The sequence below is a fragment of the Stenotrophomonas sp. STEN008 genome, assembly GCF_056760435.1.
On the sequence record NZ_JBRRET010000002.1, the window covers coordinates 1 to 57,671 of the forward strand.

Below are 57,671 nucleotides of genomic sequence, written 5' to 3' on the forward strand. Positions count from 1 at the left end.
GCTGTCCACCACCCAGCACGAGACCACCCTGACCCTGGGCCATCTCAAGGGCGGCCAGGACAACGTGCGCGAGGGCGAGCGGGGCTTTGGTGTGGAACTGTCCACGCAGGCCCAGGGTGCACTGCGCGCCGGCCGTGGCCTGCTGCTGACCACTGAGCCGGGTACGCCGCAGCTGGCGGCGCCGCAGGCACTGAGCCAGTTGCAGGAAAGCCAGCAGCTGCTGCAGCAGCTGGCCGAGTCGGCAGGCAAGCAGCAGGCGCAGCTGCCTGGCGAGGCGGCCGAACTGCCGGTAGACACGACGCTGACCGAACTGCAGGAGACCCTGCGCGCGACCCACAGTGGCAGCGCGGCGGGCAGCATTGCCGGTGGCGACGGTGAAGCGCCGGGCTGGAGTGCGCCGGTCCTGCTGGGCAGTGGCGTGGCCGGCGTGCTGAGCCTGACCCCGGCCGACCAGGTGTGGGTGAGTGGCACCCACACCACGCTGGCCAGCGGCGTGGCGCTGAACTGGATGACCCAGGGCTCCTTGACGATGGCCGTCGCCGGCGGGCTGGTGCTGTACACCGCCGGCATGGAACCCAGCGGCGAGAGCCCGAACCAGGAGCGCGGGATCGCGCTGCATGCGGCACAGGGCAAGGTGAGTGCGCGTGCGCACAAGAACCAGGCGATCGTGGCGGCCAAGACGCAGGTACGCATCGCGAGCACCGAAGCGGACGTGCAGCTGTCGGCGCCGAGCAAGCATCTGCTGGCGACGGCGGCCGGGGCCTACATCCGGATCGAGGGCGACAACATCGAACTGGGCGCGCCGGGCAAGGTGGAATTCAAGGCGAGCCAGAGGGAATGGCTGGGGCCGGCGAGTGTGGTGGGGGAGGCGAAGGTGCCAGATGGTTCACACAAGGCATGCGAGTATCGCGTGCGTGCAGCGGAACAGTCGGGCGCCGGCTTGGTCCCACTGGGAGCCTGAGAGATGCAACTCGATCACCGGCTATTCGAAGCTCATCAGTATGCGTTGATCAATCCACTCCAGATCGATCGACGTATCGCCAAGCTTTGGCCATGCGAACCCATCGTTCCCAAGGAGCTCCTTGGGCAGAAGCATCTTCTTCCCTATCTAATCAGACTGGAAGAAATTGAGCCTGATGCGCGTCTAGCGGCACTTGATGAAACTGTGCACTACGCACGCGATCATGACCGCATCCCATTCTCGGCGTTGCTGAAATGCAATGCCGACAGTCAGCGAGTCCGAAATCACTTGGCTCGTATGATGGTGAGAAAATTTGATGGTGAGAAGATGCTATTCAGATACTACGATCCTCGTGTCTGGAACGCGCTGAAGTGGATTCTCTTGTCGTCGCAGCTGGATGCATTGCTTGGTCCCATCAATGCCTGGACCGCAACCGTGGACAAGGGCGCGCGGTGGCAATCATACGAAAACAGTGGTTGTAACAAGGATGGGATGCATCTAACGTCCGATCAGCTGTACGCGATTTCCTCGTTGGCTTCTGTTAACAGGGTGATCGATCGGTTGCATCGAGAGGGTGGGAGCATTGAGGGTGCTGGGCTTTCGAGACGTGTCTTTGACGAGATGGAGAAGGCCGGCGAGTGCGGGCTGACAGACCCTGACGATAAGGAAGCGCATGCATTTGCTTCAGTATTTCAATCACCCGAAGTTCATAACACGCCGCGGTATCAAGAGGCTCTTCGGATCGCCTGCTTAGAGCCTGGCGCGTTCCGCAGTGCCGTCAGCGACCCCTCCGACGAAGAGGTGGATGAACCTTCATTGGAGCAGACAGAACAAGGAGCTTGGCAGCATGGATAAGAGGCCGACACAGTCGTGTGACCCCGCGAAGAAGTGTGATGTCTGCGATCAGGTCGGCTTGCCGATTCTTCCGATCAGATACGCCATCTGCCGTTCAGACGTCAAGGAAATGTGGCAAGGGCCAAGGCTGGGAGGAGGGTTTGGAAAGGATGTGGCCAGTGTCACCCTTCCGGCCAGTGAGGCTCACTACACGTTGCGACTTGCCCGCCAAGGGTATCTTTATGTATTCAACGAGATCCGTGGCGAATGGAAGGGCTATCAGATCACCAGCGACTCCTATCTCTTGGAGTTCGATCCGCATGCGGCTCCTCCACCGCAGGAAGAGTTTCAACCTACATGCGCGCGAATGGCCGATTCGCAGGTGGCCCGCTTCGTTATCATCCCCGACCCCAAGCGAGCTGGAAAAGTTTGGTTTGGCTTCTCGGAGGCTCCATGGACGAAAGAGATCATGGAGCGAAATCGAAAATCCAGCGAGCGCAAGAAGCACATGCGCTGTATTGATGTCCAGATGTGGCTCAAAGGAAAGTCGCTGGATCACGTGGGAAGTGCGGCTGACGCCCCCTCCATGGTCAGCGAGTTCAAGTTTGGCAAGAGGGTAAAATCCGAGTCTGAAGTGAAGATCCCTATGCTCCCCTCAAGTCCGCCACCGGCTGCGGACCCTGGGAAGCCCCGAATTGTGGATCGTGCAGTTGAGACGATCCTCGAAGTCGTTGATGTGTATGCTAATCCTGGCTTTTCGTTCTCCTTTGCGCCTTTTTCAAGGTGTAAACAGGATGTGCCAGGAATGGAGGCATGGCTTCAGAAGAGCTCTTTGTCTGCGCGTCCGATGATGGTTGCGTTGAATGATCCCGCAGGAATAGCGCAGGAGCTTTCCGCACTTATTCGGCAGAAGACCCGAGAGTTCGAAGAGGAAGATGACAGGGGGTGGAAGCATGCAACCTCAGTGGCGATCCGCGGAATCCGGCAGGCAATTGAGGATCAGGCGGCCGCAGAGAAGCTGAGCTCCGTACGTGCCAGCGCGTACACCGGGCGCGCGGCGATGGAGCTGTATGCGGCGGGAATCACTAAAATGCGTGAGGAGTTGACGGCCGAAGAAGACAAGAGGGCCAGGGACTCCGCATGGGATCGCTACCGTGATGATTACAGCCAGCAAGCGCTTGATAGGTTTGACAAAAGCCTCATGCCGGAAATGGAGCGATACATCGCTTCGCACCTGAACCCGATTGCCCAGAGTTTCGTTCGCTGGTACAGGAACGACGATTTCAGGACTTGGCTGGCATGTAATCACCTTGATGAACTGTCATATAGTTCAATGAGATTGACGGAGATCGTCGATAGTTCGCTTGAAGGTGTTGTTGGATTTGACTGTGTGCAGGCTGCGCTTCTGGAGGATCTCGCTGGTCGTTTTCAGGACATCAAGAACTGCACTGTTCGAGCGTTGACGCTCAATGACAAGATCGCGGCGGAGGTTATTGAGAAGCAATCCAAGACATTCTTGAGCAATTCAGATAACCCCGGTGCTTGGTCCAACATATTCAAGGCATATGCTCACGTCCTCGATCGAGGAGGTAGCAAGCCCCAGGAACTGCAACAGGGGTTAGGCCTGGTTGCAGGTCTTGTCTTCAAGACGTCTGGGATGTTTGTTACAGCCCTAACCAAGGCAGGATCAACTGTCGCAAAGGCAGGCATCAATATCGCTATTTCTACGGCGACGAGGAACAATCTGGTCGGCCTGCTCGGTGTTCTTTCGGGTAAGCGCATTCAGAGGGTCGGCATTCGTGCCTCGGAGCGTGAGATGGCGCACTTTCTGGTGGAGGCGCTCAGCGAGGGACAATCTGGTGTCAACAAGCGGGAGCTGAGGGCCCGTGTTGATCAGCATCTTCGACAGGAGCTCAGTGAGCGCAGTGGCGCAAGAGTCGCGACAGGCGATCGAAATGCGCGCGGCAGGAAGGTCTTCGAGTGGGCCTTGTTCTGGGATAAGGAAGCGATGGCAGCCGTCCGGAATGGACAACCGGGGGCTATGTCAAACATGCTGATGAGCGAAGATCAGGTGAGGGTCCTGGTGAGGAATCGCGCCGCGCAGTACACCGCTCCACGTGTGAGTTTAGACGTGCGTCTGGGGGTTGTGGGGCTGGTGCTGGACGCTTGGAATGTTGCGGATTCCTACGGCAAATTGGATGACGAAAAAGAGGGGCCGGGTGGGCGTCGCGATCTTAATCTAGGCGCCGCGCTTGCCGGCTTTGCGGGGACCAGTGTCGAGTTGACCGGGTTGGCTCTGGGCAAGTCGATGTGGGGGCGTGCCGCACTGTCCTCAGAGATTCGATTTGGCGCACTTCAAGCCTCCACCCGGGCGGGAATGGTAGGGTTCTTTGGAAAGCTGCTTGGGGCTGTGGGGGGTCTATTGGGCGCGGTAATCGACGGGTGGAAGGCTTATGACGCCTATAAGCGAAATGACGTTCCGATGGTTGCGTTTTATACCGTCACTGCGGTGTCAGGAGCGGTTGTCGCTGTTTTGATGTTGGCTGGCGTGATGACCGCTGGCGTGGGATTTATCGTGCTTTTGGTTCTGGGGCTTATCAGTATGCTCGGCGAGTGGCTAATTAATCTAATTCGGGATGATAAAATTGAGCGTTGGCTTGATATGACGCCATTCGGTGTTCATAACCATGGCTCGTTTGACTCGGTTGACGCACAGGTGGACGCATATAATGCAATGCTTCCCGCAGGAGCCTGACCGATGAGCCAGTTCGCAGGTTGGCTTGGACAGCGATACCGTAACAATCGCTCCTTGACGGATTACGAGATCGCTGCAGATGTTCGAAAATTCGATTCGTCAGGCGTCACGCCACTTGATCAGGGGATCGTGTACCTTGATGACGACTACATTGAGTACGTCGACCGCCATTTCCTCTATCGTGGCTGGGGCGCGATGTGGGGGTGCGTGATCCTCGGTCTTGTATTGGTTTTCGTTCTGGCATTTGTGTATGCAACTCTCGCGATGCACGCCGAGGGAAAGTCCATTAGTTCTGAGATGACGATTACGGTTGGCGTCCTCTCTGTCCTCATGCTCGGTTTCGCTGCCTTCACCTACCGGATGCTTCTTGGTAGAGATATATTCAGATATCAGTACTACCCCATCCGATTCGATAGGCGTGAGAGGAAAGTCCACATCTTCGCAGGGGGGCGAAGGGGCGTAATTTCAGTGCCATGGTCAAGTGTCAATTTCGTCATTGGGAGGGACAAGCCTCTTGGGCCGGATGAAGGTGCCACGTATGACCTGCGTGGATTGGTCATGAAGGGAGATCAGGTCGTCCATACCTTTGCAGTTGGTTCGGATAGCGGGTCCAATCCTGGCATCACGCTCGCACATTGGGAAATGATCAGGCGCTTCATGGAGGATGGCCGCTCTGCACTTCCGTTTCCTCCGCTTCAGCTGTACACATCGGTGGCGCCAACGTTGCGAAATGCATTCATCATCCATGTGTCTTCCGCTGGCGCGGGACTGATGTGGATAGCGCTGCCCGTTACATTGCCTTGGGCGCTATTCCGTTTCCTGACAATGAAATTGTGCCGCAGGCCAGTCTGGCCAGTGGGGGTGATCAGGCGCGAGGTATCTGACGACTCGGGCGCAGCTCCGCTCCGTGCACCCGTCGTATACGGACGCGTAAATCGCGTGGAAGGTCGTGCCGATGAAATGGAGCGCTTCTGGAAGGACTCGATCACGGCAGCCAAGGCCCGTAACGATGAGATTCGTCAGCAGCTGCAGGCAACCTCGTTGAATGCGTGAAGTGGGCGTTGGATGCATGGCGTGGCATTCTCGCTCAGACGAGTGAGCGAGGATCACGGATGTACAGCGGCTGGATGCGCAGTTTCCCGACGGATCGCTTTCTCTCGGCGCAGGAGAGCGCCTCGCGTTTCGATCCTCGGATCGCCGAGGATGTCGCACCTGACGAACGTGCGTCGTTGGTTCATTTCAACTCGACCTACATCGATCTGATCGACCGAAGGTTCCGCCTGCGCGGAATGGTCTCGACCACCATGGTCCTGCTGGGGACACTGGCCCTGTTCCTGTTCGGTTTCTTCCTGCTTTTCACGCTGGTGATCCCGAACCTGGAAGGCGACTTCTGGGACTGGGTGATGTACGCCATGGTCGGCGTGTGCGTGGTCGGTGCCCCGGTGCTGTTCTGGCACACGACGCTGCGCTACGAGTTCTTCACCTATGTCTGGTATCCGACACGGTTCAACCGGCGCAACCGGACGGTCTACTTCTTCACGGGTGGGGAAGAGGGCGCTGTATCCGTCCCATGGGATGAGGCCGTGTTCTACATCGGGCAGGGGACCAGCCAGGCGTTCCTGCGCGACCTGCGCTGCAGCATCCTCGAGGATCGGGTGATCAAGCGCACCTTCGCGGTGGGCCACTACTTCGATGACGAACAGAAGATCCGCGGCATCTGGGAGTTCATTCGCCGCTACATGGAGCAGGGGCCGGCAGAGGTGGTCGATACCATCGAGGGTCGCCAGATGAATCTGTCCGTGACGCCGTCATGGCGCAACTGCTACCTGTTCGTGGTGGCCAGTCTCGGTCCCAGCCTGCTGGGCGCACGCTTCATCCTGATGCCCTTGCTGCTGCCCCTGGTGTTGTGCCGATGGCTGGTCCTTCGATCCTGCCGCGCGCCCGTGTGGCCACAGTGGGTGGAAGACGAGTGCGCAATCGATGCCAACGATCCTCTTCGGCTCGTGGAATCCGAGGTGATGGCGCAGTTCGAGCCGGATCGGCGTCCGCTCTGAGCGGGCCTCTGCGGCAGCTCCCTGCCTGCGTCAGCAGGCAGGGCTCGGGATCACATCGCCGGGCAGGCCGGATCCTTGCCGCTCACCGCCGCACAGATCCTGCGCCGGCAGTCCACGCCTTTCAGTGACGTAGGGCTGGGGCAGCTGCGCAGCTGCGCCTGGATGTTGGATTCGGTCGAGGCGGACTTCTTGCTGGCCACGCGCTCGAACGCGGCGCGCTCGTCTTCGGCGCGTTTGCGCTGGTCTGCTTCGATCTGGGCGATCAGATCATCCATGCTTTGAGGCTGGGCCTTGGCTTTTGCCTTGGCCTTGTCCTCTTCCTTGATGATGCCGAGCAGGGTGCCGAGCAGATTTTCATCGCCCTTGCCTGCGGTACCGGCGGCGCGACTGCTGCGTTCACCCGGCTGGGCGCCCCGTGCCCGCGTCGTTGCAGCGGTGCCGGTGGTTGCGGCAGCGCCCGCAGCAGCGGTTGCCGCGTCAGCGGCAGGAGCGGGTGGGCTCCCGGCGGTGGCCGGCAGCGCCGGCTCAGACGGAGAAGCGGGCGCATCGACGATCATCGCGGCGCCTTCACCCGGTGCCACCGACGGGGCGTCCGGGTGCCCGGTCACATGGCCGGTGTCGGGTGTCAGTGAATACTCGGACGGGTCGCTGTAGTCATTACTACCGGACAGACCCCAGGCGGTCAGCCCGGCGATGACGACCACGGCACTGGCCAATGCCAGCCACAGGACCGTACGGCGTTTGCCGCTGGACGGCGCGCGTGCGGCACGTGGCGACGCGGTTGCCTGCCGGCCCTCCATGTCTGCCAGAATACGGCCCGAATTCGGGGCCTGGCCCTTTGCCTGCGCTCCCCCTGAGAGCAGACTTGGCCGATTGATTCCGCCATTATTCAAGTGCATCCAGCCCTTGGTTTGAGTCGGCAACTGCCGAAGCGAATTTGCGCATTCTTAGTGAAAGCGGTTGGGGCGTCAACCAGATCGCGTGTCAGGGAGGACCGGTGTTGCCAATCGTGGTTGCTGCCATTGCCGTCGTACTGTTGGTGGCTGGCGTGTGCTGGGTACTGTTGTTCCCCGAGACGGTCGAATCGCTGCGTCAGGCGATCGCGAAGCGTCTGGGCGGATTCCGTCGTCGGGCGGGGCAGGTCGGTGACCGGGTCGGCCACGGCGCCACCCGCGTGCGCAGTGGGGTTCGTGAAGAGGTCGGAGCCGTGCACGGCGCACTGCGGCGCCACTGGCTCATTCTGGTTGTCGCCGCAGCGTTGCTGCTGATTCCTCCAATTGTGATATTCGTCACGCGGCAGACCGTGGTGCTGGAGGATTTCAGGGGCGATGATCTGGCGGAATCGAGTTCGATGGTCGCCCAGCTGCTACGCGGGGAGCGGCTGACGCCGCCACCGCCGCCGCCGCCGGAGGTGTTCACCACTGCCGAAGTGCGTCGTCTGCGGCCTGAAATCGTCACGGCTGATCGCAAATGGGGTCAGATCGATCCCGATCTGCAGCAGCGCGTGCTGGCCATCTATGAGGTGATGCGACGCCAGTACGGTTACGAAATGGTGCTGATCGAAGGCTATCGCAGTCCGCAGCGGCAGGCCGAACTGATGGCCGGTGGCAAGGCGACCCGGGCCGGTGCCTGGCAGAGCTGCCACCAGTATGGGCTGGGCGTGGACAGCGCACCCATCCGCGATGGCAAGCTGCAATGGGACATGGAAGATCCGTGGACCCGGCGTGGGTACTTCCTGTACGGCGAGCTGGCTGAACAGGCGGGCCTGGACTGGGGCGGAAACTGGCGGAGCATCAAGGACTATGTTCACGTGGAAATGACGGACCGCTGCCGCGCCGCCCGGGTGGCAAAGCGCGAGGAACTGTCCCGTCAAGGGTGATAACCGCACGGCGGTACTGGTATGGTTACGCCGATGGCCTGCGTCGTCGGGGGAACCGGGGGGCGATGGAACGCCGGGTCACACATGGATCAAGGAGCATGATGGATGGCACGACCGTTTATCGTCGTCGGTGACCCGCTCAGCCACGGAGGGACCGTGGTGGCGGGCACCGGACAGACCGACATCAATGGCAGGCCGGTGGCGCGCGTCGGTGATCGTGCGTTGTGCGCCGTGCACGGCGCCACCACGATTGTCAGTGGCGACGCGACAGTGCTCATCGACGGTCAGCCGGTGGCGCGCGACGGCGACCGCACCGCGTGTGGAGCGACGCTGGTCGCTTCACAGGCCATGACCGGTCTGCGTTGACCTGCGCGGTCGACAGGAGCAGCGCATGGAGCAGGGCAACTGATGGCAGGATGGCTGGGCAAAGCAGCTTCGGTGGTGATGATCTTCGTCGCCACCTGGGGCGCGACGATTCTCTACTGGCGCAACAGCGGCACGGTACCGACCGGCATGCAGATGCTGGCCTACCTGGGCCTGCTGCCCGTCGGCCTGAGCGGTGCCGGCTTCATGCTGCGTGGCGCCGCGCGCCGTGGCGTCGATGCGGCGCTGGACAAGGCTGCGGCCAACGATGGGGAGCCGGTCAAGGGCAAAGGCGAAGCCGTCGCGACGAAGGTGATGGTGCCGCCGTCGGTGGCGTTGATTGCCGGTGGCCTCAGGCTGGGTGTGGATCTGGATGCCCAATCATGGCTGGCTGCTGCCGCTGCGCCGCCGCGTCCGACGCTCGATGGCCGCTTCCGCGACAATTACAACCTGCCGGTGCGCATGAGCGCGGCGCAGGACCTCGATGAGTTCCTGGTGCTGCAGGCCCGTCAGGACGGCATCGACACCGCAGCCCACGAACGGCGTGCGCTTGCCCTGCTGCAGCCGGTGCTGGAGGAACTGCTGGAGGCAGCATCCGCGGCGCTGCCGGAAATCATGGCTTCCGAGGAAGTGGTGGTGGCCGGTCTGCGACGTCGCGACGAACAGCGCGTGGAGAACGTACTGAGCGTCGAGCTGCTGGTGCCGGGCAGCTGGTCCGATGCGCTGCGCCCCTGGGTGCAGACATGGCTGCTGGAGCAGGCGCGGATGGCAGGCATCGATGCGCGCCGCTTCGATGTCCGGGTCACCTCGCTGGACGGCGCACGCGAGGTGTGGCCGCACCTGCAACGGGTGATCGACGCACTGGATCAGGGCGAGCCACGCTGGCACCTGCTGGTGTCCGCGTCTTCTTCGATCGATGCCGCCATCGTTTCCTCATGGCAGTCCTCCGGTGTGCTGGCAACCGCACAGAATCCGGATGGCCGCATACCGGGCGAGGGTGCTGCCGGCGTCCTGCTGGCGAGCCGGGGCGTTGCCCATGAAGGCGACGCGCGGCTGTGGCGCCCGCAACTGGTACGCGCCGAGCAGATCGAGGCAACCCGGCCGGCCGAACAGCGCCGTCAGCTGGCGACGCTCGCTGCGCAGTGGCAGCAGACGCTGGGCCTGGAGGGCGCACAGGCCCAGTTCGTGCTGCATGATGCCGATCACCGGGGCGATCTGATGGTCGATGCCGCCGCCATCACGGCGTCGCTGGCTCCCGACCTGGACTTCAGTCCGCAGAGCCTGGCGCTGGCGATCAGCGCAGGCGAACTGGGCCCGGTGCTGCCGTTGGCGCAGCTGGCACTGGCCCGCGCACAGCTTGACCGCCAGGCCGAGCCGGTGCTGTTGCTCGGCGTGGCCGACAACCAGCAGCGACTGTTCGGCCTGGTCGACCCTCTTCCTTCCCCGACGCAGGCGGCCGATGCGCCGTCGGCCCCCTGACTTCCTGGATCCCTGCATGAGTTTGAGCAATTTCAGCTACTACCTGCGCGACTACCGTCTCTGGATGGTGCTCGGCCTGGTCGGTGCCGCTGCGCTGGCCCACTACGGTGAGGCCGAAGCACGGCAGATCGGCATCTGGGTGGCCATCGTGCTGGCCGGCCTGCTGGTGCTGGCGCTGCTGGTCTGGATCGTGAAGCGGATCCTGGCCCGTCGCGCGGCCAAGCGCGTGGAGGCGATGGTCAAGGATGAGGCGGACAAGGCGGTAGCCACCGCTCAACCCGCCCAGCGTGCCGATACCGAGGCGCTGCGCACGCGCATGATGGACGCGGTCAAGCAGATCAAGTCCTCGCGGATGGGCGTGCTGAAGGGCAACGCCGCGCTGTACGAGCTGCCGTGGTACGTGATCATCGGCAATCCGGCTGCGGGCAAGAGTACGGCCATCCTCAATTCCGGCCTGCAGTTCCCGTTCGAGGACAACCGCGGCAACGTGGTGCAGGGCATCGGTGGTACCCGCAACTGCGACTGGTACTTCACCACCAACGGTATCGTGCTCGACACCGCTGGCCGCTACTCGGTCAGCGTCGAGGACCGCATGGAGTGGCTGACCTTCCTCGGCCTGCTGAAGAAGAACCGCCCGCGCGCACCGATCAACGGCGTGATCATCGCCGCCAGCCTGGCCGAGCTGTCCGGCAGCAAGCCGGAGTTCGCGATCGAGCTGGCCAAGAACCTGCGCCAGCGCGTGCAGGAAATCACCGAGCGGCTGGAAGTGTTCGCGCCGGTGTACGTGCTGTTCACCAAGGCCGACCTCATCGCCGGTTTCAGCGAGTTCTTCCGCAACCTCGATCCCGGCGAGCGCGAGCATGTGTGGGGTGCGACGCTGCCGTTCGACGTGCATCAGCAGGGCGACGCGCTGGCGGCATTCGACAGCCATTTCGACGAGCTGGCCGAAGGCATCAAGGAAATGAGCCTGACCCACATGGCGATGCAGCGTGGCCGTGAAGTCTCGCCTGGGCTGCTGTCGTTGCCGCTGGAGTTCGTCGGCATCAAGCCGGCGCTGCGCACCTTCATCGCTACGTTGTTCGAGGACAACCCCTACCAGTTCAAGCCGGTGTTCCGTGGCTTCTACTTCTCCAGCGCACTGCAGGAAGGGCGTTCGGTGCATCACGCGTCCGAACGCGTCGGCCGCCAGTTCAACCTGGAGCGCGGGTCCAATGTCGATGAGGCGCCGACCGGCCATACCGCGTTCTTCCTCAAGGACCTGTTCCGCAAGGTGATCTTCGCCGACAAGGAACTGGTCCGGCAGTATTCCAGCCCGCACCAGAACCGGCTGCGCTATGGCGTGTTCCTGGGCGCAGTGGGTGTGCTGGCACTGGCGCTGGGCCTGTGGACCTGGTCGTACACCACCAATGCCCAGCTGGTGGCCAATGCCACCAAGGACCTGGATCAGGCCGTGCGCGTGCAGAAGGACCGCATGGACCTGAAGTCGCGCATCGACGCCTTGCTTCTGCTGCAGGATCGCATGGAGCAGCTGGACCGTTATGGCAAGGAGGGCGGCATCACCACCCATCTGGGCCTGTACCAGGGCACCGCGATCCGCGAGAAGCTGCTGCGTGAGTACAACCACGGCATGCAGCAGGTGATGCTGGCGCCGACCGTCTCCAATCTGGAGAACTATCTCGGCCAGGTGGTCGCCGAGCGCGACAAGCTTGGCCAGGGCAGCAGCGCTGCTGCCGAGAGCGAGGTGCTGTATCAGAACGCATCGCCAACCAGTACCAACGATGCGTACAACGCACTGAAGACCTACCTGATGCTGGGTAACCCGAAGTACGTCGAAGGTGCTCACCTGTCGCAGCAGCTGACCCTGTTCTGGCGCACCTGGCTGGAGGCCAACCGCGGCCAGATGAGCCGTGAGGAGATGGTGCGCGCGGCCGAGAAGCTGATGACCTTCTATGTGGCGCAGGCGGGCCAGCCCAGCTGGCCGCAGATACAGAACAAGGTCACGCTGGTGTCCGACACGCGCCAGGCGCTGGGGCAGGTGATGAAGGGGCAGCCGGCGATGGAGCGCGTGTACGCGCAGATCAAGGCACGTGCCGGCGCCCGCTTCGGAACCACCACCGTCGACAGCCTGGTGGGTGTGGAGCGCAACGGGCGCCTGATCAACGGCAGCTATGCGATTTCCGGTGCGTTCACGCGCAAGGCGTGGGAAGAGTACGTAAAGGATGCGATCAAGGAAGCAGCCAATACCCAGCTGAGCACCACCGACTGGGTGCTGGGTACCACCGAGCAGAGCGATCTGTCGCTGGCCGGCAGCCCCGAGCATGTCTCGCGCGAGCTGGTGACCCTGTACAAGAACGACTACGCGCGCGAGTGGAGCAAGTTCGTGCAGGGCCTGAGCGTGGCCGAGTTCAGTACGTTCGACGAGGCGGTGGCCCGCATCAACAAGCTGGGTGATCCCGGCAACTCGCCGCTCCGTGTTCTGCTGGAGCGCATCAACGAGGAGACGGTATGGGACAACCCGCCGGCGCAGGCGCGTTCGAGCAAGGCGCGCAAGGGCTTCGTGGCCTGGTTCCAGCGCACCATCCTGCGCAAGGACCCGGCAGCGACGGCCGCCGCGCAGCCGGTGGGTCCGATCGGCAAGGCGTTCGAAGGCATCGCGCGGCTCACCAGTGAGCGCGGCGATCAGCCGGCAGTGATCACGGCCTACTTCGAGACACTGGGCAAACTGCGTGCGCGCCTGAATGCCATCAAGAGCCAGGGCGAAATCGGCGTGGGCACCCGCAAGCTGATGCAGGACACCTTCAGCAATGAAGGCTCCGAACTGAGCGCGGGCCTGGCGCTGGTCGACGAGCAGGTACTGACCGGGCTGGACGAGAAGCAGCGTGAAGCCCTGCGCCCGCTGCTGCTGCGCCCGTTGACCCAGACCTTCAGCGCCCTGATCCCGCCGACCGAAGATGAGGTCAACAAGACCTGGAAGGCGCAGGTCTATGACCCGTTCAAGGCACGCATCGGGCAGCAGTACCCGTTCAACCTCAACTCGGATGTGGATGCCGCACCGAGCGACATCGCCGGCATCTTCGGTGCCAGTGGCAGCATTGCCGCCTTCAACAAGGACGCGCTCGGCACGCTGGTGATCCAGCGCGGTCCGCTGCTGGAGACCCGCCGCTGGGCAGGGCAGGGTGTGAACCTGTCGGCTGAGCTGGTTGCCAACTATGGCAACTGGGTGAGCGGCTCTGCCGCCGGCGCGGCGCAGGACACCACGATCTTCGAGATCCTGCCGTCGCCGGCTGCCGGCGCGCTGGAGTACAGCATCGAGATCGATGGCCAGGTGCTTCGTTATCGCAATACCCCGCCGCAGTGGACCACCATGCAGTACCCGAACGCGGGTCAGGTGCCGGGCGTGAAGATCACGGCGGTGACCGGCGATGGTCGTACCGTGGAGGTATTCAGTGCACCGGGCGCGAACGGCTTCAACCGCCTGATGGCCGAAGGCGAATACGAGCGCCTGGATGATTCCAGCCGGATCACCTGGAACGGCAATGGTGTGGCCGTGACGGTGGAAATGCGCATCGTCCGCCGGGCCGGCAGCGGCAGCGAGGGCGGCGGTGACTGGCAGCGCGGCCTGCAGCTTCCCGAGCGGGTGGCCGGTGGTACCCCTGCCGCGCCCGCGCCGGCGGCCACCGCGCCTGCTGCGGCGCAGACCACGGGAGGTGCGCAATGAGCCGCGTCGTCAGTGCCGGAGTTTCCTACTTCGGCAAGGTGCCATCGCGCGGTGATTTCGTCCGTGCGGCCGACAATCACCAGCTGCTGGGCTGGCTGGACCGGTGGGCGGGCGAGAGCCTGGAACTGCTGAGCCAGAGCCCGGACTGGAAGCAGCGCTACGACGAGGCACCGGAGATTCACTACGCGTTCCTGGGTTCTCGCAGCAAGATGGTGCTGTGCGGGCACTTCCTGGCCAGCCGCGATTCCTCCGAACGCCGCTTCCCGCTGCTGTCCGCGCTGCGCCTGGATGCGCCAGAACCGTTGCCGTTCATCGGCCGCAGCCCGCTGGCGATGTCCAACGCCTGGTCAGGACTGGCCCGCCTGGCACGCCAGGCCTACCAGGAAAGCGACGCGGCGCAGGCGCTGGCGCAGCTGGCGGACGCACGTTTCAGCATCAGCACCGATCCCGGTGACTACAACGGCAGCTTCCAGGACTTCCTGGAGAGCACCTCCGTGGCAGACCTCGAGTCGCGCCTGCGCGATTCCGGTCACGGCGAGGTGGCGCTGCGACAGGTGCTGCCGGCACTGGGCCTGCTGCTGCAGCCGGTGCTCAGCGGGGGCGATGTCAACATCGACAAGGCGCTGGTGTTTCCGCTGGTCCGTGACCCGGCCTATCGCCCACTGGTGGCGGCATTCTGGCTGGATCTGCTGTCCAGCTTCGTCTCCCGCGGCGATTTCGAACTGGCGGTGCTGATCCGCAACGACGCTGCGCCGAGCATGATCGTCGGTTTCAACGGCGCCGACCGCCAGGTGCTGCGTGCGGTGCTGGACCCGGCGGAAGCCGGCGACTTCCTGATCCGGATCCAGCATTCGGAATGGGTGGACGACTATCTGCGCGGCGATTACAACCTCAACCGCTTCGGCAGCTTCCTCGACCGTGACGATCTGGCCCTGGCCACCGCACGCAAGCTGTTCGGCGAGACTTTCCTGGGAACCTGATGATGCGCTTGTGCAACCCTCTCTCCCTTGCGTTGCCGCTGCTGCTCGCAGCCGTGCCGCTGGCCGCGCAGAACGCGCCTGCTGCGGCACAGGCTGCCACCGAACGACCGGTGGTGATCGAAGGCGTGGTGCCTGACCAGGCGACCAAGGCCAAGCTGCTGAACAATCTGCGTGCCGTGTATGGCGCCGAGCGCGTGGTCGACCGCATCCAGGTCGAAACGATCGCGACCCCACCGAACTGGGGCGATTACGTGGCGGGCATGATCAATCCCGGCTTGAAGCGGGTGTCGCCCGGCAAGCTGGAAGTGAACGGACAGGCAGTGCGGATCACCGGTGAGGTCGGCAACGAAGCGCTGCGGCAGCAGGTGGCCAGCGACCTGAGTCTGGCCAGCAATACCAGTTACACCGTGACCAACGCGCTGAAGGTCGGCTCGCAGCAGAACGTGCTGGACCAGACGCTGGCCAACCGCATCATCGAGTTCCAGAGTGGCAGTGCGCGTCTGACCCCGTTCGGCATGAGCATCCTCGACGAGATGGTCGCCAAGATGGCGCAGATGCCGGACAGCCGCTTCCTGATCATCGGCCATACCGACAATGTCGGGCAGCGCGAATCGAACCTGGCGCTCAGCCACGCGCGTGCGCTGTCGGTGAAGAACTACATGGTGTCCAAGGGCATTCCGGGCAGCCACATGGATGTCGTCGGCAAGGGACCGGACGAGCCGGTGGCGGACAACACCAGCAACGATGGCCGCGCACGCAATCGGCGCATCGAGTTCAAGATCCAGTAAACATGACGGGGATCGGGCCAGACCCGATCCCCGCATGAGCGGGATCCGCAGGCAGATTAGTCTTCTGGATTGACGTCCAGCATCTCTTCCATCTGTTCCAGCGTGCCGTGGTCCTTGATGACGCGCTTGAGCCAGACATGCAGCGGCATCTCGCCCCAGCGTGCGGCCTTCTCGGCGAGATAGGCCACGGGGCTGTGCGGTTCGGTCCGACGGAAGAACTCAGCGACCTGGCGCAGCTGCTGCAGCGCTTCCTTGCGCGAGCCGGGTGCACCCGCAGGGCCACGCGGTGCTGTCACCGGGGCCGCTTCGGTCGCGGGCGCCTCATGGCCGAACGATGCATCTTCAAAATCGTCGGAGGAGGCTTCTGTTTCGCCATCGAGCAACACCCCGGCTTCGCGTGCGAAGCGCAGCACGGTGCGCTGCAGGTGTTCAAGCTGCTCACGCACCGCGCTGAAGCTTGGGCCATCCAGCCCCAGGCGGTTGTCGACCGCGGCCTGCAGTTCGGCCAGGGCCTGGCTGCAGTCGGGCAGGTCGTCGGCCAGCTGCCGGTAGAACCCGTGCTGGGTATCGCGGCGGGCGGCAGTGAGAATGTCCAGGCCAGGGCGGCCGTCATCCTCTTCGCCGCTGTTGGCACGGGCATGGGCATGCTCGAAGTCGGCGAGGCTGAAACGCCCCTGTGGCGCGACGGCAATCGGCACGGAGCGCAACCATTGCAGCGAATTGGTCAGTAACCAGCTCAGGTTGCCGATGCGCTCTTCAAAATCGCCGTCAGGTGCCTGGGGATGCACGTCATCCCAGTAGCGGTCGCACAGGCCGGCGGTGAGCCGGTAGCCAGCGGCGAGGCCCTGGAATCCTTCCAGCTGGGTGGCGGCTTCGCTGAGCCAGCCTGCCAGCCGCAGGTCCTTGGTCCGGGTCTGCAGCAGGTCGGTGGCATCACGCAGCACGCTGCTCCAGTCAGCGTACTTGATGTCGGTCTGCCACGCCCCCTGGTCCAGGGTCGGGTCGTCGGCACGACGGTTTTCGATGATCCGATCGAATTCAGCCGAGAACGACAGGTCTTCACCGGTCGGCGCGTGTTCCGAAATCGGGGCCAGCAGGGCTTCCTGATCCAGCATGGCGGGTCTCGTTGGGGACTGTGGGCGATTCTAGCCCGCCGATGTGAACGCGGTCGCGGGATTGGTCCGTCCAGGCATGCCTGAATACGGAATGCCGTCAGTTATGTGACGAACAACGCACTTCCATGGCGGTAGAGGCGTCGTGATTTTGACGAACACCGCAATCTGGTAGATTTGATGGCTGGAATCCGACGCCGCCGGGTAGGTGCAGGCGTCTTCACACTGGAATTGGCATGGATCAGCTGAACTACGTGATGACCCAGGTTGCCGGGCTCGGTGACGCGCAACGCCTGTATCGACTGCGGTCCGATGCACTGGAAGGGTGCACGGTGGAGCGGTGGCGCGGCGGTGATGCGCTCGGCCAACATGCCTGGACCGATGTCGATGTACTCGCCACGCGCGCTGATATCGCGCTGGATGCCCTGCCGGGCACGCGTGCGACACTGGTCGCGCAGATGGCCGATGGTGGTCAATGGCAGCGCAGCGGCCTGATCGCGGACGCTTCCTGCCTGGGCAGCGACGGTGGCCTGGTGCGCTACCGGCTGCAGCTGGTGTCATGGACGTGGTGGCTGCAGCATGCTCGGCACAGCCGCGTGTTCCAGGAACAGAGCGTGCGTGCGATCGTCGATGCCGTACTGGCAGGGCACGCTGGCATCGCGCGCTGGCGCTGGGCCGAGGGCGTCGACGCCTTCCTTGGCCAGCGCGTGCGCAGCTACTGCGTGCAGTACCGCGAGAGTGACCTGGATTTCCTGCAGCGCGTGCTCGCCGAAGAAGGCCTGGGCTGGCGTCTGTACGCCGATGAGGAAGCGCCCTGCGGCAATGGCATGGAGATCTTCGCCGACAGCGTCGCGCTGCCGGAAGATGCCACCAGCGTGGCTGCAGGCGTGCGGTTCCATCGCAGTGACGCCACCGAATCCAGTGACAGCGTGCAGGCCATTGGCCTGCGTCGGCGCCTGGCCAGTACTTCGATCAGCCTGCAGAGCGATGATTACCGCCAGGTACGCGCACTGGTGGCACAGTCGCCGATGGAGGGCGGCGGTGGCCAATCGCCGCGCGAAGACTACGATGCGGTAGGTGCCTACGCCTTCAGCGACAGTACGGCCGGTGCGCGCCAGGCCCGCCTGCAGGCGCAGGCGCGCGAATCCCACAGCCGTGGCTGGCAGGGCTCGGGTACGGTTCGCGGCTTCCAGTCCGGACAATGGCTGCGACTGCAGCAGGCCCCCGGTGCGACACCGCCTGAGCTGCTGCTGGTGGCCGTCGAACATGCCGGCATCAACAATCTCCCTACCGATCTGCGGCGAAGCCTCGATGACGCGCTGGGCGTGGCGCCGATCGATCCGGCCGACGCTGCGCTCTGGCAGCAGGCCGAAGCGAGCGGGTATGGCAACCGTTTCGATGCGGTGGATCGTACCCTGCCGTGGCGCCCGCTGCTGCAGGACGGTAGTGGCGCACGGCTGAATCCGCGCCCGACCGTGCCGGGTTACCAGACCGCTGTCGTGGTTGCCGGCGACGGAGGCGCCAGCAAGGACCTGCACGCAGACAGCCATGGCCGCGTGCGCGTGCGTTTCCACTTCCAGGAAGGCGAGGGCGGCGGAGCCAACGACAGCGCATGGTTGCGCGTGGCGCAGCGCTATGCCGGACCCGGCGTGGGCAGCCAGTTCCTGCCGCGCATCGGCCAGGAAGTGCTGGTGGGCTTCCTCGACGGCGATATCGATCGGCCACTGGTGCTGGGCACCCTGTACAACGGACGTGGCGAGGCGGGCGTGGCACCGACGCCAGCCGGCGGAAGCGGCCAGAGCGACGTATCGCTGTATGGCCAGGCTGCAGACATGCGCGGCAGCGCGCAGGCCAACCTCAGTGGCGGCCAGGCGCCGGCCTGGCATGCTGCCGGCATGGGGGACCAGGCGCATCGGCAGGGCGGTGCGCTGTGGGGTATCCGCTCGCGCGAGTGGGAAGGCGGGCAGGGCGCCAACCATCTCCTGTTCGATGACTCGAACCAGCAACTGCGCGCGCAGCTGGCCAGCAGCCAGCAGGTGTCACAACTGACCCTGGGGCACCTGCGTCACCAGGCAGACAATTATGTCGGCAGCCTGCGTGGCACCGGTTTTGAACTGCGCAGCGACGCGTGGGGCGCGGTGCGCGCCACGGCCGGTGCCTGGTTCACGGCGTACGGGCATCGGTCGACGGCACCTGCGGGCGAGGCAGTGCAGCCCGCTGCCTTGCTCACGCAGTTGCAGGCATTGGGCGAACGCTTCACCCAGGCCGCGCGTACGCACCTGACCAGCCCGTTGGCGATGCAGGAGGGCGCGCGCGCGCCAAAGCGCTCGGAGCTGGTTCCCGATCAGTCGCCGGTTCCCGCGCTGCTGGCGAGCGTACGCACCACCACGGGCGGTGATGGATTCGATATCGGCAAGAGTGGTGCGACCGAGCGCAAGTCGGATGCTGGGCAGGATCGCGTGCCGCATTCGGGTGATCCACTGCTTGGACTGGCCGCACCGCAGGGACTGGTGCAGGTGGCAGGCCAGGGAGTGCACTGGGGGAGCGGTGAAGGCCTGCTGTTGGCCAGTGGCGGTCATAGCGACACGGTTACCATGGGGCAGACCCGTCTGCATGCGGGGCAGGCGATCGGCGTGCTTGCGTCCGTGGTTGAGGGCGCAGCGGCCGCACCCACCGCGCTTGACGTCGTGGCCGGCACTGAAATGCTCGATATCCAGTCCCAAGCGGATGGGGTGCGCGTGCAGTCGCGTGGCGCTCTGCGCGGGGCCAGCGCGCAGGCGCCGGTGGAAATCGCCGCGGCCAATACGATCCACGTGGCGACGTCCGGGGGGGCCAGCCTGACCATTGCCGGTGGCAACATCACCATCGCCTGTCCGGGCACGATCAAGGTGCATGCGGGCAGCAAGTCATTCGTCGGCCCGGCGCAGCAGGGCTATCCGCTTCCCCAGTTCCCGCGCAGCAGCTGTAAGAGCTGCATTCTCGACGCCATGCGCCAGGGCACGCCGGGAGTGCTGGTGTGAATCGTTACGCCGTGATCGACAGCGCGCAGCGGTCGCACTTCCATGAGCGGCTGGAGCGTCTTGGCGCGCGCTATCGCTCGCTGTTCGAAGGCACGGCCGAGGCCGGCCTGCTGGATATTGCTCCCTTGCTGGTGGCTTGGACGGACAGGGACCTGCACGCGCAGCTGGATGCGGAGATCCGGCAGATGGGAGCGCAAAGGCCGGGCGTGACCCTGCTGTGGAGTGCACTGGAACTGGACGATCTCGCGAAGCGGTTGCGTGCTTTCCATCTGGTGAAGGTGCCCGAGAAGGGCGGTCGTGAGATGCTGTTGCGCTGGTACGACACCCGTATCCTGCCTGCACTGCTGGATCTGTTGTTGCCTGCGCAGCGTGCCGCCCTGCTGGAGGGCGTGCAGCGCCTGCAGTACTTCGATCGCTACGGCGATCTGCAGGAATGGCCGCTGGCCGAGATGCTGGCCGGAATGGATGATGCCGGCCTGCCTGCGCTTCCGCCATTGCGCCTGGACGAAGACCAGTACACGCGTCTGCTGGACGCGTGCGAGCCGGATGTGGCCATTGCCCAGCTTCGCAGGGTCATCCCGGATGAGATCAAGCGGGTGCCGTATCGATCGCTGTACCCGTTCGTCGTCGACCTTATGCAGGATACGATCGCCCACGGTGTGAACCAGGTGGACGATCACGTGCAGTACCTGTTGCTGGCGTTGTACACCTCCGGGGCGTGCCGCGGCCATCCTGCCGTGCAGGCGCGTTTCGCGCAGCCTGCCGGGAGCTGTGAGGTGCCGTTCGCGGACTGGGCATCAGCGCTGCCGGAAGATGTCTGGACGACGGGCGTCCCGCTGTGGGACCACACCGCCTCGCCTTTGCAGGCCGAGCCTGCACCCTCGTGGACGTGAAGGAAGAATCATGCGTTTGATGCGGACCCATCTGCTGGCGGCCCTGGCGTTGCTGCTCCTGTTGCCGGCATTGGCGGCCTGCAAGGGACGGACGGCCTCCACGCCGGTGGCCGTGCTCGGCTACAACCATACGGATGCATACATTGCGCAGTTCCTCGTGAATGGCGGCAGTGGCGGGTCGGCCGATTCCCACTCGGAAGGCGGAACTGTCTGCTGCGTCGTGCTGCCTGATCGATGGACGCCGGACATGAAGGTGGAGATCGAATGGACCACGGATCTGGAAACGTTCCAGAAGAAGACCGTTGCGATTCCGAAGTACAACCAGCTCGGAAACCTGGCCGTCCATTTCCTGCGCAATGGCGAGATCAAGGTCTTCGTCACCAATCTTGTGCTCGGTCATCCCGACTATCCATTGACCGGCCCCGAGGCGCCCTTGCGCGAGGGCGAGAATCCAGTCTGGGAGCACCTTCGGCGCCCGCTTGAAAAGTGATCACGGGGCCCGGTCGCTCACCGGGCATCCGATCCGAATGCTTGGCGTGGGTGACAAGGACAACGATCCCGGCGGGGACCAGCAGCGAATCCAGGAGACAAGGACATGAGTGGACGCACGGCAACCGGCGCGCAACCAATGCCGGCAGATGGACGCAGAGCGCTGAGCGGCGCCGAAGCGCAGCAGCGGGCGCGGGCCATGGCGTGCATGCGCGAGAAGGGCTCCGAATGCCAGGGCCAGGTGCACGTAGGCATCTACTTCGACGGCACCGGCAACAACCGCGAGTGGGAAGGGACCTTTGTAACCGGCAAGACGCGCTCCCCCAAGACCCAGCTGGCCCGCAACGGTCACAGCAATGTGGCGCGCCTGTACGACGCCGCCCTGAAGGAGCGTGGCAACGGCTTCTTCAGCATCTACGTTCCCGGCGTCGGCACGCCATTCGCCGACGTCGGCGATACCAACCAGGATGGTGACACGCTGGGAGGCGGCGCCGCGCGTTATGGTGCGGATCGCATCCACTGGGCCATCCTGCAGGTCATCAATTCGGTACATCAGTACCTGAACGGTGGTGACCTGATCCAGCCCAACGAAGCCAAAGTACTGGTCGCCTCAATGAGCGAGACGCGGCTGCTGGAAGGCATGACGCGACGCGCGATGCTCACGGCAATCGCGCAGCGGTTGGAGCGCGTGGTCAAGGGGCACCAGCGCCGCGTCAAGTCGGTGCACGTTTCCGTCTTCGGCTTCTCGCGTGGCGCGGCACAGGCGCGGGCGTTCGTGCACCGGCTGTATGAGACGGCAGAAGCCTGGGGCAGCGGTTGCGGCTACAACATTGCCGGCATTCCGCTCTACCTGAACTTCATGGGCATCTTCGATACCGTTGCGTCGGTCGGCGTTGCTGCGATGAGCCGCGTCTCGAAGGGCAAGTGGGACTGGGCCGCCGGTGACATGATGAGCATTCATCCCGAAGCACGCCAGAGCGTGCATTTCGCGGCCCTGCACGAGCAGCGGATCAATTTCCCGCTGGACCTGGCGACCAGCGGGAAGGAGGTGCTTTACCCGGGCATGCACTCGGATGTCGGTGGCGGCTACTCGCCCGGCGGCCAGGGCAAGGACTTCGTTTCCGGTGCCGCGAACGGTACCGCCAAGCTTGCGCAGATTCCGTTGATCGACATGCATCATGAGGCCGTCAAGGCAGGCGTGATAATGAAAACGATCGAGGAACTGGGGGCGCAGCCAGTGCTCGCCATGCATTTCGGCTGTCACCCACAGCTGATCCGCGATTACAACGCCTGGCTGACCGGTCACGGTGTCCCCGGAGGCGCGCACACGCAGCAGATTGCAGGACATTGCCGGCAGTACGTTGCCTGGAAGGGCAAGCGGCTGCCGAATGGTCCACAGAGCGTGCTGCAACAGCCGTTCTTCAAGCAGTCCGATGCCGAGGATCAGGTGGATCTGGCCAATGCGCAGCGCGATTTCGCAAATCTGGTTGGAAAGCTGCGCAGGGGCAAGGAGGAGATGGCGGCCTACCGCAGGCAGCTGGACGAAAGCCAGAAACGCATGGAGGCGGGTCGCAAGATCGGGCGTCCGGTATTTGAACCTACGCCACGGGCCTCCCAGGCGGCTTACGACTACGCAAAAATCCCGGCCGAGACCAGCACTCTGCTTAACCTTGTGCTGGACGGTGCGCCGGTACCCGATGTGAGTACGGTGCTGTTTGACAACTACATGCATGACTCGCTGGCCGGCTTCTACATCGGGAAGTGGACGGAGCTGAATATTCCTGCCGTCAATACCTACGGCTACCTCCGCTATCGCGAGGTCTTCAGTGTGGCCGGCAGGAGGGCTCAGGAGTGCCGGGATCCGGCCACGCTGCCGCCAGCGAACATCCCCACCATCGGCGGCGCGTTCCAGCAGCTGGGCTCGGCAATGGGCGGGTGAGGCGATGCAGCGTCTGGAATGCCCGTTGCGCTTATGCGCCAATCGGGCGCTTCACCTCGGGGAGGCTGGGAGCCATGCATCAGAGCAGGTCAGTGAATCGTCAGCGCCCCGCTGCGCTGCGTCAGCTGCTCCTGGCCAGCCTTGTGCTGCCGCTGGTGGCATGCCGGCAAACCACCTCACAGGATATCGAGCAGGCAGACACCGCCGGCCGTGCGCAGGCCTCCATCGAGGCAAAGGCAGACGCCCATGCCGCGCAGGCGGAGCCGCCGTTGCCGGGTGATCCGGACAGCTCTGAAACGCTCTTCGACGGATTGCTGGATTGCCAGCCGAAGGGCTGGTACCTCAGCACTGAATCAGGCCAGCCCGCGAATCCTTACCTGGCCCTGCACGCGCCCGAACCCTGCGAACGCGATGAGGAGTTCGGGATGGCGCACTTCTGCGTCAAGGCCGATTTCCATGGCCTGCCGGTCTACGGGGTCGTTGCCCATCTGGGAACCGCACCCACGCCCATCGGCATCATGATCGATCTACCACTGGACCAGGCGCGTGCGCGACTCCGCATGGCGCTGGGGTCTGAGTTTCCCGATGACGCGCGCAGCCGGCGCGGCGAAAGGCCGATGCTGGGTCCCCAGGTCGGCAACGCGCAGAAGTCGCAGTTGATGTGTGCGCCCGATTGGGCCTGATCAAGATGGGCAGGCGATGGCCCGAACAAGCCAAAGGTTTAGGCTACGTCGGTGGTTCGCGCGCTTCTTGTCGAAGGCCTGGAACGGAGAAATGGTGAAGATCAACACCCGTGTCTGGCGTGGACTGCAGCCTGTGCTGTTGCTCGGCCTTCTTCTCTCGGTCGCCGCTTGCACCGGGAAGCCGAATTCATCGCAGAACCCAGCTGCAGGTGTGCCGCCAACGGGGGCGGCCACTAAGACGAAGGAAGTGCCTGCATCTACAGCGCGAAGCGCACGATATGCCGGCGTCAGGATGCTCTCACCTCATTCCGGCTGCGCGTACGAATACAGCCCGGTGGACTTCTGTGATGCGCAGCATCGCGCGCAGATCGACCAGGCCATCCTTACCCAGGTGCCGAACTTCAACCGGCATTACATCCTGGCCCAGCTGGATGAGCGCAAGGAGTACTTCCAGCGCTCCATCGTGCTGATCGACAGCCGCGACGGCACCGTGTATCCGTTGCCCATTGATGCGTTCTCGGGCCCGCTGGTGGGCAAGGAGGGCGCGCGTACCTATGGCACGGTGGAGACATCCGCTGAGAGCGACACGTTCTGCGTGAGCGGCGCACTGCTCGTCTACCGGGCATTCGAAGAGGGCCGCTTCTGCTTCGGATTCGATGGTGTCAGATTCACCGGCCACACCACGCAGTACATGCAGTAGCGGCCGCCTTCACCCGCGAGCGCCGGCCCGGCTGAACGAGCCGGGCTGTCCGACGTGGCGGGCGTCGCACCTTCATGGCATCCTCACGAAACTGATTGGCCACCGGCCATCGACGGATGAACGACATGCAGAAGTGGATCGGACGCACCGCCGGCGGGTTTGCGGTGGCGCTGTGCCTGGCGGCGCCGCTGGCACAGGCCGCCGAACCGGCCTTTGGTGGCTGGCGCAACCTCGACTCCCGCGATGGTGCCGAGCCCGCCTTGCGCGACGTCCCGTTCGCACTGCTGCCGATGCCGGTCGCACGGGATGCGCGCTTTTCGGTGTATGACCGCGAGAGCAAGCGGCTGGTGTGCTGCCTGCAGGTGGCCAGCGCCGAACTGGATGACACGGCGCTGCGCAAGGTCTATCAATTGCCCGAGCAGTGGGTGACCGACCTGCGCAACGGCCGCAGCACGGCCCGCCCGTGGCCGACGCGGGTGTACGAAATGCGCCGCGTTGGCGAACTGGTCGACTACGGGTTCAGCGATGCGCCGGAGGCCTACAGCGATCTGGGAGGCCTGCTGCTGCCCGCCGACGCGCGCCTGCTGCCCGATGGCAGCGTGCAGGCAGGGGCGACCTATCGCCTGCAGTTCCGCAGCACGCCGCTGGGGGATGACAGCAGCGCGCTGGACCGCTTCACCCTGCAACCGGCACAAGACACAGGCAAGCCGGTGATCGTCGAAGTGTCCTACGGAACCTATTGATCCGGAACGTTAATCCGGCGTGACGGCGGTCGCGTGCGCCGCCGTTTTCCATCTGCTACCGTCGCCCTACAGGGGAAGGACCTGCCCGCCGCGTCGCGGAGGGCAGCAACGGTAGGAACGCCATGGAAGCGATTCGCAACCTCATGGTGCAGGCAGCGGGTCTTGATGCCGGCAGCCGCCTGTATCGGTTGGATCTCCCCGGCATGCCGGCGGTCGTTGTCGACCGGTGGCACGGGCGTGATGCCCTGTCGCAGGGGCGGCATCTTCAGATCGATGTACTCGCGCTGGACGCATCGCTGCCACTGGCTGACTGGCCGGGGCGGCCCGCATGCCTGCATGTGCACCTGGCCGATGGCCAGGATTGGCCGCGTCACGGCGTGATCGCCGATGCGCAGTGCGTGGGCGCTGACGGTGGACTGGTGCGCTATCGCATCACGCTGCGTGACTGGACCTGGTGGCTCGACCAGGCCCGCTGCAGCCGCGTGTTCCAGGAACAGAGCGTGCGCGAGATCGTGGACGCGGTGTTCCAGATGCACCCGCAACATGCGCATTGGCGCTGGAGCGATGAGGTCGACGGGATGCTGGCCGCATCCCGGCCGCGCAGCTATTGCGTGCAGTACCGCGAGACCGACCTGACCTTCGTGCAGCGTTTGCTGGCCGAAGAAGGGCTGGGCTGGTGCGTGCAGGATACCGGGGAGGCGACGGCCGGCCACGGCGTGCTGCTGTTCGCCGATTCGACCCTCCTGCCGGAAGCCGCTGCGTCGCAGTCGGCGGGAGGGATCCGCTTCCATCGCGCCGATGGCACCGAGCAGAGTGATGGCGTGCAGCAGCTCGGCCTGCAACGGCGGCTGCATAGCACGCACGTGCAGCTGCACAGCAGCGACTACCGCAGTGCGCGCTCGCTGGCCGGCCAGTTGCCGGTGCAGGGCAGCGGGCAGGCGCGACGCGAGGATTACGACCCGGTTGGCGCGCATGCCTTTGCCGACGCGGCCGAGCTGCAGCACCACGCTCGGCTGGTCGCCGAGGCACTGGAGGCGCAGGCACTGCAGTGGCACGGCCGTGGCAGCGTGCGCAGCGGCGATGCCGGCCAGGTCTGGTCATTGAGCGGAACGCCGGGGTCAGTGCCGACCGAACTGTTGTTGGTGGACGTCGAGCACGCCGGGGTCAACAACCTGCCGGTGGATCTGCGCCAGGCGCTGGCAACGATGGACGATGCCGCCGCCACCGCGGACACGCTGCAGGTGGCTGCCCAGACGCAGGGCTACGCACAGACATTCGTCGCTCTGCCCCGCGACCGGCGTTGGCGTCCGACGCTATGGGACGGCACGGGTGCGCGACGCAATCCGCGGCCGCTGGCGCCCGGTTACCAGACAGCGGTCGTGGTGGCTGCGCAGGGCGCCGATGGCGCCGAGCTGCACGCCGATGCACTGGGACGGATCCGCGTGCGGTTCCACTTCCAGCAGGAAGAGGGCAGCACGGACAGCGCGTGGCTGCGCGTCGCGCAGCGCTACGCGGGGCCGGGCGTGGGCAGCCAGTTCCTGCCCCGTATCGGCCAGGAAGTCCTGGTGGGCTTCCTCGAGGGCGACATCGACCGGCCGCTGGTGCTGGGCGCGCTGTACAACGGGCGCGGAGAAGGCGGCGTCGCGCCGACCCCGGCGGGCGCCAGCGCGGAGGCCGATACGTCCATGTACGCACAGGCGAGGGATGGCACCGGCAGTGCGCAGGCCAACCTCGGGGGCGGCCAGGCGCCTGCCTGGCACGCGGCGGCGACCGGAGAGCAGGCACACCGCAACGCCGGTGCGCTGTGGGGCGTGCAATCACGGGAGTGGCAGGGGGCCGGCTGGAATCGTCTGCTGTTCGACGACAGCGACCAGCAGCTGCGGGCCCAGCTGGCCAGCAGCCAGCAGGCTTCGGCATTGACGCTGGGGCATCTGCGCCATCAGGCGGACAACCATAGAGGCAGCTTCCGCGGCAGTGGATTCGAGTTGCGCAGCGACGCCTGGGGCAGCGTGCGCGGGCAAGGCGGGCTCTGGTTGAGTGCCTATGCCCGCCGCAGCGTCGAACCGGCAGGTACGGCGGCACAGCCTGCTGCGCTGTTGCAGCAGCTGGCCACGCTGGCCCACAGCCATGCTGCGGCGGCGGGTACGCATCTGACAGTGCGGCCGGCCGCGCATGTCGGCGTGCAATCGCCGCAGCGCTCGCGGTTGGACGGTTCGCAGTCACCGCTGCCGGTGCTGCTGGCCAGCGTGCGCAGTACGGTGCCCGGTAGCGCGTTGCAGGATGCGGCCGGCTCGGCGCCGGAACGCAGCGGTGATGCCGGCGAGGGCCGCGTTCCGCATACCGGCGATGCCCTGCTGGGCCTGGCTGCACCTGATGGTGCGCTGATGGTGGCCGGACAGGGGCTGCATTGGGCGCCGGGCGAGACTCTGGCACTGGGCAGCGGCCAGCACGGCGAGGCCGTGGTGATGGGGCAGGCGCGCTGGCATGGACGGCAGGCCATCGGCGTACTGGCCGCAACACTGGAGGGGGCTGATCCGGGCGAGCCGGCGCTGACCCTGGCCAGTGGCGAACAGGTGCTGGACGTCAAGGCGCAACAGGACGAAGTGCGCGTGCAGTCGCGGCAGTCGCTGCGTGGCACGAGCGCACAGGGCGCCGTGGAGGTGGCTGCGGGCCGGACGGTGCAGGTGGCCACCGCAGGCGGGGCCAGCATCACCCTCAGCGGCGGCAACATCGTGTTCAACGCACCCGGGAGGATCGCCGTGCACGCGGGACGCAAGTCGTTCCTGCCCGGCGATCGCGGCCGTTACCCGTTGCCGGTCTTCCCGCAGTCGGTCTGCAAGGAATGCCTGCTGCTGGCCGCACAGCGTGCAGCCCCGCTGACACCGAAGGGAGGCTGAGCGTGGCCAACGACTGGCAGTTCCCACCGTTCTCGCCACCGCCGTTGGAGGAGGGCACCCAGCGTTACGTTCTGCTTGATGGCGCGCAGTGCGAGCAGCCCCTGCAACTGCTGCGCGCGCTGCCCTGGGCGCCGCTGCCCCTGTTTGACGGCCTGCTGGCCGATGGCACGGATGACGCCAGCGTGTTCCTCGCGCGCCTGCCGCGTGGCCTGGAGCTTGACGGTTTCCTGCAGCGTGCGGCGTCTTACGCGCGTTCTCCGGGCCTGCTCAGCCTGATCGACACGGCATTGCCTGCGGAAGAGCTGCAGCAGCGGCTGCAGAGACGGCTGGACGCCAGCTACCCGAACGGCAAGCTGTTCCTGGCCCGCTTCTTCGACGCGCGGGTGCTGCCATGGTGGGTGCAGGTGCTGGACGCGGCGCAGTGCCGGGCCTTCCTGGCGCTGGGAGAGCGCTGGTGGTACCTGCGCCACGATCTGAAATGGGCGCACCTGGAATTGCAGGACAGCGTGCAGGATCCGCACGATCCTCCCTGGGTGCTGGAGGCGGCGCAGCGGCGCGCCCTGATCGATGCCAGCTACCCCTACACGCTGATCGATCACTTCCAGCTCTCCGATCCGGAGCTGCTGGCGCGGCTTCCCCGTGCGCGCTGGTATACCTTCTTCCGACGGGTGGTGGCCACGGCCGCGGACGTCGGCATCGAGGACAGCCGACGGCTGGTGATGGTGTCGACCTGGGCGCTGCTGGCCGGCGTCGATCTTGGCGAGGATCCCGCATGGCGGCTTCGCCTGCAGGACTTCGCGGCGGGGCGGCGCAGCGCTGCCGATATCGGTGACGAAGTGTGGCCGCTTGAAGAAAGCTGGGACTGAACGGAGCGCGATCGGAATGATGGGCAACAAGTACCTGTGGTGGAGCGCGCTGGCGGTGATCGCGCTGCTGGTGGTGGGCGTCGGCTGCAGCCGGGCGATGGCACGCGGCAAGACGCCGATCATGTCGTTGTTCGCGTTCAACTACAGCCCGTATTACCTCGACGATGTAAGGGTGGATGGGCAGTTTCTGGGCGGAATCGGTGGATACACCAACGGTGGCTCCGGCATGGCCCCGCGTGCGCCCCGAGGCAAGGGGCCGCACAGCGTGCGCGTGCGCTGGATCGAGGCCAACCGATACGATCTGGCCACCAACCGCTATCTGGATGAAGGGCACCGCGTGCCGCGTGAAGCCGTGGTACCGCTGAAGATGCCCTATCCACCCAACCCGGCCACCTTGCTGCTGCACTTCTATGCGGACGGTCATGTCGAGGCCGAGCTGCTGGACAAGGGCGTGAACAAGTGGGACGTACGGCGCATGCCAGTGCCGAAGGAGCACAAGGACCATGACCAGTATTGATCCGACCGCGATTCCCGGGCAGGTGGATCTCGAACCGGGCACCCCGGATCCGGTCGCCCAGGCTGAGGGCACGGCACGCACTGCGCGACTGGCCCGCGGCACACGTCCGCTGAGCGATGCCGAGCGCCGCCGTCGCCAGGAGGCGATGTGTGGCACCGTGCCCGACAAGGAAGCGGCCACTACGGGATGCACGCAGAGCCTGCACCTGGCCGTATTCTTCGATGGCACCGGCAACAATCGCGATGAGGAGCTGAACAAGGCCCAGAATGAGCGCGCATTGTCGAACATCGCCCGCTTGTTCATCGCGCACAGGGACGACACGCGGAACATAAAACGGCAGTACCTGTCCGGCGTAGGAACACCGTGCCCGGAGGTCGGTGATAAGGGGGGACTGCTGGGGCTGTCCATCGGCAAGGGCGGGCGCGAGCGCATCGACTTCGCGCTGCAGTCGCTGGACGAGCTGATAGACAGCCAGCCCGAGCCGATGCGCATCCTGGTGGTCAGCGTGTCGGTACTGGGCTTTTCGCGCGGAGCGGCTTCGGCACGCGCGTTCGCCCGCGATCTGGCCGCGCGCTGCCGACGCCAGGCCGATGGCACCTGGCTGTACCGCGAGCGTATTCCGCTGCGGATCGGATTCATGGGCGTGTTCGATACGGTGTGCTCGGTGTGGCCCAGCCTGACGGCGGCGGCAGTGAACTACCGCAATGGGCATACCGGATGGGCTGAAGGCATGACCATACCGGAGATCGTGGAGCAGTCGGTGCACATGACCGCCGCCCATGAGCTGCGCGGCCAGTTCCCCCTGGATTCCACCCGCGAGCATGCCCAATACCCCGCCAACACGGTGGAAATATGGTTCCCGGGTGTGCACTCGGACGTGGGCGGTGGCTACGATCCCCAGCACCAGGGGCGCCGGAACAGCATCGCGCGCTTTGCCCTGAACGAGATGTATGACATGGCGCAGGCCAGGGGGGTGCTGCTCAACCCGATCAGTCGCCTGGAACAGCACGTCAAGGCTGAGTTCGACAAGCAGGATCCGGAACTGCAGGCGGTGTTCAACGCCTATCTGCAGGCGGTGCGGGTCAAGCGTGGACGCATGGAGGACGTGCAGGCGTCGCATATGGAGCTGCTGTATCGCTGGCTGCGCGTGCGCGTGGCACGTGGTGACCAGTTGCCGTCGATGCAGCGGCTTGCTGCACGCGAAGAGGCCCTGCGCGAACAGGTGCGCACGCTGCGCCGACGGCAGTCGCAGCTGCCATCGCCCTGGGACAACGACAACCTGCATCTGGCCGACCAGGGCAATGCGGAGAAGACCGCCGAATGGAACCGGGTGTCAGACGAGCTGAAGGCGCGCAACGATGAGCTCTCTGCGGTACGCAAGCAGCGCCGGGGGCTGGAGAAGGAGAACGACACGCTTCTGGACAAGATCGTCAGCCTGCGACGGCGCCGGGAGCGCGGCAGAACGCTGACAATGGCCGAGCGGGTCACTCTGGAATCCTGGGACAATACGACCCTGCTGCCGCCGGAGGTGGAGACCTTCTTCGATGGGTACGGTCATGACTCGGTGGCGCACTGGTTCATCGGCAACCTGAGCCAATGGCGGGTGCTGTACTTCGGCGCGACCAAGTACACGCCCGGCAAGGTCGAGGAGACGGCGGATACGCGAGAGGCCGTGCCCGGCTGAGGGGGCAGGGTACACTGGCCGGCGCAGCCCTTGCCGTGCCGTCGATTGTGAGACCCGTGACCCGCCTGATCCTGTTGTTGTCCTGTTCGCTGCTGGCGGCCTGCGCCAGCGCGCCTGCGCCGGCTCCGGTCCCGTCGGATGCGCTGTGGAGGCTGATCGAGCGCGATTGCCGCGGTGCCGATGTGCCGCGTGGCGCCTGCCTGCAACGGGACGCGACCGCGGCCCGCCGCGATGTGCTCATCAAGGACGCCCATGGCGACTACCAGTTCCTGCTGATGCCACTGGACAAGGTCAGTGGCATCGAGAGCGCTGTGCTGTACCAGCGCGGTGCGCCGAACTACTTCGCGGCTGCCTGGCAGGCCCGCGGGCATACCGAACAGGCGCTGGGCCGCCCCCTGCCGCGCACTGTCGCAAGCCTTGCACTGAACTCGCCGCACGGCCGTTCCCAGCATCAGCTTCACATCCACATCGACTGCCTGCGCGCCGATGTGCTGCAGGCGCTGGACACGCACGCCCCGGCGGTCGGAATGCAGTGGGCGGCGTTGCCCGTGCCGCTGCGTGGCCATCGTTACGTTGCGCGCATGCTGCCGGGAGCAGAACTGCGTGCCAATCCATTGAACCTGCTCGCCTATGACCTGAGCGGGCTGCCCGATGTCGGCCAATGGAGCCTGGTGGTGGCAGGCCGCGAGAATGTGCTGGGAGGCCCCGGCTTCATTCTGCTGGCGACCCGCCTGGATCCCGCGACCGGCAATGAGGCCAGCGGTGAGGAGCTGCAGGACCATGCGTGCTCGGTACTGACCGGGGCGGATGCCGCGCTGGAGCGGGTCCGCTAGTCCGGGCGGACCTGTTGTCGCCAGCGCGGCGCGGTCAAGGCCAGCAGTTGCCGGTCCTGCCAGCCATCGATATCCAGATGGTGATCGCGCAGCAGGCCTTCATGCTCGAACCCCACCGAGCGCAGTGCATCGACGAAAGGCGTGCTGCTGGCCACCGGAAGCAGGGTGAACACGCGATGCAGTCCGACCTGGTCGAACAGGAAGGGGCACAGCGCCTGCAACGCCTGCGCGGGATGCTCGTGGCTGTGCTGCATTGAACGCAGCTCGGCGCAACGGGCGTGGGCGGAGTGCAGCTGGATCTGCAGTTGATCATGCAGCATGCCGTGCCGGTCATCGAACACGCCCAGCAGCAGCTGGTCGTTGTCCTGCTGCAGGCGCGAACGGTGGACGCCTGCCAGGAAGCGCGCTTCCTCGTCGACGCCGGACGGGCGGAAGATGCCGCGGCTCCTTCGATCGTCGAAGGCGCGCCAGCGTGGCAGATCGGCGCGGTTGAACAGGCGCAGGGTGATCGGGGCCGCCTGCAGCTGCACGAGGTGTTGGCGCAGCACGGGGCGGAGCGGTGGAATCGGAGGGCCGAAGGAACAGGTCGTCATGGCTTGACGATGCCCGTACATGCGGCGCCACACCATCAAGAATGTTGTAAAACGCACGTTGTCAGCGCGCGGCGTCACTTATCAGCTTCCGGCATAAGCCCATCAGGCCTGGTCATTTCCGCTGAAACTGTCCGTTCGGGACACTTTCGTTACGGGATCGTTATGCGCGCACAGGCCGCCGCGTCCCGTCCAATCGTCCAACTCCCCCAGGAAGCCCATGTCCGCCTCTCCCCAGGCGCTGCGCCATCGTCCGCTGGTGCTCGCGCTGTCGTCCCTGATGCTGGCCTCGTTGCCCGCCTTCGCGCAGGAAAGCGCACCTACATCACTGCAGGAAGTGAAGGTCACCGGTTCGCGCATTCCGCGCGCCAGCGTTGAAGGGCCGTCGCCGGTGACCGTGATCAGCCGGGAGCAGATCGACGCGCAGGGCTACCGCAATGCATTCGACGCCCTGAGTGCGCTGACCGAGAACACCGGCAACGTGCAGGGCGAGGATTACGGCAATACCTTCACCCCGGCCGCCAACACCATCAATCTGCGCGGGTTGGGGCCGAACCGCACGCTGGTGCTGGTCAACGGTCGTCGCCAGTCCGACTACCCGCTGGCCTACGAAGGCTCGGTCAACGTGGTGAACCTGGCCAACATTCCCAGCGCCCTCATCGAGCGTATCGAAGTGCTCGCCGGCGGCGCTTCGGCCGTGTACGGTTCCGACGCCATCGCCGGCGTGGTCAACATCATTCTCAAGGAGCGCTACGACGGCGTGGACATCAACGTTCGTGCCGGCGGTACCGAGCAGGGCGGGGGAGACAACCAGCGCGTGCAGGTGGTGGGAGGTGGTGCCGGTGAGCGATGGGAAGGCGTGTTCGGCTTCGAGCTGGGAATCCGCAAGGCCATCCACGCACGCCAGCGCGATTTCATGGACTCGCTGGACGATGATCCGCGTGGCACGGTCCCGCAGGCCACGGCCATCGCCTATCGGCGCAATGCAGCCACCGGCAGGAACATCGACCCGGGCAGTGACGGCTGCGATGCCGCTTCCGGGATCTACGGCGGGAGCGTGTTCCGCGCCACCAATCCGCGCCTGGGCAGTTACTGCGGCAGCAACGAGGCCGCCGCCAGCTACTGGACCGTGCAGACTGAAAAGCGCAACCTCGATGGCTATGGCCTGCTGACCTTCCACCTGGACGAACGGACCGATCTGTTCGCCGACCTGGCCGTGGGCAGCGCCACCATCTACAACAACACCCGTGCCCCGACCTGGACGTCCGCACGCAATTACTTCTACAACCAGAACAGTGGTGAACTGGAGAGCTGGTATCGCCGGTTCGCACCGGAAGAAGTGGGCGGCCTGCCGCGCAACGCCAATCGCTTCCTGGAAAAGTCGTGGTCGTTCAACGTCGGTGTACGCGGCCAGCTGGGTGACAGTGACTGGGACTACGAGGCCGTCTACAGCCGCTCGCGCTACGAGAACCGGACGCGGCGGCCGGTGCTGCTGGCGGGAATCAACGAATACCTGCTCGGCCCGACGCTGGGCGTGCGCGACGGGGTGGAAGTCTACGCGCCGGATCCGGCACGGCTTTACCAGCCGCTGACGCCGGACGAGTACGGGCAGTTGTCCGGTTACCAGGAGAGCCGCAATGCGGCGTGGCTGCAGACCTTCAGCGCCAGCGTCAACGGCCGCCTGTTCGAACTGCCCGGAGGCGAGGCGGCGCTGGCGGCCGTGGTCGAGGCCGGCAGCCAGGGGTATCGCAACCGACCGGACCCGCGGCTGGGAACCGGAGAGTTCTGGAACACCAGTGCCGGCGTTGGCGCAGGGGGAGAGCGTGATCGCTATGCGGTGGGTGCCGAACTGCAGCTGCCGTTGCTGCCGCGCCTGACCACCACGCTGGCGGGCCGCTACGATCAGTACCGGGCCGCAGGCGAACACATCGGCAAGGCGACGTGGAGCTTCGGCGTGGAGTTCCGCCCGCTGGACAGCCTGTTGATCCGTGGCACGGCCGCCACCAGTTTCCGTGCGCCGGACATGAACTACGTGTTCGCCACTGAAACCCGCGGCTACAACCCGGGCATGACCGATTACTGGCGGTGCCGTACCGCCGGTCAGCCGTATGACGACTGCGACTTCAACGGGCTGTCCATCGACTTCAGCAACCGCGCCAATCCGCAGCTGCAACCGGAAACCGCCAAGTCGTACGGCTTTGGTGTGGTCTGGTCGCCGCTGGCAAGCCTGGATTTCAGTGCGGACTACTACGACATCCGCATCGACAACGAGGTGACCAATCTCGACAGCAGCCGCATTCTGCGCGACGAAGCCGATTGCCGCCTCGGTCGTACCCTGGGCGGTGAAGTGCGCGATATCGGTTCACCGCTGTGCCAGGACGCGCTGGCCCGCGTGATCCGCAATCCTTCCACGGCGGCGGTGCAGCCGGACCAGGTCACCCGGGTGCTGATCAATCCGATCAACGCGGCATCCGAATCCGTGCGCGGCATCGATCTGAAGGGCAACTGGCGTTTCGATGCCGGGCGGGCGGGGCGCTTCACCACGCGTCTGGCCTACACCGTCGTGCTTGAGCATGAGTACCGGCAGTTCGCCGATGACGAGGTGCGTGACATCCGCAATTCCCTCGACGACTGGCAGTGGCGCAGCAAGGTCAATGGCAGCGTGACCTGGAACCGCGGTGACTGGACCGCGACGGTGTACGGCAACCGCTATGGCTCGCTGCCGAAGAGCGATGGCAGCGGCCGCATCGGACCGTACATGACGTACAACGCGAGCGTGTTCCGCAGCTTCGGCGACAACCTGTCGCTGGGTGTCATCGTCAACAACCTGCGCAACAGCCGGCCGCCGGCGGACCGCAACGGGGGGGGCTGGCCGTTCTATCCGGTCGGCAACTACGACCCCTATGGCCGCCAGTTCTGGGTGGAGATGGATTACCGCTTCAACTGAGCAGCGCAGGTGGGGCGCCTCTTCGACTCGCGTCTGCGGCGAGCGGAGAGGCGTCGCTTGATGCCTTCACGACGCACGGACAGTCGTCACCCCCGCTCGCAATCACGCTTACGGCAACGCCTGCACCAGATAGGATTCGATGACGTAGCTGAAAGGTTGCTGCTGCCGGTCGCGCAGCAAGGCGCGTACTTCCAGGATGATGCCGTGGTCGCCCTCGCCACGGGGGGGCCAGAAGGTCTGGTCGGCTTCGGTCTCGCGCTGGAAGCCCAGCGGGCCGACCACGCGGCCGAAAGGCTCGTCGGTGCTGTCCAGCACCTGGTTCATCGCCGTACTGAGATGGCCGGGCAGGTACCAGTTGTCGGCCTCGGACAGCACGCGGTTCCCGCACACCAGCTGCACGCGGCGGTAGCGCAGCGCGGCGCTGGAGTCGGCGCCCAGTGCCTGCAGCACCTCGGCCGGGGCCTGCTTGTCATCGCCATGGATGCGCACCGCGCGGACGCGGGCCTGCTGGGCCAGGCCGTGTTCGGCACACCAGCTTTCCAGCGTGGCTGTGGCGCTCTGCCCGGACAGCACCCGCTGATGCAGCCGTTCGACCAGCGCCGCCGGGGCGATCCGCTGCTGGCCAGGCGGTGCCTGCGGCGGCGGAGCGCCGACGGCATCGCTGGCGGACAGGCTGGCGATCGGCGCGGCGGCAAGCAGTGAAGCGGCCTGCCAGCGGCGGATACGATCGTGGCGGTCGGACGGGCCCATGCGGCATCACAGCGGAAACAGGTGTCTATGGTACCCGTTCAGCGCTGTGTACGGCGCACCCGCCGCGCCCCTGCACCCGGCGATATTCATCGAACGGGCTCATACCGGCTCGCGCTGCACCTGCTGCCACAGCTCGCTGGCCAGCGCACGCACGGCATCATCGGCGTCGCCACGGTGCAGCAGCCCGATCTCGTAGTTGTCGATCACCGGCAGGTTCCGTTCGCCGTCGATGATGCGGTGTCCGCGGCCCACTGCCCGGCGCGGCAGCAGGCTGATGCCGATGCCATCGGCAACCGCGCCCTGGATGCCGCTGAGCGATGAACTGGTGAAGGCGATGCGCCAGCGCAGGCCGAGTGCTTCGACCGCCTGGATCATTTCGTCGCGGTACAGTCCGCGCGGCGGGAAGGTCACCAGCGGCAGGGGCTCCTGCAGCAGGCAGCCACTGCGCAGGCTGTCGATCCAGTGCATGGGTTCACGCCGGCAATGCACGGCCTGGCGGCTGTTGCGGCGCTGCTTGACCAGGACCAGATCCAGTTCGCCATGATCGAAGCCATGGGCCAGATCGCGGCTGAGGCCACTGCTGATCTCCAGCTTCACCTGCGGATGGCGGCGGCTGAAAGCGGCCAGCATGCGCGTGGTCTGCGCGTTGACGAAGTCCTCGGGCACACCGATGCGGACCGCTGTTTCGACCGTGGCGCCCGCCAACGCCTGTGCCATTTCCTCGTTCAGGTCGAGCATGCGCCGGGCATAGCCCAGCAGCGTGTGGCCGGCGTCGGTGGGCTGCACATCGCGATGGCCACGCTCGAGCAGGCGATGACCGGCCAGGTCTTCCAGACGACGCACCTTCTGGCTGACCGTGGACTGGGTCGAGTGCAGGCGGGTCGCCGCAGTGGTGAAGCTGCCGCAGTCGGCCACCATCACCAGGGCCCGCAGCAGGTCCAGTTCGAACAGTGACCTATTCGATTTTGAACTTTCTTGCATTTGAACATTTCATTTCTGGATACCCGTGGCGACTTCTACCATGCGGCCAAGGCACCGGCAACGTCCGGCCGACTGATTCCGGAGGGTTCATCATGTACCTGCAACACCGCTGCCTGCGCTGGGCTGCGCCCTCACGGCGCGCGCTTCTGCTGTGCCTGCTGGCCGTGGCATTTCCGGCCTGTGCCGCAGACCCGTCCGGCCAAGCCGACGTGCGGTTGCGGGAGGCCGCCAGCCGCGGCGATGCCGGAGCGGTGCGCCAGGCACTGGCCGATGGCGCGGCCTTGGAAGCGCGCGACGCACAGGGCCGCACCGCGCTGCTGCTGGCGACCCATGGCAACCGCGTGGACGCGGCGCGCGTGCTGATCGAGGCGGGGGCCGATGTCAACGCCAAGGACAGGCTGCAGGACAGTGCCTATCTGTACGCCGGTGCGCGCGGACTGGACCGGATCCTGGCCTTGACCCTGAGCCATGGTGCCGACTTGCGCAGCACCAACCGTTATGGCGGCACCGCCCTGATTCCCGCCGCCGAGCGTGGCCACGTCACCACGGTGCGCATGCTGCTGCGTGCGGGCGTGGCAGTGGACCACGTCAATCGACTGCAGTGGACGGCGCTGCTGGAGGCGATCCTGCTCGGCGACGGAGGGCCGCGCCACACGCAGATCGTGCAGCTGCTGCTCGAAGCGGGCGCCGATCCTGAGCTGGCCGACGGCGAGGGCGTGACGCCGCTGGCTCACGCGCGCCAGCGCGGCCAGGCCGCGATCGAAACCCTGCTGCGCCAGCATGGCGCGACACGCTGATATCTGCTCCTTCCATTCCGCACGCTGGCCGTGCCCATCAGGATGTTCTCCATGTTCTGTTTCCGCCCGTTGTCCCTTGCTGTGCTGTTCGCCTGCGCACCGCTGTCCGCAGCTGCGGCCGAACGTGCCGATCTGCTGATCCGCAATGCCACCGTGGTCGATGTGGAGCACGCCCGCACCCTGCCGGGGCAGAGCGTGGTGATCCGCGGCGAGACGATTGTTGCGGTCGGCCCTGACGCAGGGCTGGAGGGCCAGTGGCGCGCGGACCGGCAGCTGGATGCGCAGGGGAAGTACCTGATTCCGGGACTGTGGGACATGCATGTGCACTTCGGTGGAGGCCCTGCGCTGATCGAAGAGAACAAGGCACTGCTGCCGCTGTACGTCGCCCATGGCATCACCACCGTGCGCGACTGTTCGGGTGATCTGCCGCAGCAGGTGCTGCAGTGGCGTGGCGAGATCGCCGCCGGCACACTGTTCGGTCCACGCCTGCTCAGCTCCGGCGCCAAGATCGAAGGCATCAAGCCGGTCTGGAAGGGGACGATCGAAGTCGGCAGCCGCGCCGATGCCGATCAGGCGATCACGCGCCTGCAGCGCGACAAGGTCGACTTCGTCAAGATCACGGACAGTACGCTGACACCGGAACTGTTCCTGTACTCGGCCGCCGCCGCGCGCAAGGCAGGATTCAGGGCATCGGGCCATATCCCAATGGCGCTGACCGTGGAGCAGGCGGTCGATGCTGGCCTGGCGTCGATCGAACACCTGGACTATGCGTTCAAGGCGGGCAGCAGGGATGAGGCGCGGATTGCAGCCGATTTCGGCGCCGGACGTATCGATCGTGCGGAAGCCAACCGGCAGCTGGATGCCAGTTTCGACCGTGACACCGCGATGCGCGCGTATCGTGATTTCGCCCGTCGAGGCGTGTTCGTGACGCCCACACTCAACGGCGGACGCATTCTCGACTTCCTCGACCAGGACGATCATGCCCACGATCCCTATCTGGCCTACATCGGCCCAGGCCTGCGTGCCACTTACCAGTGGCGCGTGGAGCGCGCGGCCAAGGCCACGCCGGCACAGATCCAGGCGCGGCATGCGCAGTACCGGCAGGTGGCCGCGGTGCTGCCGATGCTTCAGGAAGCGGGTGTGACGATCATTGCCGGCACCGACGCCGGCTTCCTCAATTCGTTCAACTATCCCGGGATCGGACTGCACCAGGAACTGCAGCTGTTCGTGCAGGAAGGGCTGACACAGCCCCAGGCCCTGTCAGCGGCCACGCGGTCTGGCCCGGCCTGGTTCGGGCAGATGGACCGCTACGGCAGCGTGACCACGGGCAAGGCCGCGGACCTGGTACTGCTCACCGCCAATCCGCTGCAGGACATCGCCGGGACCCGGAAGATCGACAGCGTGATCCTGCGCGGCCACGTGCATGATCGTGCAGCGCTGGACAAGATGCTGGCCGACACCCGCGCGCGCGTGGCCGCGTGGAACGATGAAGCAGACAAGGGCCGATCAGCGGACTGAACGCAGTCATCGTTGTAGTGATGAGGGGAACGGGGGAGTCGCCACGCGTTGCTGCGGGCACTCCCGACCGTTCCTTCGTTCGTTTTGCGCTGCGCAAAACGAGCCTGAAACGTCAATTGGGATCGCATTTTTTCCCCCTGAAAACGGGTGTTCCAGCGTAATGACGTGCCAACTGCGTCACAGAGCTTTCAATGGCCCACGCAATGAAGGCCGCATGCACGCAATCTGCATGGAACGTTCACTTCGACGCGGTGTATACCCTCCCGCAGCGGACGGGGAGCAATGGCCGACGTCCGACGGCCCTGACCGCGTCGCTGAACGCGCGTCGGCGATTCCAGACAAGAGGACTGTCGTTCATGCATCTGCATCTCGCGCCCACGCTGTAGCGCTGCATCGCACCACGACCGGGCGCGTCGCATCGCTGCATCCGGTCGCCTGAAGAATCCGAAGCACGTATCCGGCAGCAGGCGGTTTGCCTGTTGGCGGTGGCTTCGCGCGAAAACATATCCATTCCGTGCCGCCGTGCCAGCGTGATTGCTGTGCGTGACGTCGTTGTGCGCATGGCGGTGCGCCTGTAGAGAGGAATGTCCCATGGCCATCCGCGTCAAGGTTGTCCCGGCAAGCGAATCGATCAGCTCCGATACCGCCGCCACCACCGTCCGCAATGATGTCGTGACGCTGCAGCAGAGCAGCAACGTCGCACTGGACGTCGATCCAGACCAGGTCGCCGGCTACGTGAAGGACGGCCAGGATCTCGTGGTGCAGCTGAAGACCGGCGAGAACGTCCGCATCGCCAACTTCTATGCTGAAGGACAATCGCCCAGCCATCTGTTCCTGGTGGATGACAAGAAGCTCGTGGCCGTCGATCTGCCGGTGGTGGCCAGCGATGGGCCGTTGGCGGCGAGCTATCTGCCGCAGGAGACGCTGGCTGGATTCGACTCGCTGACGGCAGCGGGCGCGGGCGCGGGCAGTGGCATCAGCGGCGCGATGGTGCTGGGCGGGCTGGCCGCGGTCGGCGCAGCGGTGGCGTTGGCCGACAGCGGCGGCGGTGGTGGTGGCGGATCGGCGAATCCACCGCAGAATCCCCCGGTACCCGATACCACGCCGCCGGCCGCACCCACCGGGCTGGCATTCAGTGCAGACGGCCGGACGCTTACCGGCAGCGGTGAAGTCGGTGCCACGGTGCGCGTCGATACCAATGGTGACGGGCAGCCTGATGCGACCGGAACGGTGGGTGCCGATGGGCGATTCAGTGTCACCCTGTCGCCGCCGTTGACCAACGGCGAGAGCGTGAGCGTGACGCTGGTCGATGCCGCCGGCAACGTGAGCGGACCGGGGCAGGCGACGGCCCCCGATACGACACCGCCTGCAGCGGCCAGCAACGTGGTGGTGGCTGACGACGGCAGCAGCATCAGCGGCAGCGGTGAGCCGGGAGCAACGGTGGGCGTGGATACCGATGGCGATGGCCAGCCCGATGCCACCGTGGTGATCGGCGGCGACGGCCAGTTCACGGTGCCACTGGATCCACCGCTGACCCAAGGCGAGACGATCAGCGTGGTAGTGACCGATCCGGCCGGCAACAGCAGTCCGCCGGTCACGGTGCAGGCGCCCGACTATCCCGACGCGCCGCTGGTGAATGCCAGCAATGGCAGTGTGATTTCCGGAACGGCGGGCGCGGGCCTGACCATCCTGCTTACGGATGGCGATGGCAATCCGATCGGCCAGACGGTAGCGGATGCGAGCGGCAACTGGAGCTTCACGCCGCCTGCGGCGCTTGCTGATGGAACCGTGGTCACTGCCGTGGCCCAGAATGCGGCCGGCAATACCAGCCCCGCCACGTCGATCACCATCGATGGCGTTGCGCCTGCCGCACCGGTCATCGATCCAAGCAACGGCACGACGATCAGCGGTACCGCCGAGGCCGGCAGCACGGTGACCCTCACCGACGGCAATGGCAACCCGATCGGCCAGGTCACCGCCGATGGCGATGGCCACTGGAGTTTCACCCCGGGCACGCCGTTGCCGGACGGCACGGTGGTGAATGCCACCGCAACCGATCCGGCCGGCAACACCAGCGGCCAGGGAAGCATCACGGTCGATGCGGTCGCGCCGTCCATGCCTACCGTGGAGCCCAGCAATGGCGGCACGCTCACGGGCACCGCCGAGCCCGGAAGCACGGTGGTGCTGACCGACGGCAACGGCAATCCGATTGCGGAAGTCGCCGTCGATGGCAGCGGCAACTGGAGCTATACCCCCGGCACGCCGCTGCCCGATGGCACGGTGGTCACGGTGGTTGCCCAGGATGCCTCAGGCAACAGCAGCCCGCCGGCAACGGTCACCGTGGATTCGCAGCCGCCTGCCGCGCCCATACTCGAGGCCAGCAACGGCACCACGCTCAGCGGAACCGCCGAGCCCGGCAGCACGGTCACCTTGACCGATGGCAACGGTAATCCGATCGGGCAGGTCACCGCCGACGGCAACGGTGACTGGAGCTTCACCCCGGCCACGCCGCTTCCGAACGGCACCGTGGTCAACGCCAGTGCCACGGACGCCACCGGCAACACCGGCCCCGGCGCCAGCATCATCGTTGATGCGGTCGCACCCGCCGCCCCGGTCGTGCTCCCCAGCAACGGCACGAGCATCAGCGGTACCGCCGAGCCCGGCAGTACCGTGACGCTGACTGACGGCAGCGGCACTCCGATAGGCCAGACCACCACTGACGGCAACGGCAACTGGAGCTTCACCCCGGCCACGCCACTGCCGGACGGTACCGTGATCAATGCCACCGCCACCGACGCAGCAGGCAACACCGGCGGGCAGGGCGGCACCACGGTGGATGCGGTGCCACCGGCCGCGCCTGTGCTGAACCTGAGCAACGGCAGCGCAGTCACTGGCACCGCCGAGCCTGGCAGCAGGGTGATCCTCACCGATGGCAATGGTGATCCGATTGCCAGCGTAACGGTGGATGGAAGCGGCAACTGGAGCTACACGCCCGCCACGCCGCTGCCCAACGGGACGGTGGTCAACGCCGTGGCAGTGGATGGCTCCGGCAACGCCAGCGTCGGCAGCAGCGTCACCATCGACTCGCAGGCGCCGTCGGCGCCCGTGCTCGACGTCAGCAATGGCACCCTGATCGTTGGCACCGCCGAGCCGGGAAGCACGGTGACGCTCACCGACGGCAATGGCAATCTCATTGCGCAGGTCACCGCCGATGGCTTTGGCGACTGGACCTTCACTCCGGCGACGCCGCTTCCTGATGGCACCGTGATCAACGCCACGGCCACCGATGCCACCGGCAACACCAGTGCGCCTTCGTCGATCACGGTCGATGCCGTCGCACCTGCCGCACCCGTGGTCAACCCGAGCAATGGCATCACGCTCACTGGCACGGCCGAGCCGGGCAGTGTCGTCACGTTGATCGATGGCAGCGGTAATCCCTTCGGTCAGGCCCCGGTCGACAGCAACGGCAACTGGTCGTTCCCGCTCGCTACGCCGCTGCCCGATGGCAGCGTCGTCAGCGCGACCGCCACCGATGCCTCTGGCAATACCAGCGGCGCGACCAGCATCACCGTGGACGCGCTGCCACCGGCTACGCCGGTGCTGAATCCCAGCAACGGCAACACGGTCAGCGGTACCGCCGAGCCCAACAGCACGATCGTCCTCACTGATGGCAACGGTGGTCTGATCGCGGAGGTCACCGTCGATGGCAGCGGCAACTGGAGCTACACGCCGGCCACCCCGCTGCCCGATGGCACCGGCGTCACGGCCGTGGCGGTGGACGCGGCAGGCAATACCAGTCCGCCGTCCACCGTCTCTGTCGATGCCAGTGCGCCGCCGGCGCCGGTCATCGATCCCAGCAACGGCACCACCGTCAGTGGTACTGCCGAAGCTGGCAGCACGGTCATCCTGACCGACGGCAGCGGCAATCCGATTGGCCAGGTCACCGCCGACGGCAGTGGCAACTGGAGCTTCACTCCCGGCACGCCGCTGCCGGACGGGACGGTGATCGTGGCGACCGCCACCGATGCCACCGGCAATACCGGTCCCCAGGCGGCCATCACCGTCGATGCGCTGCCGCCGCCGGCCCCCGTGCTCGAACCGAGCAATGGCACGACGATCACCGGCACCGCCGAGGCCGGCGCCACGGTGATCCTCACCGATGGCAACGGCAACCCGATCGGACAGACCACCGCCGATGGCAGTGGCAACTGGAGCTTCACCCCGGCCACGGCACTGCCTGACGGCACGGTAGTCAACGCGGTCGCGCAGGATGCGGCCGGCAACACCGGCCCGCAGGGCAGCACCACGGTCGATGCGGTGGCGCCGCCAACGCCGGTCGTCAATGCCAGCAATGGCAACGTCCTCACCGGTACCGCCGAACCGAACAGCACCGTGACGCTGACCGACGGCGACGGCAATCCGATCGGGCAGGCCACTGTCGATGGCAGTGGCAACTGGAGCTTCAGCCCCGCCACGCCGCTGCCCGATGGTACGGTGGTCAACGTCACCGCGACCGATGCCGCAGGCAACACCAGCGCACCGGCAAGCACCACCGTCGACAGCTCGCTGCCCTCGATTCCGCTGATCGATCCCAGCAACGGTTCGGTGATCAGCGGTACTGCAGATCCGGGCAATACGGTCATCATCACCGATGGCAGCGGCAACCCGATCGGCCAGGTCACGGCTGATGGCAGTGGCAACTGGTCGTTCACCCCGGGCGTACCGCTGCCCGATGGGACCGTGGTCAACGTGATCGCGCGCAGTCCTTCGGGTGTCGACAGTGCGCCGGCGGCGATCACCATCGATGGCGTTGCGCCGCCGGCGCCCGTGATCGATCCCAGCAATGGGGTCGAGATCAGTGGCACTGCAGAAGCCAATGCAGTCATCGTGCTGACCGACGGCAGCGGCACTCCGATCGGGCAGACCACGGCCGATGGCAGCGGTAACTGGAGCTTCACCCCGGCCACGCCATTGCCCGACGGCACGGTGGTCAACGCCATCGCGACGGACCCGGCCGGCAACAGCAGTGGCCCGGCCAGCATCACCGTGGATGCGGTGGCACCGCCGGCACCGGTGATCAACGCCAGCAACGGCGTGGTGATCAGCGGCACCGCCGAAGCCGGTGCGATAGTGATTCTCACCGATGGCAACGGCAACCCGATCGGACAGACCACGGCCGATGGCAGCGGCAACTGGAGCTTCACCCCCGCCACAGCGCTGCCGGACGGCACGGTGATCACCGCGGTCGCCCAGGATGCGGCGGGCAACACCAGTGGCCCGGCAAGCACCACGGTGGACGCGGTGGCACCGCCGGCACCGGTGATCGACCCGAGCAACGGCAGTGTGGTAAGCGGTACGGCAGAAGCGGGTGCCACGGTGATTCTCACCGATGGCAGCGGCAACCCGATCGGGCAGACCACGGCCGATGGCAGTGGCAACTGGAGCTTCACTCCGGCCACGCCATTGCCCGATGGCACGGTGGTCAACGCCATCGCGACGGACCCGGCCGGCAACAGCAGCGGCCCCGCCAGTACCACCGTCGATGCGGTGGCGCCGCCGGCGCCGGTGATCAACGCCAGCAACGGTGCGGTGATCAGCGGTACCGCCGAAGCCGGCGCGACGGTGGTCCTGACCGATGGCAATGGCGATCCGATCGGGCAGACCACCGCCGATGGCAGTGGCAACTGGTCGTTCACGCCCGGCACGCCGCTGCCCGATGGCACCGTGATCACGGCGGTGGCCCAGGATGCGGCAGGCAACGCGAGTGGCCCGGCCACGACCACCGTGGATACGGTGGCGCCGCCGGCGCCGGTGCTCGACCCGAGCAACGGCAGTGTGGTGAGCGGTACAGCCGAAGCCGGTGCCACAGTGATCCTGACCGATGGCAGCGGCAACCCGATCGGCCAGACCACCGCCGATGGCGCCGGCAACTGGAGCTACACGCCGGCTACACCGTTGCCGAATGGCACGGTGATCACTGCGGTGGCACAGGATGCGGCGGGCAACGGCAGCGGCCCGGCCAGTACCACGGTCGATTCGGTCGCGCCGCCGGCACCGACGATCGACGCGAGCAATGGCAGCGTCATCAGCGGCACCGCCGAAGCCGGTGCGACAGTGATCCTCACTGACGGCAACGGTATTCCGATTGGGCAGACCATCGCCGATGGCAGTGGCAACTGGTCGTTCACGCCCGGCACGCCTCTGCCCGATGGCACCGTCATCAATGCACTGGCGCGCGACGCGGCCGGCAACAACAGCAGCCCGGTCAGCACGACCGTCGATGCGGTCGCGCCCTCGGCGCCGACGCTCGATGCCAGCAACGGCACGGTGATCACCGGCACCGTCGAGCCCGGCGTGAAGGTGATCCTGACCGACGGCAACGGTGATCCCATCGGCGAAGCCATCGCCGATGGCAGTGGCAACTGGAGCTTCACCCCGGCTACGCCGCTGCCCGACGGCACCGTGATCAATGCCATCGCGCAGGATGCGGCCGGCAACAACAGCGGCCCGGTCACCACCACGGTGGATGCGGTGGCGCCGCCGGCCCCGGTGATCGATCCGAGCAATGGCAGCGTCATCAGCGGTACGGCTGAAGCCGGCGCCACGGTGATCCTCACCGATGGCAATGGCGATCCGATCGGGCAAGCTATCGCCGATGGCAGTGGCAACTGGAGCTTCACCCCTGGAGCGCCGCTGCCCGATGGCACCGTGATCAACGCGGTGGCGCAGGATGCGGCGGGCAATAGCAGTGGCCCGGCCACCACCACGGTGGATGCGGTGGCGCCGCCGGCACCGGTGATCGACCCGAGCAATGGCAGCGTCATCAGCGGCACGGCTGAAGCCGGCGCCACGGTGATCCTCACCGATGGCAGTGGCAACCCGATCGGGCAGGCTATCGCCGATGGCAGCGGCAACTGGAGCTTCACCCCTGGAGCGCCGCTGCCCGATGGCACCGTGATCAACGCGGTGGCCCAGGATGCGGCGGGCAACAACAGCGGCCCGGCCACCACCACGGTGGATGCGGTGGCGCCGCCGGCCCCGGTGATCGATCCGAGCAATGGCAGCGTCATCAGCGGTACGGCTGAAGCCGGCGCCACGGTGATCCTCACCGATGGCAATGGCGATCCGATCGGGCAAGCTATCGCCGATGGCAGTGGCAACTGGAGCTTCACCCCTGGAGCGCCGCTGCCCGACGGCACCGTGATCAACGCGGTGGCACAGGATCCCGCAGGCAATACCAGCGGCCCGGCCACCACCACGGTGGATGCGGTGGCGCCGCCGGCCCCGGTGATCGATCCGAGCAACGGCAGCGTCATCACTGGCACCGCTGAAGCCGGTGCAACAGTGATCCTGACCGATGGCAACGGCGATCCCATCGGCGAAACCACCGCCGATGGCAGCGGCAACTGGAGCTTCACTCCTGGAGCGCCGCTGCCCGACGGCACCGTGATCAACGCGGTGGCCCAGGATGCGGCGGGCAATAGCAGCGGCCCGGCCACCACCACGGTGGACGCGGTGGCGCCGCCGGCACCGGTGATCGACCCGAGCAACGGCAGTGTCATCACTGGCACGGCCGAAGCGGGTGCCACGGTGATCCTCACCGATGGCAACGGCGATCCGATCGGGCAGGCTATCGCCGATGGCAGTGGCAACTGGAGCTTCACTCCTGGTGCGCCGCTGCCCGACGGCACCGTGATCAACGCGGTGGCACAGGATCCCGCAGGCAATAGCAGTGGCCCCACCACCACCACGGTGGATGCGGTGGCGCCGCCGGCACCGGTGATCGATCCGAGCAACGGCAGCGTCATCAGCGGTACGGCTGAAGCCGGCGCCACGGTGATCCTCACCGATGGCAACGGCGATCCCATCGGCGAAACCACCGCCGATGGCAGCGGCAACTGGAGCTTCACCCCTGGAGCGCCGCTGCCCGATGGCACCGTGATCAACGCGGTGGCCCAGGATGCGGCGGGCAATAGCAGCGGCCCGGCCACCACCACGGTGGACGCGGTGGCGCCGCCGGCACCGGTGATCGACCCGAGCAACGGCAGTGTCATCACTGGCACGGCCGAAGCGGGTGCCACGGTGATCCTCACCGATGGCAACGGCGATCCGATCGGGCAGGCTATCGCCGATGGCAGCGGCAACTGGAGCTTCACCCCTGGACCGCCGCTGCCCGATGGCACCGTGATCAACGCGGTGGCCCAGGATGCGGCGGGCAACAACAGCGGCCCGGCCACCACCACGGTGGACGCCGTGGCGCCGCCGGCGCCGCTGCTCAGCGTGAGTGCTGACGGTACGCTGCTGAGCGGCACGGCCGAGCCCAACAGCCAGGTCCGGATTGTGGTCAATGGAGACACCGCGAATCCGATCACCGTCAATGTGGATGGCAGCGGCAACTTCAGCCTGCCGTTCGCACCACCGTTGATTGCCGGCGAGCTGATCTCTGCGGTCGCGATCGATCTGGCGGGCAATACCAGCGGTCCGGCGACGATCAATGCCCCCGATCTTGCGCCACCGGACATCAGCGTGCCGGAGGCCGCCGACACGTGGATCAATGCTGCGGAAATCGGCGACGGCATCCAGGTCGACGTGACCGTTCGCCCGACGATGCAGGTCGGGCAGGTCATCACCGTCAGGTTCGCGGGCCAGAACGGCTACGAGGCCGATGTCAGCCACACCCTGACCGCTGCGGACATCGCGGCCGGTTCGGTGACCGTGACCTTGACGCCGCCCGCTGGCATGGGGCCGTTCCCGGAAGGCGCATCGACTATCACCGCCGAAGTCGCCGGTGGCACCGCATCGGCGCCGGAAGCCTTCACCATCGATACGGTTCCACCCGCAACCCCGGTGCTGTCGCTGGTCGGCAATCTGCTGACCATTTCCGCCGAACCCGGCACCGAATTGACGGTCACGCTGACGGTAGGAGGTGTGACGGCCACGGCGACGGTCACCGCCGACAACAGTGGCCTGGCGTCGCTGAACCTGCTCACCGATCTGGATATCGACTTCACCTGGGACCAGCTGCTCAACGCACAGGTGTCGGTCGTGGGCAGTGATCCGGCTGGCAATCCGAGCAACGTGGCCAGCATCGGCATCGGCACCAGCATCGAACAGCCGGTCACCATCGGCAACTTCGGGGTGGACGTCAGCCTCAATCCTCTCAGTCCGCGCTTTGGCTTCAGTGGCACCACCGAGCCGGATTCGAGCGTTGTGATCCGGGTGATCACGCCCGCGCTGAACGTCGAGCTGCTGCCGATCCAGGCCGATTCCTCCGGCAACTTCTCGCTGAACCTGCTCAGTCCGACCATCCTCAGCCAGCTCGGGTTGAACATCACCGATATCCTCAACCTTGGGTCGCAGATATCCTTCAATCTGGTATCTACCGATTCCAACGGCAACGACAGCGCTGCTTACGGCGTCACGCTGAGTCCGAACGGCCTGTCGTTGAACATCGGTCAGATCGATGTCAACGGTACATCCGGAAATGACGTACTGTCCGGCGCCAACGGCAGTTCCGAGCACATCAACGGCGGCGATGGCAGCGATCTGATCTTCAACGTCGGCAGCGGCGATCACGTGGTCGCCGGCAACGGCGACGACGCGATACAGATCACCGCCACCAACTTCGTCAGCATCGATGGAGGGGCTGGATTCGACACCCTGATCCTGGCCAATGGCATCGACCTGGACTACAACTCGGCCGGTGTGGGCACGCTCAGCAACATCGAGCGCATCGATCTGGGCACGGGAGATTCGGGCAGCGTGCTCACCCTCACGGCGGCGGAGGTGGCGGCAATCACCGATGGCAACGACACGCTGCAGATCACCGGCGAGAGCAACGATGTGCTGAACGTCATCGGTGCGGTCAACACCGGAACCACCCAGTTGATCAATGGTGTGACCTACGACGTGTACACCTTTGGCAGCACCACACTGCTGGTGGAGGACAACTCGGTGCAGGTGGTGGCCTGATGCCGCAACGGCGGAGCCGAAGGCGGTGGGCAGGAGGAGCGTTCGCGCTCCTCCTGCTGTGCGGCCTGCCGGCGGGGGCCAGTGCGATGAGTGTGGAGCAGGCTGTGCAGACCGGACTGGCGATCCATCCCCGGGTGCGTGCGGCGCTGAGCGAAGCGGAACGGGCAGGCACCGACGTGAAAATCGCACGGGGGGGCTACTTTCCCGCACTGCAGATCTCCGGCGGACCGCAGGCCGGACATATGTCCGAGATGGTGTACGACGTCACGCTGTCGCAGATGCTGTTCGACTGGGGCCGGACGCGCAGCCAGGTCGAGGCCGCCAGTGCGACCCAGCGCCGCTATCTGGCAGCGCTGGAGGTCGCCCGGGACGACGCAGCGCTGGATATCATCGAGACCTACCTGGACGTGCTGGTCGCCCGCGAAAGAGTGGTGGCCGTGCGTGACTTCCTGCAGCGGATCGAGGGCGTCCGCGGCATGGCCCGCGACCGCAGCGGCAGCGGCTACGCCGACCGCACCGAGCTGGATCGCGCGCAGCTGGAGTTCGCGCGCGGCCAGGACCAGCTGGCGTTCGAGGAAGGCGCGTTGCGCGATGCCAACAACCAGCTGGCCCTGCTGCTGGGCCGGGATCCTGGCCCGCTGCAGGCGCCGGACCTGCCTGCCGGACGGCGGGCGTGGCAGCGTGACGGCCTGGATGCAGCAATCGAGGCCGCGCCGCTGCTGCGGGAATCGCGCGAGGATGCCGCGGCAGCCGAGGCGGAGCTGGCCGAATCGCGCGCGGCATTGAAGCCACAGCTCAACGTGGAGGCATCGGCGCTGCGCCGCGAGATCGGCGGGCAGATGGAGAATGATTCGGTGGTTTCGCTGCGCCTGCGCATGGATGTCCTGCGCGGGTTCAGCAATTTCCAGCGGCCGGCGGCGGCCCGGCAGCGACTGGAGGCGGCGCAGTGGAGTGCCGACGCCACCCGCCGTGATCTGCGGCGCAAGATGCGCACCTTGTTCGACAACGCCGATGCGCTGGTACTGCGTGAGCAGGCGCTGCAGCAACAGGTGGAGGAGTCCACGCACGTCGGCGGCCTGTATCACGACCAGTTCCAGGTCGGACGCCGCGACATCATCGATCTGCTCAGCGTGCAGCGCGAGCGGATGGAGGCCGAACGCCAGCTGGCAACTCTGCGCATGGAGCGGGTCCGTATCGATTATCGCGCTGCCGCCCAGATCGGGCAGCTGGGTGAGTTGCTTGGAGGGAGGACGCATGCAGACGCCGCGCATTGAATCGACTACCACCGGCAGCGGCAACACGCCGCGCGACCCGCTGCAGGATGGCCTGCTGCTGCTGTGCGAGCGGCTGGGCCGGCCACTGGGTGCTGCCGAGCTGGTTGACGGCATTGCTCTGGAGCAGGGGCGGCTGCCATTGCAGCGGGTGCCACGCGCGCTGCGGCGGGCGGACCTGAACGCGCGCGTGGAGGCCTTCGAGCTGACCGACATCGACGCCTATCTGCTGCCGGTCCTGCTGCTGCTGAACAATGGGAACACGCTGTTGTTGACGGCGATCAGCGATGACCAGGCGCAGGTGGAGGTGCCACAGGCCGAGGGTGGCACACAGGCCATGCCGCTGCAGGCACTGCAGGCGCTGTACAGTGGTACTGCAGTGTTCGCCAAACCGCGCTTCCGCTCGGATGGCCGGGTCGGCGATTTCGCCGCGGGCCGGGGTGAGCACTGGTTCTACGGGCCACTGCGTCAGCTGTGGCGCTCCTATGTCGAGGTGGGGGCCGCCGCATTCGTGGCCAACCTGCTGGCCATTGCGACGGCGATCTTCGCCATGCAGGTCTATGACCGGGTGGTGCCGGTGGCAGCGTTCGACACGCTATGGGTGCTGGCCAGTGGCGTTGCCCTGGCGGTCATCATCGAAGGGGTGCTGCGCGTCCTGCGCGGGCAGCTGCTGCATGTGCTCGGCAAGCGCATGGACCTGCAGCTGGGAACGCTGCTGTTCGCCCGCGTGCTGGGGACCCGGATCAACGCCAAGCCGGCGTCGATGGGGGCATTCAGTACGCAGGTGCGCGAGTTTGAGGGCGTGCGTGATTTCTTCACCTCGTCCACCGCTGCGCTGCTCAGCGACCTGCCGTTCGTGTTCGTGTTCCTGCTGCTGATCGCGCTGATCGGTGGGCATGTGGTCTGGGTGCCGGTGGTGGCCTGTGTCCTGATGGTGCTGCCGGGCGTGCTCGCGCAGCGCCGGCTGGGTGAGCTGTCGCGGCAGAATCTGCGCGAAGGGGCGATGAAGAACAGCGTGCTGCTGGAGGCCTTTGAACACCTGGAATCAGTGAAGGCCACCCGTGCCGAAGGCCGCAGCCTGAAGCACTGGGAAAGCCTGACGGCGCAGCTGGCGGGAACGGCGTTGAAGACAAGTACGCTCACCGCCAGCCTCAGCCATGGCGCGGCCGTGGTGCAGCAGCTTGCGTATGTGGGTGTGGTCGCCTTCGGTGTCTACCGCATCAATGACGGTGCGATGACCGTGGGCGCACTGGTGGCGTGCTCGATCCTGTCATCGCGGGCGATCGCGCCGCTGGCGCAGGTTGCGGCGGTGCTGGGGCGCTGGCAGCACACCCGCGTCGCCATGGAGGGGCTGGACCAGTTGATGGGCGCCGAGCAGGAGCGCCCACAGGGTGCCCGCTTCGTGCACCGGCCGCGCCTGCAGGGTGCCTACCAGCTGCACGATGTCCGCCTGGCGCTGGGCGAAGGGCCGTGGGTGGTCGACGTGCATGCGCTGTCCATCGCACCTGGGCAGCGGGTGGCGCTGCTGGGCGGCAACGGTGCGGGCAAGTCCAGCCTGCTGCGCGTGCTGTCCGGACTGGTGACGCCGCAGCAGGGACGCCTGTTGCTGGACGACGTGGCGCTGGCACAGATCGATCCCGGTGACCGTGCACGGAACATTGGTTATCTGCCGCAGGACGTGGCGTTGTTCCATGGCAGCCTGCGCGACAACCTCAATCTGGAAGGTGCCGCCTGGCGGGATGAGGAGCTGCTGGAGGCGCTGGACGCGGTGGGCATGGGGCCTTTCGTGCGCGGCAATCCGTTGGGGCTGGACCAGCTGGTGATGGGCAACGGCAGCCTGTCCGGTGGCCAGCGCCAGGCCATCGGCCTGGCCCGGGTGATCCTGCAGGATCCGCCTGTCGTGCTGCTGGATGAGCCCACCGCCGCCTTCGACCAGCAGAGCGAGACCCATGTCATCCAGTTCCTGCAGCGTTGGCTCGGCCAGCGCACTCTGGTACTGACCACCCACAAGCGCAGCATGCTGGCCCTCGTCGAGCGTGCCGTGGTGATGCGCAACGGCAGGATCATCATGGACGGCCCATTGGAGCAGGTGGTGCAGGGCAACCAGGTGCAGCCGATCGCCGCGGTCGCGGGAGGACATCATGGTTGAGCGGCAGAAGCGTTCGCAGCGACTGCGGCGCGAGCTTGCGGATCCACTGCTGGCGTCCACGCATCCCGTGTACCGACCGCTGTTGTGGGTGCTGCTGGCGACGGTGGCCATCGCCGTGGGCTGGGCCGCGCTTGCGCAGCTGGACCAGGTGACCCGTGGCGAGGGCAGGGTGGTGCCGTACAGCCGCATGCAGAAGATCCAGAGCCTGGAAGGCGGCATCCTCGATCGCCTGCTGGTGAAGGAGGGAGACCTGGTCGAAGTGGGCCAGCCGCTGGTGCGGCTGGAGGAAACCCACTTCCGCACCAACTACGAGGAATCGGCCAACCAGTCGCAGGTGCTGCGGGCCGCAATCGCGCGACTGGATGCGGAGGTGCTGGGCAAAGGTGCCATCGAGTTCCCGGACGACATTCCGGCCGGGAGCGCGCTGGCACGTTCGGAGCGGGAGCTGTACCAGTCCCGCCGTGCGACATTGCAGCAGAGTTCGGCAGCCATCGGCCAGCAGCTGTCGATCGCGCGCGACCAGCTGCGGATCGTGCGCCCGCTGGGCGCGCGCAACGCCGTCAGCCAGATGGAAGAGTTGAAGCTGACCCAGGAAATCGCCACGTTGACCGGCAAGCTCAGCGAGTTGCGCAACACCTATTTCCAGGAAGCCTATACCGAACGCTCCAAGCTGAAGGCGGAGTTGTCCGCACTGGAGCCGATCGTTCACCAGCGGCAGGACCAGCTGCGGCGCACCGAGATCCTGTCGCCCGTGCGTGGGCGGGTCAACACGGTGCTGATCAATACCCGCGGTGGCGTGATTCCTCCCGGCGAGCCGATCATGGAGGTGATTCCGGTGGAGGAACGGCTGCTGGTGGAAGCCCGCGTCAAGCCGCGCGACGTCGCGTTCCTGGTGCCGGGCATGCCGGCCAAGGTCAAGATCACCGCCTATGACTACACCATCTACGGCGAACTCAGCGGCACCGTCGAGCAGATCAGTGCCGATACCATCGAGGAGGATACGCCGCGGGGCAAGGAATCGTTCTACCAGGTGCTGATCCGCACCGATGGCAGCCAGCTGCGGCGGCACGGCGAGGCCCTGCCGATCATTCCCGGCATGGTGGCGGATGTGGACATCCTGACCGGCAAGCGCAGCGTCCTGAACTACCTGCTCCGACCGTTGATCAAGGCGCGGTTGAACTGAGACCGGGAGTCGGCCGCATGCCATGCAGCTGCGGCAGGGCGGCCTTCATCGCATCGATGAAGGCGCGCAGCCGCGCCGGCTGCTGGCGCGCGGCAGGAAACACCACATGCACCGGCAGGGGCGGCGCTTCCCAGCCCGGCAACAACTGGACCAGGCGGCCGTGCGCCAGATCCTCGGCGACCAGCCAGGCCGATACCACCGCCGCACCCAGGCCCGCACGCGCCGCCTGCTGGACCACGAACAGGTTGTCACTGAGCAGGCGCGGCGTGATCGACAGTGTGTGCGGACGCCCGCGTGCGTCGTACAGCAGCAGGCGTTCGCGGTAGTAGGTGACGAGGGAGATCCAGGGCAATGCCTGCGCCTGTGCAGCGGTGGTCACCGCATCGGGATCGACCAGCGAAGGCGCGGCGACCACGATGCGTGGGACTTCGGCCAGCGGCAGCGCGACCATGCGTGGCTCGTCCACCGGGCCGACCCGCACCGCACAGTCGACGCCCTCGGCAATGAAGTCCGGGCGCCGGTCTTCGAGGATCCACTCCAGGCTCAACTGTGGATGCCGGGCGAGGAAGGCGAGCATGGTCGGCAGCAGCTGTGCCTGTCCAAACGCATGCGGCACCATCACACGCAGGCGCCCACGCAGCACGTCGGGTTGTCCCTGCAGTTCGGCCTGGAGCGTTTCCCATTCTTCCACCACCCGCTGCGCGTGCCGCTGGCAGCGCATGCCCTCCTCGGTCAGCTGCAGACCATGCGTGGACCGGTGCAGCAGTCGCAGGCCCAGTTGCCGTTCCAGTGCCTGCAGGCGGCGGCTCACGGTGGGCTGGGTGGTACCCAGCTGCGCGGCGGCGGCAGACAGGCTGCCGGCGTCGACGATGCGCAGGAAGGTGCGCAGCAGGTCGAGCCGGTCGGCGCCCGGGGCCATGTCCATCATACGTACCCTGTATGAAAAGTATTCATTTGATCCTACTACAGACGTGGGGCGAATAGGCGCAGGCTACCTCCCGTTCCCTGACTGGAGTTGCTGATGTCCACCCCCATGCTTTCCGTGACCGCCCCGCCGGTCGTGGCTCCTTCCACCTCCCTGGTACTGGCGATGGCGGCCGGTGCCGGGTTTTCGGTGGCATCGCTCTATTACAGCCAGCCGATGCTGGGACTGATCGCCCAGGACCTGTCCGCGGGCGAGCGCGCGGCAGGTCTGGTGCCGACCCTGACCCAGCTCGGCTATGCGCTGGGCATCCTGCTGCTGGCGCCCTTGGGGGATCGTTTCGACCGCCGGTCGCTGATCCTGCTGAAGTCCGCGCTGCTGTCGGTTGCACTTGCCGCAGCGGCCGGGGCGGGGCACCTGCCGGGCCTGCTGATGGCCAGCCTGCTGGTCGGGTTGATGGCAACGCTGGCCCAGGACATCGTGCCTGCCGCTGCGGCGCTGGCACCGGATGCGCAACGCGGGCAGGTGGTCGGACGGGTGATGACCGGTCTGCTGCTGGGCATCCTGCTGTCGCGCGTGGTCAGCGGGATGGTGGCCGAGGCCTGGGGCTGGCGCACCCAGTTCGTGCTGGCGGCCGTGTCCGTGGCGGCGATGGGGGGGGTGATGGCGCGTGCACTGCCACGCTTCGCACCCACCAGCACCCTGCGCTATCCGGCGCTGCTGGGCTCGTTGCTGTCGCTGTGGCGGGAGCAGCCGCAGCTGCGCCGGGCGGTGGCGAGCCAGTCGTTGCTGGCGGTGGGTTTCAGCGCGTTCTGGTCAACCCTGGCGCTGATGCTGCATGCGCGTCTGGGACTGGGCAGTGCTGCCGCCGGCGCCTTCGGTATTGCCGGTGCGGCGGGCGCGCTGGCGGCGCCGTTCGCCGGTCGCTTCGCCGACAGGTTGGGCAGCCCCGCAGTGGCACGCCTGGCGATCATGGTGGCATTGCTTGGCTTTGCACTGCTGCTCGCCGAATCGTGGCTGCCCGCAGCGGCACTGCTGCCGCTGCTGGTGGCCAGCGCACTGCTGTTCGATTTCGGCTTCCAGTCGGCCCTGGTGGCCCACCAGACACTGGTGTATGGCCTGGCGCCCGCCGCACGCAGCCGTCTCAATGCAGTGCTGTTCACCGGCATGTTCATCGGCATGGCGGCCGGAGGCGCACTTGGCAGCCTGGCATTGGCGCAGTGGGGGTGGCATGGGGTGGCATGGCTGGCGACGCTCTGTGCCGGTGGCAGCCTGCTGATCCACCTGCGCTGAGCGCTGCGCGCGCAGCCGCGCGTCAATCGTGGCCGCTGTCGTCCAGGCTGATGATGCCGCGGCGCAGGGCCTGGGTGACCGCATGGGTGCGGTCGCCGACGCCCAGCTTGTCCATCAGGCTCTTCATGTGCGCTTTTACCGTCTGCTCCGAGATCTGCATGCGTTCGCCGATGCGCTTGTTCGAGAGTCCGCCGGCAACATGCCGCAGCACCTCGGTTTCGCGCGGCGACAGGCGGTCCTCCACCACGTGCGCGGCGATGCTGGCGGCCACCGCAGGTGGAATAGGCGCACGGCGACCACCGGCCACCATGCGGATGGTATCGATCAGTTCATGGCGCAGCATGTCCTTGAGCAGGTAGGCGCTGGCACCGGCCTGCAGGGCGCGCACCGCGCGCACGTCGCCGCGGTAGGTGGTCAGCACGATGATGCGGGCACGCGGGTCGAGCGCGCGGATCCGCATGATGGCCTCGACACCGTCCAGCCGGGGCATCTGCAGGTCCATCAGCACCACGTCCGGTTGCAGATGCTGGTACTGCGCGATGGCTTCTTCACCGTCGGCAGCTTCGCCCAGCAGCCGCAGGTCCGGCTGGGCGCCGAGCAGGGCCGCCAGGCCGTCGCGCAGCAGCGGGTGGTCATCGACCACCAGCACGCCGATGGGAGGGGAGAGCTCAGTCATGGTCAGGTCTGCTCCAGGGCCAGCGCCAGCGCGACGGCCTTCGGTGATAGAGGCGGCGCGCGGGGACCGACAGCGCCACTTCAGTGCCCAGGCCGGGCCGCGTCCACAGCTTCAGCGCCGCGCCCAGCCGCTGCGCGCGCTCGCGCATGCCCTGCAGCCCCCAGTGGCCGGCACCGGCATGGTCGTCGGCAATGCCAACGCCGTCATCGCGGACATGCAGCAGGAAGCAGCGGGCACCGTAGGACAGCTCGACCTCGATGGCGCTGGCCTGCGCATGCCGCAATGCATTGCGGATCGCCTCGCGGCCGATCAGGAACACCTCCTCGGCAGCATCCGGCTGCAGGCGGGGCGGGGTGCCTTCCACGGTCAGGCGCAGTGGGTTGGTGCCCTGGCCGGCGTACTCAGCGTGCACATCGGCCAGGGCCGAGGCCAGAT

At 66.1% G+C, this 57,671-nt stretch carries 39 protein-coding genes (1 of these 39 running past the window's edge); 31 read left to right on the forward strand and 8 right to left on the reverse strand.

The window, feature by feature from the left end; translation table 11 throughout:
• The 5 genes from ACVOME_RS01115 to ACVOME_RS01135 form a co-directional block, all read left to right on the forward strand.
• Positions 1-961 (forward strand): DUF2345 domain-containing protein (locus tag ACVOME_RS01115; RefSeq protein ID WP_481504605.1); only part of this gene is annotated, 961 nt, incomplete at its 5' end.
• Positions 962-964: 3 nt separating this feature from the next.
• On the forward strand, positions 965-1,816 hold the full coding sequence (locus tag ACVOME_RS01120) for a DUF4123 domain-containing protein (protein ID WP_481504606.1): 852 nt from the start codon (positions 965-967) through the stop codon (positions 1,814-1,816).
• Positions 1,809-4,550 (forward strand): T6SS effector BTH_I2691 family protein, encoded by a 2,742-nt coding sequence (locus ACVOME_RS01125; protein ID WP_164151847.1) that lies wholly within the window; start codon positions 1,809-1,811, stop codon positions 4,548-4,550. The genes ACVOME_RS01120 and ACVOME_RS01125 overlap by 8 nt, the downstream gene beginning before the upstream one ends.
• Before the next feature lie 3 nt (positions 4,551-4,553).
• Entirely contained in the window at positions 4,554-5,603 is a 1,050-nt protein-coding gene (locus ACVOME_RS01130) for a DUF6708 domain-containing protein (protein ID WP_164151845.1), read from the forward strand.
• A gap of 59 nt (positions 5,604-5,662) precedes the next feature.
• A complete protein-coding gene (locus ACVOME_RS01135) occupies positions 5,663-6,604 on the forward strand; it encodes a DUF6708 domain-containing protein (protein ID WP_481504607.1) in 942 nt (313 codons plus the stop codon).
• Between the two features lie 50 nt (positions 6,605-6,654).
• Here the strand turns inward: ACVOME_RS01135 and ACVOME_RS01140 are convergent, their stop codons facing one another.
• On the reverse strand, positions 6,655-7,404 hold the full coding sequence (locus ACVOME_RS01140) for a hypothetical protein (protein ID WP_111185956.1): 750 nt from the start codon (positions 7,402-7,404) through the stop codon (positions 6,655-6,657).
• A 197-nt stretch (positions 7,405-7,601) separates the two neighbouring features.
• Between ACVOME_RS01140 and ACVOME_RS01145 the strand changes: the two genes are divergently transcribed.
• From ACVOME_RS01145 to ACVOME_RS01170, 6 genes are all read left to right on the forward strand, one after another.
• Positions 7,602-8,483 (forward strand): M15 family metallopeptidase, encoded by an 882-nt coding sequence (locus ACVOME_RS01145; protein ID WP_239519783.1) that lies wholly within the window; start codon positions 7,602-7,604, stop codon positions 8,481-8,483.
• A 105-nt stretch (positions 8,484-8,588) separates the two neighbouring features.
• Entirely contained in the window at positions 8,589-8,849 is a 261-nt protein-coding gene (locus ACVOME_RS01150) for a PAAR domain-containing protein (RefSeq protein WP_053518398.1), read from the forward strand.
• Between the two features lie 42 nt (positions 8,850-8,891).
• Entirely contained in the window at positions 8,892-10,325 is a 1,434-nt protein-coding gene (locus tag ACVOME_RS01155) for a hypothetical protein (RefSeq protein WP_346480171.1), read from the forward strand.
• Between the two features lie 16 nt (positions 10,326-10,341).
• On the forward strand, positions 10,342-14,043 hold the full coding sequence (gene tssM, locus ACVOME_RS01160) for a type VI secretion system membrane subunit TssM (RefSeq protein WP_263174660.1): 3,702 nt from the start codon (positions 10,342-10,344) through the stop codon (positions 14,041-14,043).
• The gene (gene tagF / locus ACVOME_RS01165) at positions 14,040-15,023 is read left to right on the forward strand and encodes a type VI secretion system-associated protein TagF (protein ID WP_053518394.1); all 984 of its coding nucleotides are present in this window, start codon (positions 14,040-14,042) and stop codon (positions 15,021-15,023) included. Before tssM ends, tagF begins: the two co-directional genes overlap by 4 nt.
• A 2-nt stretch (positions 15,024-15,025) precedes the next feature.
• Positions 15,026-15,811 (forward strand): OmpA family protein, encoded by a 786-nt coding sequence (locus ACVOME_RS01170; protein ID WP_111185953.1) that lies wholly within the window; start codon positions 15,026-15,028, stop codon positions 15,809-15,811.
• Positions 15,812-15,867: 56 nt separating this feature from the next.
• On the opposite strand, the gene tssA is transcribed toward ACVOME_RS01170, so the two are convergent.
• A complete protein-coding gene (gene tssA / locus ACVOME_RS01175) occupies positions 15,868-16,926 on the reverse strand; it encodes a type VI secretion system protein TssA (RefSeq protein ID WP_065182766.1) in 1,059 nt (352 codons plus the stop codon).
• Positions 16,927-17,159: 233 nt separating this feature from the next.
• On the opposite strand from tssA, the gene ACVOME_RS01180 reads away from it, so the two are divergent.
• From ACVOME_RS01180 to ACVOME_RS01235, 12 genes are all read left to right on the forward strand, one after another.
• Positions 17,160-19,943 (forward strand): type VI secretion system Vgr family protein, encoded by a 2,784-nt coding sequence (locus ACVOME_RS01180; RefSeq protein WP_481504608.1) that lies wholly within the window; start codon positions 17,160-17,162, stop codon positions 19,941-19,943.
• Positions 19,940-20,836, forward strand: a complete 897-nt coding sequence (locus tag ACVOME_RS01185; RefSeq protein ID WP_053518389.1) for a DUF4123 domain-containing protein — start codon at positions 19,940-19,942, stop codon at positions 20,834-20,836. Before ACVOME_RS01180 ends, ACVOME_RS01185 begins: the two co-directional genes overlap by 4 nt.
• Before the next feature lie 19 nt (positions 20,837-20,855).
• On the forward strand, positions 20,856-21,326 hold the full coding sequence (locus ACVOME_RS01190; protein ID WP_111185992.1) for a DUF3304 domain-containing protein: 471 nt from the start codon (positions 20,856-20,858) through the stop codon (positions 21,324-21,326).
• A gap of 105 nt (positions 21,327-21,431) precedes the next feature.
• A complete protein-coding gene (locus ACVOME_RS01195) occupies positions 21,432-23,264 on the forward strand; it encodes a T6SS phospholipase effector Tle1-like catalytic domain-containing protein (RefSeq protein WP_229765839.1) in 1,833 nt (610 codons plus the stop codon).
• Between the two features lie 143 nt (positions 23,265-23,407).
• Complete coding sequence (locus ACVOME_RS01200; protein ID WP_346475083.1) at positions 23,408-23,947, forward strand: hypothetical protein; 540 nt, start codon at positions 23,408-23,410, stop codon at positions 23,945-23,947.
• 292 nt (positions 23,948-24,239) lie between these two features.
• Positions 24,240-24,647: a hypothetical protein gene (locus tag ACVOME_RS01205; RefSeq protein WP_197601132.1), complete on the forward strand. Its 408-nt coding sequence runs from the start codon at positions 24,240-24,242 to the stop codon at positions 24,645-24,647.
• Positions 24,648-24,772: 125 nt separating this feature from the next.
• Positions 24,773-25,390, forward strand: a complete 618-nt coding sequence (locus ACVOME_RS01210) for a decarboxylase (protein ID WP_164151831.1) — start codon at positions 24,773-24,775, stop codon at positions 25,388-25,390.
• Between the two features lie 122 nt (positions 25,391-25,512).
• Positions 25,513-28,287, forward strand: coding sequence for a type VI secretion system Vgr family protein (locus ACVOME_RS01215; protein ID WP_459040261.1), 2,775 nt, complete (start codon positions 25,513-25,515; stop codon positions 28,285-28,287).
• Between the two features lie 2 nt (positions 28,288-28,289).
• A complete protein-coding gene (locus tag ACVOME_RS01220; protein ID WP_065182771.1) occupies positions 28,290-29,153 on the forward strand; it encodes a DUF4123 domain-containing protein in 864 nt (287 codons plus the stop codon).
• 16 nt (positions 29,154-29,169) lie between these two features.
• Positions 29,170-29,670, forward strand: coding sequence for a hypothetical protein (locus ACVOME_RS01225; protein WP_197571158.1), 501 nt, complete (start codon positions 29,170-29,172; stop codon positions 29,668-29,670).
• A complete protein-coding gene (locus tag ACVOME_RS01230) occupies positions 29,657-31,354 on the forward strand; it encodes a T6SS phospholipase effector Tle1-like catalytic domain-containing protein (protein ID WP_277380778.1) in 1,698 nt (565 codons plus the stop codon). Before ACVOME_RS01225 ends, ACVOME_RS01230 begins: the two co-directional genes overlap by 14 nt.
• A 56-nt stretch (positions 31,355-31,410) precedes the next feature.
• On the forward strand, positions 31,411-32,187 hold the full coding sequence (locus ACVOME_RS01235; protein ID WP_180875322.1) for a CDP-diacylglycerol diphosphatase: 777 nt from the start codon (positions 31,411-31,413) through the stop codon (positions 32,185-32,187).
• Here ACVOME_RS01235 and ACVOME_RS01240 read toward each other — a convergent pair.
• The gene (locus tag ACVOME_RS01240) at positions 32,184-32,735 is read right to left on the reverse strand and encodes a GNAT family N-acetyltransferase (RefSeq protein WP_309250431.1); all 552 of its coding nucleotides are present in this window, start codon (positions 32,733-32,735) and stop codon (positions 32,184-32,186) included. The genes ACVOME_RS01235 and ACVOME_RS01240 overlap by 4 nt on opposite strands.
• 262 nt (positions 32,736-32,997) lie before the next feature.
• On the opposite strand from ACVOME_RS01240, the gene ACVOME_RS01245 reads away from it, so the two are divergent.
• Positions 32,998-35,724 (forward strand): TonB-dependent receptor plug domain-containing protein, encoded by a 2,727-nt coding sequence (locus ACVOME_RS01245; RefSeq protein ID WP_346475086.1) that lies wholly within the window; start codon positions 32,998-33,000, stop codon positions 35,722-35,724.
• Positions 35,725-35,832: 108 nt separating this feature from the next.
• Here the strand turns inward: ACVOME_RS01245 and ACVOME_RS01250 are convergent, their stop codons facing one another.
• Together ACVOME_RS01250 and ACVOME_RS01255 are read right to left on the reverse strand one after the other, a co-directional pair.
• Positions 35,833-36,474: a hypothetical protein gene (locus ACVOME_RS01250; RefSeq protein WP_065175273.1), complete on the reverse strand. Its 642-nt coding sequence runs from the start codon at positions 36,472-36,474 to the stop codon at positions 35,833-35,835.
• Positions 36,475-36,573: 99 nt separating this feature from the next.
• Complete coding sequence (locus tag ACVOME_RS01255; RefSeq protein WP_164151820.1) at positions 36,574-37,455, reverse strand: LysR substrate-binding domain-containing protein; 882 nt, start codon at positions 37,453-37,455, stop codon at positions 36,574-36,576.
• A gap of 92 nt (positions 37,456-37,547) precedes the next feature.
• Between ACVOME_RS01255 and ACVOME_RS01260 the strand changes: the two genes are divergently transcribed.
• The 6 genes from ACVOME_RS01260 to ACVOME_RS01285 all read left to right on the forward strand — a co-directional run bounded on the left by ACVOME_RS01260 (position 37,548) and on the right by ACVOME_RS01285 (position 54,345).
• On the forward strand, positions 37,548-38,252 hold the full coding sequence (locus ACVOME_RS01260; protein ID WP_197601126.1) for an ankyrin repeat domain-containing protein: 705 nt from the start codon (positions 37,548-37,550) through the stop codon (positions 38,250-38,252).
• A 51-nt stretch (positions 38,253-38,303) separates the two neighbouring features.
• Positions 38,304-39,770 carry an amidohydrolase family protein gene (locus ACVOME_RS01265; protein WP_481504609.1) on the forward strand — a complete coding sequence of 489 codons (1,467 nt, stop codon included), beginning with the start codon at positions 38,304-38,306 and terminating at the stop codon, positions 39,768-39,770.
• A gap of 591 nt (positions 39,771-40,361) precedes the next feature.
• On the forward strand, positions 40,362-49,742 hold the full coding sequence (locus ACVOME_RS01270; protein WP_481504610.1) for an Ig-like domain-containing protein: 9,381 nt from the start codon (positions 40,362-40,364) through the stop codon (positions 49,740-49,742).
• Positions 49,743-49,846: 104 nt separating this feature from the next.
• Positions 49,847-51,016 carry a TolC family protein gene (locus ACVOME_RS01275; protein ID WP_239519805.1) on the forward strand — a complete coding sequence of 390 codons (1,170 nt, stop codon included), beginning with the start codon at positions 49,847-49,849 and terminating at the stop codon, positions 51,014-51,016.
• Entirely contained in the window at positions 50,997-53,162 is a 2,166-nt protein-coding gene (locus ACVOME_RS01280) for a type I secretion system permease/ATPase (protein ID WP_164152513.1), read from the forward strand. The genes ACVOME_RS01275 and ACVOME_RS01280 overlap by 20 nt, the downstream gene beginning before the upstream one ends.
• Complete coding sequence (locus ACVOME_RS01285; protein ID WP_481504611.1) at positions 53,155-54,345, forward strand: beta-barrel domain-containing protein; 1,191 nt, start codon at positions 53,155-53,157, stop codon at positions 54,343-54,345. Before ACVOME_RS01280 ends, ACVOME_RS01285 begins: the two co-directional genes overlap by 8 nt.
• On the opposite strand, the gene ACVOME_RS01290 is transcribed toward ACVOME_RS01285, so the two are convergent.
• Positions 54,326-55,273, reverse strand: coding sequence for a LysR family transcriptional regulator (locus ACVOME_RS01290; protein ID WP_180875335.1), 948 nt, complete (start codon positions 55,271-55,273; stop codon positions 54,326-54,328). The two genes, ACVOME_RS01285 and ACVOME_RS01290, sit on opposite strands and share 20 nt — an antisense overlap.
• Before the next feature lie 93 nt (positions 55,274-55,366).
• Between ACVOME_RS01290 and ACVOME_RS01295 the strand changes: the two genes are divergently transcribed.
• The gene (locus ACVOME_RS01295) at positions 55,367-56,560 is read left to right on the forward strand and encodes an MFS transporter (protein ID WP_481504612.1); all 1,194 of its coding nucleotides are present in this window, start codon (positions 55,367-55,369) and stop codon (positions 56,558-56,560) included.
• A gap of 22 nt (positions 56,561-56,582) precedes the next feature.
• Here the strand turns inward: ACVOME_RS01295 and ACVOME_RS01300 are convergent, their stop codons facing one another.
• Together ACVOME_RS01300 and ACVOME_RS01305 are read right to left on the reverse strand one after the other, a co-directional pair.
• Complete coding sequence (locus ACVOME_RS01300; RefSeq protein WP_065175264.1) at positions 56,583-57,236, reverse strand: response regulator; 654 nt, start codon at positions 57,234-57,236, stop codon at positions 56,583-56,585.
• A protein-coding gene (locus tag ACVOME_RS01305) for a sensor histidine kinase (protein WP_445394380.1) crosses the window boundary here: on the reverse strand, positions 57,229-57,671 show its end. Its footprint extends 2,587 nt past the window's final position; only the last 443 of its 3,030 coding nucleotides appear in the window; the start codon falls outside the window, past its right edge — the gene reads right to left on this strand; its stop codon occupies positions 57,229-57,231. Before ACVOME_RS01305 ends, ACVOME_RS01300 begins: the two co-directional genes overlap by 8 nt.

Coding starts and splice junctions, on each gene's coding strand:
- ACVOME_RS01205 (WP_197601132.1), top strand. CDS start 24,240: ATGCTCTCACCTCATTCCGGCTGCGCGTACGAATACAGCCCGGTGGAC.
- ACVOME_RS01225 (WP_197571158.1), top strand. CDS start 29,170: ATGATGGGCAACAAGTACCTGTGGTGGAGCGCGCTGGCGGTGATCGCG.
- ACVOME_RS01215 (WP_459040261.1), top strand. CDS start 25,513: ATGGAAGCGATTCGCAACCTCATGGTGCAGGCAGCGGGTCTTGATGCC.
- ACVOME_RS01125 (WP_164151847.1), top strand. CDS start 1,809: ATGGATAAGAGGCCGACACAGTCGTGTGACCCCGCGAAGAAGTGTGAT.
- tssM (WP_263174660.1), top strand. CDS start 10,342: ATGAGTTTGAGCAATTTCAGCTACTACCTGCGCGACTACCGTCTCTGG.
- tagF (WP_053518394.1), top strand. CDS start 14,040: ATGAGCCGCGTCGTCAGTGCCGGAGTTTCCTACTTCGGCAAGGTGCCA.
- ACVOME_RS01155 (WP_346480171.1), top strand. CDS start 8,892: ATGGCAGGATGGCTGGGCAAAGCAGCTTCGGTGGTGATGATCTTCGTC.
- ACVOME_RS01260 (WP_197601126.1), top strand. CDS start 37,548: ATGTACCTGCAACACCGCTGCCTGCGCTGGGCTGCGCCCTCACGGCGC.
- ACVOME_RS01300 (WP_065175264.1), bottom strand. CDS start 57,236: ATGACTGAGCTCTCCCCTCCCATCGGCGTGCTGGTGGTCGATGACCAC.
- ACVOME_RS01190 (WP_111185992.1), top strand. CDS start 20,856: ATGCGGACCCATCTGCTGGCGGCCCTGGCGTTGCTGCTCCTGTTGCCG.
- ACVOME_RS01170 (WP_111185953.1), top strand. CDS start 15,026: ATGCGCTTGTGCAACCCTCTCTCCCTTGCGTTGCCGCTGCTGCTCGCA.
- ACVOME_RS01280 (WP_164152513.1), top strand. CDS start 50,997: ATGCAGACGCCGCGCATTGAATCGACTACCACCGGCAGCGGCAACACG.
- ACVOME_RS01230 (WP_277380778.1), top strand. CDS start 29,657: ATGACCAGTATTGATCCGACCGCGATTCCCGGGCAGGTGGATCTCGAA.
- ACVOME_RS01130 (WP_164151845.1), top strand. CDS start 4,554: ATGAGCCAGTTCGCAGGTTGGCTTGGACAGCGATACCGTAACAATCGC.
- ACVOME_RS01195 (WP_229765839.1), top strand. CDS start 21,432: ATGAGTGGACGCACGGCAACCGGCGCGCAACCAATGCCGGCAGATGGA.
- ACVOME_RS01295 (WP_481504612.1), top strand. CDS start 55,367: ATGTCCACCCCCATGCTTTCCGTGACCGCCCCGCCGGTCGTGGCTCCT.
- ACVOME_RS01270 (WP_481504610.1), top strand. CDS start 40,362: ATGGCCATCCGCGTCAAGGTTGTCCCGGCAAGCGAATCGATCAGCTCC.
- ACVOME_RS01120 (WP_481504606.1), top strand. CDS start 965: ATGCAACTCGATCACCGGCTATTCGAAGCTCATCAGTATGCGTTGATC.
- ACVOME_RS01290 (WP_180875335.1), bottom strand. CDS start 55,273: ATGATGGACATGGCCCCGGGCGCCGACCGGCTCGACCTGCTGCGCACC.
- ACVOME_RS01180 (WP_481504608.1), top strand. CDS start 17,160: ATGGATCAGCTGAACTACGTGATGACCCAGGTTGCCGGGCTCGGTGAC.
- ACVOME_RS01265 (WP_481504609.1), top strand. CDS start 38,304: ATGTTCTGTTTCCGCCCGTTGTCCCTTGCTGTGCTGTTCGCCTGCGCA.
- ACVOME_RS01245 (WP_346475086.1), top strand. CDS start 32,998: ATGTCCGCCTCTCCCCAGGCGCTGCGCCATCGTCCGCTGGTGCTCGCG.
- ACVOME_RS01210 (WP_164151831.1), top strand. CDS start 24,773: ATGCAGAAGTGGATCGGACGCACCGCCGGCGGGTTTGCGGTGGCGCTG.
- ACVOME_RS01285 (WP_481504611.1), top strand. CDS start 53,155: ATGGTTGAGCGGCAGAAGCGTTCGCAGCGACTGCGGCGCGAGCTTGCG.
- ACVOME_RS01255 (WP_164151820.1), bottom strand. CDS start 37,455: ATGCAAGAAAGTTCAAAATCGAATAGGTCACTGTTCGAACTGGACCTG.
- ACVOME_RS01250 (WP_065175273.1), bottom strand. CDS start 36,474: ATGGGCCCGTCCGACCGCCACGATCGTATCCGCCGCTGGCAGGCCGCT.
- ACVOME_RS01135 (WP_481504607.1), top strand. CDS start 5,663: ATGTACAGCGGCTGGATGCGCAGTTTCCCGACGGATCGCTTTCTCTCG.
- ACVOME_RS01140 (WP_111185956.1), bottom strand. CDS start 7,404: ATGGAGGGCCGGCAGGCAACCGCGTCGCCACGTGCCGCACGCGCGCCG.
- tssA (WP_065182766.1), bottom strand. CDS start 16,926: ATGCTGGATCAGGAAGCCCTGCTGGCCCCGATTTCGGAACACGCGCCG.
- ACVOME_RS01150 (WP_053518398.1), top strand. CDS start 8,589: ATGGCACGACCGTTTATCGTCGTCGGTGACCCGCTCAGCCACGGAGGG.